At 62.9% G+C, this 56,441-nt stretch carries 53 protein-coding genes, 1 tRNA gene and 3 riboswitches (1 of these 57 only partly in view); of the genes, 36 read left to right on the top strand and 18 right to left on the bottom strand.

The window, feature by feature from the left end; genetic code table 11:
- The first annotated feature begins 15 nt into the window (after positions 1-15).
- Positions 16-357, top strand: a complete 342-nt coding sequence (locus C7A17_RS18720) for a tryptophan synthase subunit beta (RefSeq protein WP_106739434.1) — start codon at positions 16-18, stop codon at positions 355-357.
- 44 nt (positions 358-401) lie between these two features.
- Here the strand turns inward: C7A17_RS18720 and lapD are convergent, their stop codons facing one another.
- The 4 genes from lapD to C7A17_RS18700 form a co-directional block, all read right to left on the bottom strand.
- Entirely contained in the window at positions 402-2,369 is a 1,968-nt protein-coding gene (gene lapD, locus C7A17_RS18715; RefSeq protein ID WP_106739433.1) for a cyclic di-GMP receptor LapD, read from the bottom strand.
- Between the two features lie 8 nt (positions 2,370-2,377).
- Positions 2,378-3,085: a cysteine protease LapG gene (lapG, locus tag C7A17_RS18710; protein ID WP_234035819.1), complete on the bottom strand. Its 708-nt coding sequence runs from the start codon at positions 3,083-3,085 to the stop codon at positions 2,378-2,380.
- 127 nt (positions 3,086-3,212) lie between these two features.
- Positions 3,213-3,458, bottom strand: a complete 246-nt coding sequence (locus C7A17_RS18705; protein ID WP_106739432.1) for a DUF1145 domain-containing protein — start codon at positions 3,456-3,458, stop codon at positions 3,213-3,215.
- A 211-nt stretch (positions 3,459-3,669) separates the two neighbouring features.
- Positions 3,670-5,457, bottom strand: a complete 1,788-nt coding sequence (locus tag C7A17_RS18700; RefSeq protein WP_106739431.1) for an alkyl/aryl-sulfatase — start codon at positions 5,455-5,457, stop codon at positions 3,670-3,672.
- A gap of 97 nt (positions 5,458-5,554) precedes the next feature.
- On the opposite strand from C7A17_RS18700, the gene C7A17_RS18695 reads away from it, so the two are divergent.
- Complete coding sequence (locus C7A17_RS18695) at positions 5,555-6,475, top strand: LysR family transcriptional regulator (protein WP_106739430.1); 921 nt, start codon at positions 5,555-5,557, stop codon at positions 6,473-6,475.
- Positions 6,476-6,483: 8 nt separating this feature from the next.
- On the opposite strand, the gene C7A17_RS18690 is transcribed toward C7A17_RS18695, so the two are convergent.
- Positions 6,484-6,918 carry a hypothetical protein gene (locus tag C7A17_RS18690; protein WP_106739429.1) on the bottom strand — a complete coding sequence of 145 codons (435 nt, stop codon included), beginning with the start codon at positions 6,916-6,918 and terminating at the stop codon, positions 6,484-6,486.
- A 232-nt stretch (positions 6,919-7,150) separates the two neighbouring features.
- Positions 7,151-7,268, top strand: a riboswitch (guanidine-I (ykkC/yxkD leader).
- Between the two features lie 48 nt (positions 7,269-7,316).
- Here C7A17_RS18690 and C7A17_RS18685 point away from each other — a divergent pair.
- The 3 genes from C7A17_RS18685 to C7A17_RS18675 all read left to right on the top strand — a co-directional run bounded on the left by C7A17_RS18685 (position 7,317) and on the right by C7A17_RS18675 (position 10,517).
- Positions 7,317-8,378 carry a putative urea ABC transporter substrate-binding protein gene (locus C7A17_RS18685; RefSeq protein WP_106739428.1) on the top strand — a complete coding sequence of 354 codons (1,062 nt, stop codon included), beginning with the start codon at positions 7,317-7,319 and terminating at the stop codon, positions 8,376-8,378.
- 180 nt (positions 8,379-8,558) lie between these two features.
- A riboswitch (guanidine-I (ykkC/yxkD leader) is annotated at positions 8,559-8,659 on the top strand.
- A gap of 185 nt (positions 8,660-8,844) precedes the next feature.
- Positions 8,845-9,660 carry an ABC transporter permease gene (locus C7A17_RS18680; RefSeq protein WP_106739427.1) on the top strand — a complete coding sequence of 272 codons (816 nt, stop codon included), beginning with the start codon at positions 8,845-8,847 and terminating at the stop codon, positions 9,658-9,660.
- Between the two features lie 41 nt (positions 9,661-9,701).
- The gene (locus C7A17_RS18675) at positions 9,702-10,517 is read left to right on the top strand and encodes an ABC transporter ATP-binding protein (RefSeq protein WP_106743031.1); all 816 of its coding nucleotides are present in this window, start codon (positions 9,702-9,704) and stop codon (positions 10,515-10,517) included.
- A gap of 351 nt (positions 10,518-10,868) precedes the next feature.
- Here C7A17_RS18675 and C7A17_RS18670 read toward each other — a convergent pair whose 3' ends face one another.
- Together C7A17_RS18670 and C7A17_RS18665 are read right to left on the bottom strand one after the other, a co-directional pair.
- A complete protein-coding gene (locus tag C7A17_RS18670) occupies positions 10,869-11,801 on the bottom strand; it encodes a hypothetical protein (RefSeq protein ID WP_106739426.1) in 933 nt (310 codons plus the stop codon).
- Positions 11,798-12,823 carry an isopenicillin N synthase family dioxygenase gene (locus C7A17_RS18665; RefSeq protein WP_106739425.1) on the bottom strand — a complete coding sequence of 342 codons (1,026 nt, stop codon included), beginning with the start codon at positions 12,821-12,823 and terminating at the stop codon, positions 11,798-11,800. Before C7A17_RS18665 ends, C7A17_RS18670 begins: the two co-directional genes overlap by 4 nt.
- A 333-nt stretch (positions 12,824-13,156) precedes the next feature.
- A riboswitch (guanidine-I (ykkC/yxkD leader) is annotated at positions 13,157-13,254 on the top strand.
- Positions 13,255-13,322: 68 nt separating this feature from the next.
- Here C7A17_RS18665 and C7A17_RS18660 point away from each other — a divergent pair.
- The 12 genes from C7A17_RS18660 (at position 13,323) to C7A17_RS18605 (ending at position 27,184) form a co-directional block, all read left to right on the top strand.
- Entirely contained in the window at positions 13,323-14,390 is a 1,068-nt protein-coding gene (locus tag C7A17_RS18660; protein ID WP_106739424.1) for a putative urea ABC transporter substrate-binding protein, read from the top strand.
- An 81-nt stretch (positions 14,391-14,471) separates the two neighbouring features.
- Positions 14,472-15,200: an urea amidolyase associated protein UAAP1 gene (locus C7A17_RS18655; RefSeq protein ID WP_106739423.1), complete on the top strand. Its 729-nt coding sequence runs from the start codon at positions 14,472-14,474 to the stop codon at positions 15,198-15,200.
- Between the two features lie 86 nt (positions 15,201-15,286).
- On the top strand, positions 15,287-15,937 hold the full coding sequence (locus C7A17_RS18650) for an urea amidolyase associated protein UAAP2 (RefSeq protein ID WP_106739422.1): 651 nt from the start codon (positions 15,287-15,289) through the stop codon (positions 15,935-15,937).
- 182 nt (positions 15,938-16,119) lie between these two features.
- Entirely contained in the window at positions 16,120-19,746 is a 3,627-nt protein-coding gene (gene uca / locus C7A17_RS18645) for an urea carboxylase (RefSeq protein ID WP_106743029.1), read from the top strand.
- 334 nt (positions 19,747-20,080) lie between these two features.
- Positions 20,081-21,547, top strand: coding sequence for a sensor domain-containing diguanylate cyclase (locus C7A17_RS18640; protein ID WP_106739421.1), 1,467 nt, complete (start codon positions 20,081-20,083; stop codon positions 21,545-21,547).
- Positions 21,547-21,750, top strand: a complete 204-nt coding sequence (locus tag C7A17_RS18635) for a cysteine-rich CWC family protein (RefSeq protein WP_106739420.1) — start codon at positions 21,547-21,549, stop codon at positions 21,748-21,750. Before C7A17_RS18640 ends, C7A17_RS18635 begins: the two co-directional genes overlap by 1 nt.
- A gap of 3 nt (positions 21,751-21,753) precedes the next feature.
- Entirely contained in the window at positions 21,754-22,446 is a 693-nt protein-coding gene (locus C7A17_RS18630; protein ID WP_106739419.1) for a pseudouridine synthase, read from the top strand.
- Positions 22,447-22,839: 393 nt separating this feature from the next.
- On the top strand, positions 22,840-23,727 hold the full coding sequence (locus tag C7A17_RS18625) for an alpha/beta fold hydrolase (RefSeq protein WP_106739418.1): 888 nt from the start codon (positions 22,840-22,842) through the stop codon (positions 23,725-23,727).
- A 94-nt stretch (positions 23,728-23,821) separates the two neighbouring features.
- Positions 23,822-23,895, top strand: a tRNA-Gly gene (locus tag C7A17_RS18620).
- A 199-nt stretch (positions 23,896-24,094) separates the two neighbouring features.
- Positions 24,095-25,228, top strand: a complete 1,134-nt coding sequence (locus tag C7A17_RS18615; protein ID WP_106739417.1) for a mechanosensitive ion channel family protein — start codon at positions 24,095-24,097, stop codon at positions 25,226-25,228.
- A gap of 139 nt (positions 25,229-25,367) precedes the next feature.
- Entirely contained in the window at positions 25,368-26,066 is a 699-nt protein-coding gene (locus tag C7A17_RS18610) for an endonuclease (protein ID WP_106739416.1), read from the top strand.
- A gap of 119 nt (positions 26,067-26,185) precedes the next feature.
- Positions 26,186-27,184: a hypothetical protein gene (locus tag C7A17_RS18605; protein WP_106739415.1), complete on the top strand. Its 999-nt coding sequence runs from the start codon at positions 26,186-26,188 to the stop codon at positions 27,182-27,184.
- 387 nt (positions 27,185-27,571) lie between these two features.
- Here the strand turns inward: C7A17_RS18605 and C7A17_RS18600 are convergent, their stop codons facing one another.
- Entirely contained in the window at positions 27,572-27,772 is a 201-nt protein-coding gene (locus C7A17_RS18600; protein ID WP_106739414.1) for a hypothetical protein, read from the bottom strand.
- A 73-nt stretch (positions 27,773-27,845) separates the two neighbouring features.
- On the opposite strand from C7A17_RS18600, the gene C7A17_RS18595 reads away from it, so the two are divergent.
- Positions 27,846-29,366: a sigma-54-dependent transcriptional regulator gene (locus C7A17_RS18595; protein WP_106739413.1), complete on the top strand. Its 1,521-nt coding sequence runs from the start codon at positions 27,846-27,848 to the stop codon at positions 29,364-29,366.
- 278 nt (positions 29,367-29,644) lie between these two features.
- Here C7A17_RS18595 and sodC read toward each other — a convergent pair whose 3' ends face one another.
- Positions 29,645-30,196, bottom strand: coding sequence for a superoxide dismutase family protein (gene sodC / locus C7A17_RS18590; RefSeq protein WP_106739412.1), 552 nt, complete (start codon positions 30,194-30,196; stop codon positions 29,645-29,647).
- A 335-nt stretch (positions 30,197-30,531) separates the two neighbouring features.
- Here sodC and gcvH point away from each other — a divergent pair, with 335 nt between their 5' ends.
- From gcvH to gcvT, 4 genes are all read left to right on the top strand, one after another.
- On the top strand, positions 30,532-30,915 hold the full coding sequence (gcvH, locus tag C7A17_RS18585) for a glycine cleavage system protein GcvH (RefSeq protein WP_106739411.1): 384 nt from the start codon (positions 30,532-30,534) through the stop codon (positions 30,913-30,915).
- Positions 30,916-30,924: 9 nt separating this feature from the next.
- A complete protein-coding gene (gcvP, locus tag C7A17_RS18580; protein WP_106739410.1) occupies positions 30,925-33,777 on the top strand; it encodes an aminomethyl-transferring glycine dehydrogenase in 2,853 nt (950 codons plus the stop codon).
- A gap of 148 nt (positions 33,778-33,925) precedes the next feature.
- Complete coding sequence (gene glyA / locus C7A17_RS18575; RefSeq protein ID WP_106739409.1) at positions 33,926-35,179, top strand: serine hydroxymethyltransferase; 1,254 nt, start codon at positions 33,926-33,928, stop codon at positions 35,177-35,179.
- Between the two features lie 69 nt (positions 35,180-35,248).
- Positions 35,249-36,373, top strand: a complete 1,125-nt coding sequence (gene gcvT, locus C7A17_RS18570; RefSeq protein WP_106739408.1) for a glycine cleavage system aminomethyltransferase GcvT — start codon at positions 35,249-35,251, stop codon at positions 36,371-36,373.
- 106 nt (positions 36,374-36,479) lie between these two features.
- On the opposite strand, the gene C7A17_RS18565 is transcribed toward gcvT, so the two are convergent.
- Together C7A17_RS18565 and C7A17_RS18560 are read right to left on the bottom strand one after the other, a co-directional pair.
- Positions 36,480-36,839, bottom strand: a complete 360-nt coding sequence (locus C7A17_RS18565; RefSeq protein ID WP_106739407.1) for a glyoxalase superfamily protein — start codon at positions 36,837-36,839, stop codon at positions 36,480-36,482.
- A gap of 63 nt (positions 36,840-36,902) precedes the next feature.
- Positions 36,903-37,481: an NADPH-dependent FMN reductase gene (locus C7A17_RS18560; RefSeq protein WP_106739406.1), complete on the bottom strand. Its 579-nt coding sequence runs from the start codon at positions 37,479-37,481 to the stop codon at positions 36,903-36,905.
- 77 nt (positions 37,482-37,558) lie between these two features.
- Here C7A17_RS18560 and soxR point away from each other — a divergent pair, with 77 nt between their 5' ends.
- Entirely contained in the window at positions 37,559-38,017 is a 459-nt protein-coding gene (gene soxR / locus C7A17_RS18555) for a redox-sensitive transcriptional activator SoxR (protein WP_106739405.1), read from the top strand.
- Positions 38,018-38,171: 154 nt separating this feature from the next.
- Here the strand turns inward: soxR and C7A17_RS18550 are convergent, their stop codons facing one another.
- Positions 38,172-38,525 carry a 5-carboxymethyl-2-hydroxymuconate Delta-isomerase gene (locus tag C7A17_RS18550; protein ID WP_106739404.1) on the bottom strand — a complete coding sequence of 118 codons (354 nt, stop codon included), beginning with the start codon at positions 38,523-38,525 and terminating at the stop codon, positions 38,172-38,174.
- A 492-nt stretch (positions 38,526-39,017) separates the two neighbouring features.
- On the opposite strand from C7A17_RS18550, the gene C7A17_RS18545 reads away from it, so the two are divergent.
- The gene (locus C7A17_RS18545) at positions 39,018-40,262 is read left to right on the top strand and encodes an OprD family porin (RefSeq protein ID WP_106739403.1); all 1,245 of its coding nucleotides are present in this window, start codon (positions 39,018-39,020) and stop codon (positions 40,260-40,262) included.
- A 118-nt stretch (positions 40,263-40,380) separates the two neighbouring features.
- Here the strand turns inward: C7A17_RS18545 and C7A17_RS18540 are convergent, their stop codons facing one another.
- On the bottom strand, positions 40,381-41,322 hold the full coding sequence (locus C7A17_RS18540) for a LysR substrate-binding domain-containing protein (protein WP_106739402.1): 942 nt from the start codon (positions 41,320-41,322) through the stop codon (positions 40,381-40,383).
- Between the two features lie 108 nt (positions 41,323-41,430).
- Between C7A17_RS18540 and C7A17_RS18535 the strand changes: the two genes are divergently transcribed.
- From C7A17_RS18535 to C7A17_RS18510, 6 genes are all read left to right on the top strand, one after another.
- Positions 41,431-42,483 (top strand): Gfo/Idh/MocA family protein, encoded by a 1,053-nt coding sequence (locus C7A17_RS18535; RefSeq protein WP_106739401.1) that lies wholly within the window; start codon positions 41,431-41,433, stop codon positions 42,481-42,483.
- 176 nt (positions 42,484-42,659) lie between these two features.
- A complete protein-coding gene (gene aroQ / locus C7A17_RS18530; RefSeq protein WP_106739400.1) occupies positions 42,660-43,094 on the top strand; it encodes a type II 3-dehydroquinate dehydratase in 435 nt (144 codons plus the stop codon).
- A gap of 59 nt (positions 43,095-43,153) precedes the next feature.
- On the top strand, positions 43,154-44,323 hold the full coding sequence (locus C7A17_RS18525) for a Gfo/Idh/MocA family protein (RefSeq protein WP_106739399.1): 1,170 nt from the start codon (positions 43,154-43,156) through the stop codon (positions 44,321-44,323).
- A 45-nt stretch (positions 44,324-44,368) separates the two neighbouring features.
- The gene (locus C7A17_RS18520) at positions 44,369-44,926 is read left to right on the top strand and encodes a TRAP transporter small permease (RefSeq protein WP_106739398.1); all 558 of its coding nucleotides are present in this window, start codon (positions 44,369-44,371) and stop codon (positions 44,924-44,926) included.
- A complete protein-coding gene (locus tag C7A17_RS18515) occupies positions 44,923-46,200 on the top strand; it encodes a TRAP transporter large permease subunit (RefSeq protein ID WP_106739397.1) in 1,278 nt (425 codons plus the stop codon). Before C7A17_RS18520 ends, C7A17_RS18515 begins: the two co-directional genes overlap by 4 nt.
- A 47-nt stretch (positions 46,201-46,247) precedes the next feature.
- On the top strand, positions 46,248-47,261 hold the full coding sequence (locus C7A17_RS18510; protein ID WP_106739396.1) for a TRAP transporter substrate-binding protein: 1,014 nt from the start codon (positions 46,248-46,250) through the stop codon (positions 47,259-47,261).
- Between the two features lie 185 nt (positions 47,262-47,446).
- Here C7A17_RS18510 and C7A17_RS18505 read toward each other — a convergent pair whose 3' ends face one another.
- On the bottom strand, positions 47,447-48,574 hold the full coding sequence (locus tag C7A17_RS18505; RefSeq protein WP_106743027.1) for a M14 family metallopeptidase: 1,128 nt from the start codon (positions 48,572-48,574) through the stop codon (positions 47,447-47,449).
- A gap of 154 nt (positions 48,575-48,728) precedes the next feature.
- Here C7A17_RS18505 and C7A17_RS18500 point away from each other — a divergent pair, with 154 nt between their 5' ends.
- Positions 48,729-49,262, top strand: coding sequence for a tetratricopeptide repeat protein (locus tag C7A17_RS18500; protein WP_106739395.1), 534 nt, complete (start codon positions 48,729-48,731; stop codon positions 49,260-49,262).
- Positions 49,263-49,274: 12 nt separating this feature from the next.
- On the opposite strand, the gene C7A17_RS18495 is transcribed toward C7A17_RS18500, so the two are convergent.
- The 4 genes from C7A17_RS18495 to C7A17_RS18480 all read right to left on the bottom strand — a co-directional run bounded on the left by C7A17_RS18495 (position 49,275) and on the right by C7A17_RS18480 (position 51,946).
- The gene (locus C7A17_RS18495; RefSeq protein ID WP_106739394.1) at positions 49,275-49,697 is read right to left on the bottom strand and encodes a YybH family protein; all 423 of its coding nucleotides are present in this window, start codon (positions 49,695-49,697) and stop codon (positions 49,275-49,277) included.
- A 21-nt stretch (positions 49,698-49,718) separates the two neighbouring features.
- Positions 49,719-50,501, bottom strand: coding sequence for a DUF899 domain-containing protein (locus C7A17_RS18490; protein ID WP_106739393.1), 783 nt, complete (start codon positions 50,499-50,501; stop codon positions 49,719-49,721).
- 34 nt (positions 50,502-50,535) lie between these two features.
- Entirely contained in the window at positions 50,536-50,898 is a 363-nt protein-coding gene (locus C7A17_RS18485) for a YciI family protein (protein ID WP_106739392.1), read from the bottom strand.
- A gap of 331 nt (positions 50,899-51,229) precedes the next feature.
- A complete protein-coding gene (locus C7A17_RS18480; protein ID WP_106739391.1) occupies positions 51,230-51,946 on the bottom strand; it encodes a UTRA domain-containing protein in 717 nt (238 codons plus the stop codon).
- Positions 51,947-52,262: 316 nt separating this feature from the next.
- Here C7A17_RS18480 and C7A17_RS18475 point away from each other — a divergent pair, with 316 nt between their 5' ends.
- The 5 genes from C7A17_RS18475 to C7A17_RS18455 form a co-directional block, all read left to right on the top strand.
- Complete coding sequence (locus C7A17_RS18475) at positions 52,263-53,321, top strand: ABC transporter substrate-binding protein (protein ID WP_106739390.1); 1,059 nt, start codon at positions 52,263-52,265, stop codon at positions 53,319-53,321.
- 109 nt (positions 53,322-53,430) lie between these two features.
- Positions 53,431-54,237 carry an alkaline phosphatase family protein gene (locus tag C7A17_RS18470; RefSeq protein WP_106739389.1) on the top strand — a complete coding sequence of 269 codons (807 nt, stop codon included), beginning with the start codon at positions 53,431-53,433 and terminating at the stop codon, positions 54,235-54,237.
- Positions 54,234-55,076: an ABC transporter permease gene (locus C7A17_RS18465; RefSeq protein ID WP_106739388.1), complete on the top strand. Its 843-nt coding sequence runs from the start codon at positions 54,234-54,236 to the stop codon at positions 55,074-55,076. The genes C7A17_RS18470 and C7A17_RS18465 overlap by 4 nt, the downstream gene beginning before the upstream one ends.
- Entirely contained in the window at positions 55,063-55,857 is a 795-nt protein-coding gene (locus tag C7A17_RS18460; RefSeq protein WP_106739387.1) for an ABC transporter permease, read from the top strand. Before C7A17_RS18465 ends, C7A17_RS18460 begins: the two co-directional genes overlap by 14 nt.
- Positions 55,854-56,441, top strand: the 5' portion of a protein-coding gene (locus tag C7A17_RS18455) for an ABC transporter ATP-binding protein (protein ID WP_106739386.1). 399 nt of this gene lie beyond the right edge of the window; only the first 588 of its 987 coding nucleotides appear in the window; the start codon lies at positions 55,854-55,856; its stop codon lies off the right edge, out of view. The genes C7A17_RS18460 and C7A17_RS18455 overlap by 4 nt, the downstream gene beginning before the upstream one ends.

Below are 56,441 nucleotides of genomic sequence, written 5' to 3'. Positions count from 1 at the left end.
CATCAGGAGGCATTCATGCTTTACGTGCAGCGTGACGCCCAGGGCAACCTGGTTCGCGTCGAAGCGGCCGAGTTCGAGGGTTTTACCCAGCAACTCCCCGCCGATGACCAAGACATTCTGGCCTGGTACTCCAACCAGGCCATCGAAACCAGCCTGCTGCAGCTGCGGCAGAGCGACCAGGAAATGGTTCGTGTGCTGGAAGACCTTATCGGCGTGCTGATCGCCAAAGGCATCATCCGCATCACCGACCTGCCGCCAGCCGCACAATCGAAGCTGCTCAGCCGCAACCAGGCCCGGGAAGCACTCGGCAGCCTGTCACGGCTGATTCAGGAAGAAGTGAGTACCGGCCTGATCTGAGACCAGGCCGCGTGCCGAGCGTTGCCCCGGCACGTCGCATCGGTTCAGGCCGCGGGTGAAGCCGGCGGCCATGGCATCGGGGCGCCGACCAGCTGTCCCTGCACGCCCTGTATGCCCATCTCGCGCAGCACCTGCAATTCTCCAGCGGTTTCCACACGTTCGGCGATCAACGGCAGATCGATGCTGTGAGCCGCGCGCTGCATGGCGTCGATGAACAAACGCTTGTCGGCTTCCTGATCGATGGAGCGGATATAGCTGCCATCGACCTTCAGATAGGCCAGCCCCAGACGTGCCAGGTTGCCGATCATGCTGAAGCGGCCACCAAAATGCTGCAGGCTGAGGCTGAACCCCAGGCTACGCAGACGCCGGGTCAGTTGCTCCAGCGCAGCCTGCTCGGGCAACTGATCTTCCTCCAGCTCCAGCACCAGACGCGGCGCGAACTCAGCATGGCGTTTGAGCAGCTCGAAAGCCTTCTCCAGCGCCTTGGGCTCACGCAACAGCGCGCCCGAAAGGTTCAGTGCGAGACGCTGCGAATGGCCCGCCAGGTGCTGCAGCACCATCTCCAGCATCAGCAGGTCAAGGCGCGAAGACCAGCCGAAGCGCTGTAACCAGGGCAGGAAACGACCGGCTGGAATGGCCGTGCCCATGTCATCGCGAATTCGCGACAGTACCTTGTAGTGCAGCACCTGCTCAGGTTCGCGGGTACTTACCACGGGCTGGAAATACAGTTCGATCTGACGTCGACTCAGGGCCCGATCCAGCAATGCGTGCCAGACATGACGTTCATCGCCCACGCTCGCCATCTCATCCCGGGAGACCAGGGCCCAGCTCTGCTCACTCAAGCCTTCGGCCCTGGCCAGCGCTTCGTCGGACAAACGCAACAGCTCACCCAACTCGTCACCCGGTCGGAACGGTGCCACACCGATATGCGCCATCGGCACCAGATCGCTGCCGCAAGTGACGGCCAGGTTGGCAAAAGTCCCCTCCAGACGCATCGCCAGTTGCTCGGCCTCGTCGGCCACCAGCCCCGGCGCCAGCAAGGCAAAATCGCCACCCCGGCAACGCGCCACCAGCCCCGCGGCGCCGAGCAACATCGCCTCACGCGACAACACCTCGGCCACTGCCAACAGCAACTGATCAGTGCGCTGACCGCCCAGGCGCTGGTTGAGACCGGCCAGATCACGCACCCTGACCATCAGCAGGTAGCCCGAGTTGGCCTGATCCTCGGCACCGAGGCGAACCTGCAGCTGCATTTCGAAATAGCGACGATTGGCCAGCCCTGTCAGGCTGTCCTTGTAGGCTTCGTCACGCAGCCGCTCGCTGCGCTCGGCCTGTTCCTGAAACAGCGCCTTGAGCTTTTCCACCATCTGATTCATCGCCTCAACGACGCGGCGTAATTCAGGGGTGCGCGGCAGCATCGGCAGGCTGAGAAATTCGCGACGGGCGATGGCATGGGATTGCTCGACCATGTAATCCAGCGGCTTGAGCTGACGACGCAGGACGAACGCGCCCACGCCGGCACTGAGCAAGCCACACAGCAGCAACCAGCCAAGACTGCCCAATGCGCTGCGCCAGAGCCGGGCGATGGCGAACATGGGATGGCTCTGCACCTCGACCCTCGCCGCCTGCTCCCAGCCTCGGCTAACGAGGGCATCGCCCACTTCAGGATCCAGACCGATGAGGTCGACGAACCATTGCGGTGCCTCGATATCGGCGGCGTCAGGCAGGCCACTGCGCTCGACCAGGGTCTTGCCGCTGGCAATGTCGATCACACGGATACTCTGGTAGTAGCCACTGTCGAAGATCGAGCTGACCATCAGTTCCATCATCGCCGGATCATCCACGTGCGGCGTCAGCGACAGGCCCAGCGCGGTGGCGGCGTCCTGCGCATGCGAGCGCAACTGGTTGACGTACTGCTCGCGGGAGCTTTCCAGGCCGACCATGAAGCTGCCGGTGAAGGCGACCACCAGGAACAGGCAGATGGCAATCAGCAATTGTTTGAACAGCGACATCTCGACTCCTATCGACCCGATTCCACCGGGAAACCCTCGGCGGTCATCTTCTTCAACAGTTCCTGCCAGCGCGACAGACGCTTGGCATCCCCCACCTGCTTGCCGCCACCCTTGCCGGCCAGCCACAGGCCTTCAGCATTGAAGGCGTACACCGGCAACAGATCCGAGCGCTCACTGGCGGGGCGAATGACATTGATCAGGTTGTCCAGTACCAACGGCATCGCATCAGGCGTGGCGTAGTAGGTCAGCACCATGTGCGCCTGATTCAGCCGCAGTGCCTTGACGTAGGTAATCCGCAGTTTCTCGCTGGGCACACCGGCCTCGCGCAGGGTGAAATACTTGGCGATGGCGAAGTCTTCGCAGTCGCCCGCGCCTTTGCGCAAGGCCTCGACCGGCGTCGCCCAGTAATCGTTCTGCTGCCAGATTTCGATGTCGTCACGAAAACGCAGGCTGGCGTTGAAGAAGCGATTCACCGCCTCCAGCTGCGCGGGTTCATCCAGCGCCGGCAAACGCTCGAGCAGCGCCTGCCATTCATCTATACGCGCCCTACCGTCGCCGAGAGGCCCATAGAGTTTCTCGGCACGCTGGCTGATCAGATTGAAATCCCAGTCCGCGTGCAGCACACCGGCAAGCAGAATCAGCAGCAACGGCGCGGCCAGGATCGACTTGCGCCGGCCCCGCCCAAATCGACCTGCGCCTGCGCAACCTCGAAACATCGGCAATCCGTCTCGGGGCTGACTACCCCTGGAACACGGCGGGAATGGTGCGGGCTGAACCGAAAAAAGACAATGGCACTTCGCCGTTATCGCAGCGAGAGTGCCCAGGTTTCAGGTAGGGGAGCATTCAGCGCAAGCGTTGCAGATGCAACATGCCGAACAGCAATACCTGCAGACGTTGCCACCACTGCCCCGGCAACCCCTGCAGGCGCGAGCGAAACAGAAGCATCTCGCCAACATGCGCCAGCAGCACCAGCAACGCCGCCCAGTTGACCCAACCGCCAAGCGGCGTGGCGAAGGGATAGAACAGATTGAGCAGCGCCACCAGCCAGAACATGGTCAGGGCACCCTTGGCGAAAGACAGCAGGTTCATCGTGAGCCTCCGAGTGGATGAGGTCACGAGTGTGCCGAACCTTTCCATCGAGAGCCGCCTCCCTTTCGACTGGCGCCAAGCGCTGTGCACGTCTCTGCCCGATCGATGTGGAGGTCGAGGCTCTTCTGCAAGCTGACGCGGCCCCTCTTAGGGCGGGGATAACCCGCCAGAGTGCTGATGGCGGGTTGCACCCGCCCTACGGGATCAATCCTCAGCGCAGGGTCAGGCCGAACGCCTCATCGCTGAAGTCGAAACAACTGAGGAAGCGACGAATCTCCAGCAAGTTGCCATCGACCTGCACATCACCGAGCAGCGCGCCCTTGACCAAGCCGCCCTCACCGGTGAGCAGGGTTTCCATGAATCGCTTGTCCATGCTCAGGCGCAAAGTAGTGCCTTCTGGAATGCCCTTGTGCAGCTGCGCGACGCCGCGCCGAACCTCTAGCGCCCACTGCTCATCGACATCGGGAAAACTGAAGCCCAGGGTCAGTTCGACATCGTCCGCCTTCTCCGGGTCGATGCGCGTGACCCAGTTCTGCAGGAAGCTCTGCGGGGTGAAGCTGCGCACCATGTCCGGCGAAAGAAAGACCTTGCGCATCTCCACCGAGCGTTGGCGAATGGCCTCGCCGTCGAGCTTGCCCTCCAACTCCATGGCGCTCATCAGGTACCAGTTGCGCCAGTTGATGTTCATGCTGGCGTAGCCCAGCTTACGGAAGCTGCGCGCCTTGATCTCACGCGCCAGTTTGTCTTCGTGGTCGACGCGAATCGCGTAGCCGGCCAGTTCAGCAGCCCACTGGTAATCGCCCTTGAGGTAGGCGTTGCCGGCCTCCAGCAACAGCTTCTCGCGGCCACCGGCCAGCGCCATCAGGCGCTCGGCCTGCTGCCGTGGCGGGGTTGGGTCGAGCGCCACCGGGTCACCCTGGAACCAGCCCATGTAGCCGTTGTAGATCTGCCGCACACTGTGCTTCACCGTACCGTAGTACTCACGCAGATAAGGCGTGTAGCCGGCCAGGTGCGGTGGCAGCTTGACCTTCTCCACCAACTCGTCGGGCGTCAGGCCCTTGTTCATCCAGCGCACGGTCTGGTCGTGAATGTAGGCGATGCCATCGCGGGTCATGCGCAGCACTTCCTCGACCTTGTCCTGGCCGCTGACCGGCCGCCCATGCAGCGGCACCATGTGCTCGGCGTGGTAGGCGCGCAGCTTGTCCAGGCTCTCGACCCACTGCACCGGGTCGCGGAACTTGGTGCCACGTAACGTATGGATGTTCGGCAGGGTCGGCCCCTGCTCCACTTCGGCGCTAATCAGCACGCGATTGTCCGGCAGGTACAGGGTGATCTCGTCCGGCGCCTCGCTGGGCACGTGAAGGAACTGCACATCGAGACCGGCGATATTGGTATCCAGGCGTTCAGCGAAGGTCACGGTCGGCGCGATGAAGGACGACGCCTCGGGTTGGGCCAGCGGGCCGATGCCTGCATTCATGCCCTCCTGGTCGCTGGCCGGCAGGAACGAGCCGAAGCTGTACGCCGAGCGCACACCGAGAATCGGCCCGACCAGCGCACCCTGCGCCACCACGTTCTGCAGCAGGGTTTCGTGGGCGTAGATCTGTACCTCGCCGCGCTCCACCTGCTCGCGGCTGACGAACGCCTGCACGCCGTTGATGTGATCGGGATGGAAGTGGGTGTAAACCACAGCCTTGACCGGCTTGTCACTGAGCTTGCGGAACTCGGCCATGATCTTGCGCGACTCGCTGACCGACTCGCCGGTGTCGACGATGATCAGCCCTTGCGGCGCCTCGATCATCACCACATTGCCCAGTTGCCAGCCGACCGCCGAATAGACGTTGTCGGCAACGCGATAGACCTGCTGGGCGAATACCTGGGTATGGGCCGCCAGTTCAGCGTTGATGCTGGGTTCGATGCGCTCAGCCGGCAACTCGGCATAAGCACTCAATGGCAGGGTGACGGCCAGCAGCAGGCCGCTGAAGCGAGAGAAGGAACTCATGGCATTGGGCTGTCTTGTTGTTGGAATGCTGGCAGGTTGGCAAAGGCCATCCGATAATTCCAATGCATTCGAATAGACCAGTTAATGCAGGAAGCGCATGAGCGATCTACGCCAGCTCCGCCACTTCGTCGCCCTCGCCGAACATGAACATTTCGCCCGCGCCGCCGCTGCCGTGCACCTCAGCCAACCGGCGCTGAGCCGCAGCATCCAAACGCTGGAGAGCCAGCTGGGCTGCACCCTGGTGGATCGCCACAGCCGCGGCGTCAGCCTCACCGCCCATGGCCAACTGGTGCTGGAGCATGCACGTCGCCTGCTGGCCGGCAGTCTGGCGTTGAGCAATGCGGTCAATCAGCTGGGCAATCTAGAGGCCGGCGAACTGCGCCTCGGAGCCGGCCCCTACCCCGCCGCAAGGCTGATACCGCAGGCGCTCGGACAACTGCTGCAACGCTACCCACGGGTGCAGGTGAAACTGGATATCGCCAACTGGCTGGAGCTGCGCGACAGCCTGCTGGGCTCGGCCATCGAGTTGTTCGTCGCCGATATCCGCGAATTGCAGGACGACGCTCAGTTGCACATCGAACCATTGCGCGAGCATCAGGGCGTACTGTTCTGCCGCCCATCTCATCCGCTGCTGCAGCGTGGCGACCTGGAATTGCGCGACCTGCTCGACTTCCCTCTGGCCGGCACACAACTGCCGCAGGTGGTCGAACGCAGCCTGGCCCAGGCCAGCGGCCGAGCACAGCCGTTGAGCGTGCAATGCGACAACTTTCTGGTGCTCAAGCGCCTGGTGGCCGACAGCGACGTGCTGAGCATGGCGCCCTGGGACGTGATCGCCGACGAAGTCGACAGCGGCCAGCTCGCCCTGCTGCCGCTGCAACCCCAGGGCCTGCATCAGCGCTCGGCCTATGGCCTGGTCAGCCGCGCCGGCCACAGCCTGTCGCCGGCGGCGCAGGCCATGGTCGAGGCGATCCGGCGGGTGGATGAAGAAACGCCGCGCGCCAGGCGCGCGGCAAACTGAGGGGAAACTTACCAGCGCCGCTCGCCGCGACGCTGCTCTCTGTTATTCGATTCGCTGGAATAACGTGGCTGGGTGTTGCGGCCATTGCTCCAGCCGCGCTGGTTCTGCCCACCGTGGTACTCCTGGCGCCGCGAGTCACGACGGTAGTCATGTCGCGGCTGGTCGTAGCGTTTGTAACTGTCGCGGCGTTGATCGTGACCGTAGTGGTAACGCGGCGGCGGCGCCGGCACGTAACGCGGTGGGGCCGGATAATAATGCGGGCGGCGATCTTCGTAGTAATAGCGTGGTGTCACGTAGACGGGCGGCGCGTAATAGTCACGCCGGTAGCCGTCGTAATAACGGTAGGCATGGCCATTGTGATAGCCACGGTCGTAACCGCCGCCGTAGACGGCACAACCGGATAGGAGCAAGAGCAGAGCGGAAAACAGCATCTTGTAGGACATGGCGGCCTCCTGTGACCGCTGGGACGACGCCGACCGATGTCGGCCTCCGGGATGGTGATCCCTGAAGCATCAGACAACGCCGCCCGCAACAGGTGCGATTCACTTCGTCGGCTGTGATCGGTGGCGCAAAAGCGCAACCCACCTCGTCGCACCAACAACGACTGGCACGCCATTCGCTTGCGACCGCAGCGGAAAGCCGATCCGCCTTGCGGGTCGCAGGTGGTAGCGAATCACAATGGCCGACTAGGGTTCCGGCTCGCCGCAAGGCGAGTGGCTGGTCCGAGAGTGGGCGACCTCATGCAGCGGCGGGAAGCCGCGGGGTTACACGGCGGGATAAAAGCCCGGGAGAACGTACAGCACGGCTGCCCGCTTTCCCTTCCCGTTGATAATTCGAGGTCATGCCCATGCGTTCTCTGCTTACCGCCCTGCTCTGCGCCTGCCTGCTCGGTTTCCCGACGGCCCAGGCCGCGCCAAAATCCTTCAAGCTGTGCTGGTCGATCTTCGCCGGCTGGATGCCCTGGGGCTACGCCGCCGAACAGGGCATCGTGAAGAAGTGGGCCGACAAGTACGGCATCGACATCCAGGTGCAGCAGGTGCCGGATTATGTCGGCTCCATCGAGCAATACACCGCCGGCCAGTTCGATGCCTGCAGCATGACCAATATGGACGCCCTGACCATTCCCGCCGCAGCCGGCAAGGACAGCACCGCACTGATCATCGGCGACTTCTCCAACGGCGCCGATGGCGTGCTGCTACGTGGCACGGGCAAGCGCATTCAGGATCTCAAGGGCAAGACCGTGCTGCTGGTGGAAAACTCGGTTTCCCATTATCTGCTCAGCCGGGCGCTGGAATGGGCGCTGCTGGAGGAAAGCGACGTGACCATCCAGCACGTCTCCGACGCCGAAATCGCCGACGTTTTCCTCGCCGGTCAGGGCGATGCAGTGATCACCTGGAACCCGATCCTCGCCGAGATTCGGCGCAAGGCCGAGGTCAGCCAGGTGTTCACCTCCAACCTGATTCCGGGCGAGATTCTCGACCTGACCGTGGTCGATAGCCAGACCCTGATGCAACACCCGGAATTAGGCCGTGCACTGACCGGCGCCTGGTTCGAAACCCAGCGTCTGCTGGGCCTGCCCACGGCAGCCGGGCGTGAGGCCAGAGCGAAGATGGCTGCCGCAGCCGAGACCAGCCCCGAAGACTTCGAGACCCAGCTCAGCACCCTGCGCTCGTTCTATTCACCGCGCACCGCGCTGAACTTCAGCCGCACCGGCAAGTTGCCGGATCTGATGCAGCGCGTCGCCCGTTTCGCCGATGCGCATGGCCTGCTGGGCCAGAGCGGCCAGGGTCTGAGCAACCTGGGCATCGCGTTCAGCGACGAACAACCCCTGGGCAATTCGCAGCGCATCCTGCTGCGTTTCAATCACGACTACATGCAACTGGCCGCTGACGGCAAGCTCTGAGCCCTGACGCCCCAGCAGGCAGCACGGCATGATCACGACGCACCAGCACGGCGCACCGCATCATCGGCAGTCGACAAGCCAGCGCCGTCTGCTGCGGTTCGTGGTGCATGGCACGATGTTCGCTAAGAACAGGTTGTGCAGGAACAACCCGGCTTGCCGGGATCGCGGCACCACAATTTGCCAATAGCCGGCTAGGGTTCCGGCTCGCCACAGGCGAGCGACTGGTCCGAGAGCTAGCGACCTCCAGCGAGGTTACACGGCGGGACAAAAGCCCGGGAGAACGCGCCCCATCCGTGGGGAACCGCCGCGAACTCCTGCCCGCACCTGTCAAACTGGAGGTTCATCATGGGTACGCCCCACTCGCATCAGCGGCAGCCAGCCGCCCACCCCAAAGGCCCCACGCCAGTGCGCCGTTGCGCCCGCTAGCTGCGCACGCATTCCGCTCCAGGCCCGACGAGGACTATCCATGCGCCTGATCAACCGCCATCCCGATCGCAGCGGCCGCCTGCTGCTGATCCTGCTGCCCTTCGCCCTGCTGCTGTTCGTCTACTTCAGCGCCTCGGCCACCCGCCTGGCCGAGAACCCCAATGACAAGCTGCTGCCCAGCGCCAGCCAGATGATCGACGCCGTCGACCGCCTGGCCTTCAGCGAAGATAAGCGCAGCGGCCAATACCTGTTCTGGCAGGACACCACCTCCAGCCTGCAACGCCTGGGCATCGGCCTCGGCATCGCGGCAATGCTGGGTCTGGTGCTGGGCATCGCCGCCGGCAGCATTCCGCTGTTCGGCGCGCCGCTGTCGCCACTGCTCACGGTGCTGTCGATGATTCCGCCACTGGCGATCCTGCCGATCCTGTTCATCGTTTTCGGCCTCGGCGAATTGTCCAAGGTGATGCTGATCGTCATCGGCATTACCCCCTGCATCGCCCGCGACATCGAACAGCGTGCCCGCGAAATCCCCAGTGAACTGCTGATCAAGGCGCAGACCCTGGGTGCCAACACCTGGACGCTGATCCTGCGCCTGGTGCTGCCACAACTGATGCCACGCCTGTTGATCTCGCTGCGCCTGATGCTTGGCTCGGCCTGGTTGTTCCTGATCGCCGCCGAGGCCATCGCCAGTACCGACGGTCTCGGTTACCGCATCTTCCTGGTGCGCCGCTACATGGCCATGGACGTGATCCTGCCCTACGTCATCTGGATCACCCTGCTGGCCTGGCTGATGGATTTTGGCCTGCGTCAGGTGCTGCGCCTGTGCTTCCCCTGGCATGAAGGAGGTAAGGCATGAGCCTGCTCAGCCAACATATCGTCCCGTTGAGTGAACCTGCCATGAGCGACTCCAGCACTGCCCCTGCCAACCCAGCGCAAGCTGCCTTTATCGAGGCGCGCAACCTGTGGCAGGAATACGGTGATCTGGTCGTGCTGGAACGCCTCAACCTGAAGGTCGACGAAGGCGAGTTCTGCACCCTGGTGGGCGCATCCGGCTGCGGCAAGTCCACCTTCCTGCGCATGCTGCTTGGCCAGGAGCGTCCGAGCCGGGGCGAGCTGCTGCTCGGCGGCCAGGCGCTGCCTACCGAGCCTGATCCGAGCCGGGGCGTGGTGTTCCAGCGCTACTCGGTATTCCCGCACCTGAGCGTGCTGGACAACGTCGCCCTGGGCCTGGAACTGCCGAGATCGAAGCTGCTTGGCCGCCTGTTCGGCGCCGCCAAGCGCGAAGCCCGCGAGCGTGCTGCCGAAATCCTCACCAAGGTCGGCCTCGGCCACGCGCTGAACAAATACCCCAGCGCGCTCTCCGGTGGCATGCAGCAACGCCTGGCCATCGCCCAGGCGCTGGTGATGCAACCGCGCATGCTGCTGCTCGACGAGCCGTTCGGCGCCCTCGACCCCGGCATCCGTAAGGACATGCATGCGCTGCTGCTGGAGCTGTGGCAGGAAACCCGCCTGACTGTATTCATGGTCACCCACGACCTGTCCGAAGGCTTCAGCCTCGGCACCCGCCTGCTGGTATTCGACAAGGTGCGCCATGACCCACAGGCGCCCAACGCCTACGGCGCACGCATCACCTACGACATCCCGCTGAACGAGACGCGCCGGGCACAGGCGCAGTTGCCCAGCGAGCTGGCCGAGCGTATTGCTGCGCGTTGATTACAGCGGCCGTTTCGGTGCGCACAGCACACCCTACGCAACGCAAGTCGCGCGATAAGCCGTAGGGTGCGCCATGCGCACCGCCTCTGCCGTGACAGCAACGTGGCTAAATTGCTGCCGACTGATCGCAACGTTCGAGGGGCTGTAGCCCGGATGAAATCCGGGGATCACCGGCACATTTTCCCCGGATTGCATCCGGGCTACGGAGCTGGCTGAGGGTATTGCCGCCCGTTGATTACAGCGGCCGTTTCGGTACGCACAGCGCACCCTACGCAGCGCAAAACGCTCGATAACCCGTAGGGTGCGCCGCGCGCACCGACTGCACCTCCGACCAGGGAGGCGCAGTCTCCACTAGCTCAACACCTCAAGATAGCGCGACAGCGTTTCGCCCTCCGCAGCGAACCAGCGCTGCGCCTCGTTGGTAGTCGGCGTGGCGAGATCCACGCGCCAGTCCGGCTCCAGCGTATCGATGATGAAGGTACGCACCACCACACGCCCGTCCGGACGTTGCAGGTGCTGACAGATACGCCCCGCGCCAGGCAGCTCGAAGCCCTCCAGCGAAACCACCTGCCCCACCCGTGCTGGCAAGGTGGAAAGCGCCACCTGATAACGACCCTGCTCATCGGCATAAGCCAGCGAGGTTTCGCAGTCGAACAACAGCGCCAACGCCTCACCATCACCTTGCACCCGCTCGGCGCGCTCACGCAGTTGCAGTGGCGATTCACCTTGCTCCTCACGTCGCCCATGCACCCAGCCGAGCCGGTCGCCACAGAGAATCAGGCCACCGCCGCGTTGCAGCACCTCGCCGGTTTCGGCGTCGCATTCCTCCAGCAAACGCAGACCGATCAATGGCCCGCTGCTGGCCTGCAAACGCCAGTCCTCGACATAGGCGCCCGTGGTGCCGAACTCGATCATGCAATTGCCGATGCGCTGCAGCTGTGCAGGCTCCGGCCAACGGTTGTGCAATTGCAGGGACACGCCACCGTGCCAGCTCAGATAGCCGCTTTCCCAGACGCTGTCGGCCATCCAGCCTTCGTGATTGGCAAGCTGGCGCAGTTCGGCGGCGTCATAGTCCTGCCAGGCGCGCGGCGGCAGCGCGGGCACATCCGGCAGGCGCAGGTCGATGGTGAAGGTGCGGCTTTGCAGCCAGTGCACCTGCGTACGCTCGTCACTGCGGCCATCGGCGAAACTGATGGTGCGTCGGCGAAAGTGCCCGAGCATCCAGTCCGGCACGCCGCCCTCGGCGCGCTGCGGGTAACGTGCAGCCAGTTCCAGCAGGTTCATGCCGTCACCTCCCGGCGACCTTGGCCGAAGCTGGACAAACCCGCCGCACCATCCGGCAGTTGCAGCGAACCGTCCTCCAGACGCTCACGCAGATAGCGGAAGGTCTGCGCCGTCTGCGCAAACAGGTGATCGCCGCAGTTTACCGGCGTATACACACGCTCGCCGCGCGGCGGCAGACCGGCAATCGGCGCGATGCGCGTCGGGTAGTCGCAGGCGCAGAACAACGGGAAGGCGAAGCGCTCCTCGCTGACCTTGCGTACGCGGTGCGAGGTGGCGACGAAATGGCCGTTACTGAGCACCTCGAGCATGTCGCCGATGTTGATCACAAAGGCGTCCTCAAGCAACGGTACGTCGATCCACTGCCCGTCGCCATTGAGCACCTGCAAGCCTTCCGCGGTGGGCAAGAGGATGGTGAAACACTCGTAGTCGGTGTGCGCGCCAATACCAGGCCGGTCGGCCACCGGATCGGGATCGAGCGGGTAATGAATCATGCGCAACTGGCTGGTGGGCTGCCGAGTGATGCCGGCGAATGTGTCCTCGGCCAGGCCCAGCGCCAGGGCGAAGCCACGAAACAGCGTGTCGCCCAGTGCCAGCGCCGCCCGATAGTAAGCACTCACCTCGCGCTTGAAATCCGCCGAGTCCGGCCACTGGGTCGGGCCCAGCAGCGGATAGACCTGGGCTGCCTCGGTGTAATCGTAATTGACGTCATAGGCTTCCTTGAGATCCTTGCTGCCGCCGGCGAACTGCTCCTCGCCCTCCGGCACATAACCGCTGTGGTTGCTCGACTGGCCAATATAGAAACGCATCTTCTCGTCCAATGGACGGGCGAAGAAACTGCGTGCCTGTTGGATCAGCCCTTCACGCAGATCACGCGAAATGCCGTGCCCGGTGATCTGCAGGAAGCCGACATCGCGTGCGGCACGCCCCAGCTCATCGGCAACGCGCTGGCGTTCGGCGAGGCTCTCGGCGTACAGGCCGGAAACGTCGATCAGAGGAATGGACGTGAAATGGGTATGCGCCATGGCAATCTCCCTTGAACAAGTGAGTTACCTGGTCGTCCAGACGAGCAGCGGGTCGGGTCGTCCCGAAGGCGGCAGCGAGGTCGCCCCTGCAAAAAGACAGATAGCGATTTCCATGCCACCGCCAGGGCGCCATCACGCGGCGCTGCCATAAGCTGAATCGCCCTCGAACGGTGCAATCGACACCCTCACAGCCCCATCAGGTAGCACGCAAGCCGCAAGCAATATCGCCAGAGCGCCCAGCCGCGGGCTTCGGCGAGCTGGCACGCTATTCGCTAAAGCTTGGGTGTGCAGGTTCTAACCGGGGTTTCCCGGAATCGCGGCACCACAATTTGCGAAATGGATGACTAGGGTTCCGACTTGCCCGGCAAGTGCTGGTCCGAGAGTCATCGACCTCCAGTGAGGTTACACGGCGGGATAAAAGCCCGGGAGAACGCGCCTTTCGAACGCTTCGAAACGTGCCGCGACTCCTGCCCGTACTCAACAAGACTGGAGGTTCCAAATGCGCAAGTACCGTCTGCTCTCCTTCGCCGCTGCCGGTCTGGCCGCGGTGCTCAGCTTCAGCGCTCACGCCGAGAAGAAAGACAGCTTCAGCGTCTGCTGGACGCTCTACGCCGGCTGGATGCCCTGGGGCCATGCCAGCACCTCCGGCATCATCGACAAGTGGGCGAAGAAATACGGCATCAGCATCGATGTCGTGCAGCTCAACGACTATGTCGAATCGATCAACCAGTACAGCGTCGGCCAATTCGACGGCTGCACCATGACCAATATGGACGCACTCACGATCCCGGCGGCCGGCGGTGTGGACTCCACAGCGCTGATCGTCGGCGACTACTCCAACGGCAACGACGGCCTGCTGATCAAGGGCGAAGGCAAGACCCTGGCCGACATCAAGGGCATGCGCGTCAACCTGGTGGAACTGTCCGTGTCCCACTACTTCCTCGCCCGCGCCCTGGAAACAGCAGGCATGAGCGAGCGCGATGTGACGGTGGTGAATACCTCCGATGCCGACATCATCGCCGCCTATACCACCCCCAGCGTGCAGGCCGCTGCGACCTGGAACCCGATGCTCGCCGAGATAATCGCCCAGCCCGGCAGCACCCAGGTCTTCGACTCGTCGAAAATCCCCGGTGAAATCCTCGACATGATGGTGGTCAACACCCAGACCCTGAAGGACAACCCGGACTTCGGCAAAGCTCTGGTCGGCGCCTGGTTCGAGATTCTAGAACTGATGCAGGCCGGTACCCCGGAAGCCACCGATGCCCTGACCGAAATGGCCAAGGCCTCCGGCACCGACCTGGCCGGCTACCAGTCGCAACTGGCGACCACCAAGCTGTTCTACACGCCGAAGGAAACCCTGGACTTCGTCACCAGCCCGGCCCTGCCGGAGACCATGACCAAGGTCGCCAACTTCAGCTTCGAGCACGGCATCCTCGGTGAAGGTGCGCGCAGCGCCGACGCCATCGGTATGACCTTCGCCGGCGGCGTGAGCACCGGCGACAGCGCCAACATCAAGCTGCGCTTCGACCCTAGCTACGTGCAAATGGCCGTCGACGGCAAGCTCTGACCGCCGCACCCCACACCATCGCAATGATGATCAGGCGCCACTGCCGGCGCCTGACGACCAGGCTTTGACCCCGAGGTACCCATGAACACTGCCCTTACCCTGCGCCCGAGCCTGTACGAAGAAACCGTACCCGGCGGCGGCCATACCTCTTTCATCCTCAAGCGTGGCCAACTGCTGCGCATCACCGATATCGAAGGAGGCGCCAACGTCAGCGTGTTGCTGTTCAACGCCATTGAGAAAAGCGAGCGCCTGAACCTGCCCGATACCCTCAAATGCCAGCACACCGCCAAACTCACCGCCGGCCACTGCCTGTACTCGGACATGGGCAAGGTACTGGCCGCCATCACCGCCGATACCTGCGGCTGGCACGACAGCTTCGGCGGCGTACTGAATGCCGACGAAGTGCTGGAGAAGTACGGCCAGGGCCGCTATCAGGAACTGCGCAACGGCTTCTTCCGCAACGGCATGGACAACCTGCTGGTGGAAATGGGCAAGTGGGATCTGAACCTGCTCGACCTGCTGATGAACCTCAACCTGTTCAGCCGCGTGGATGTCGATGCCGATGGCGCCTTCCACTTCCAGCCCGACAACAGCCAGGCCGGCGACTACATCGAGCTGTACGCGCCGATGGACACCCTGGTGGTGCTCACCGCGCTGCAGCATCCACTGGACCCCAACCCACAGTACGCGCCCAAACCGGTGCAACTGAACTGGAGCAAGGTCGACAGCGACGGCATCACCGTGCTCTGCCGCACCTCGCGCCCGGAGAACGGCCGCGGCTTCCACAACACCGAACGCCAGTACATCTGAGTGGTTCCCCGCCTGCGCGGGGGTGACACCGACCTCGTCACTCCCGCGAAGGCGGGAGCCCAGTAAACGATACCGAGGACACTGCGATGAGCCTTACTGCCAGCGACCTGATTTCCAGCAACAAGCATCCCGAAACCGCCAGCTTCCGCCACACCATCCCGGCAGGTGAACCCTACCTGTTCGAGGTCAAGGCCGGGCAGACCCTGCGCCTGCACGACCTGGAAGGCAACCAGGCGATCGACACCCTGTTCTTCGCCGCGAACAACCCACGCGAGCGCTTCGACCCGCAGCGCACCCTGCGCAAGCAGAACAACGTCTACCTGACCACCGGCACGGTGCTCTATTCCAACCTCGGCAAACCGCTGCTGACCATCGTCGCCGACACCTGTGGTCGCCACGACACCCTCGGCGGTGCCTGTGCGCAGGAGAGCAACACCGTGCGCTACGCCCTGGACAAGCGCTATATGCACAGCTGCCGCGACAACTTCCTGCGCGCCAGCCTGCATGACGGCCGCCTGAGCAAGCGCGACATCGGCGCCAATATCAACTTCTTCATGAACGTTCCAGTGACTCCTGAGGGCGGCCTGACCTTCGAGGACGGCATCTCCGCACCCGGCAAGTACGTGGAGCTCAAGGCCGAGACCGACGTCATCGTGCTGATCTCCAACTGCCCGCAACTGAACAACCCCTGCAACGGCTGGAACCCGACGCCAGCCGAAGTCTTGGTGTGGGATTGATCGCTTCCCGTGGGAGGGGCTTTAGCCGCGACAACAACGCAAAGGCTCGCGGCTAAAGCGGAACGCCGCCCGGCCACTCCTACACGCGCAACACGCATCACCCGGATTTTTCGCCACGGACGACCGTGGGCATGACCAATGACGGCGGGACGGCCCGCCACGCCCTTCGAGGGTCAATGAAGATGTTCGACAAACTCCTGATCGCCAACCGTGGCGCAATCGCCTGCCGCATCCTGCGCACCCTGCATGAACTGAACGTCGGTGGTGTGGCCGTGTACTCCGAAGCCGACGCCGCCAGCCTGCATATCCAGCAGGCCGACGAAGCCTTCTCCCTCGGCGACGGCCCGGCTGCGCAGACCTACCTGGTGGTCGACAAGATTCTCGCTGCAGCCAAAAGCAGCGGCGCTAAAGCCATCCACCCCGGCTACGGTTTTCTCTCGGAAAACGCCGCCTTCGCCGAAGCCTGCGAAGCCGCCGGTATCGCCTTCGTCGGCCCGACGCCAGAGCAACTGCGCGTATTCGGCCTCAAGCACACTGCCCGCGCCCTGGCCAAACAACATGGCGTGCCGATGCTCGAAGGCACTGAGCTGCTGGAAAACCTCGAGGCCGCGCTGGTCGCTGGCGAGCAGGTCGGCTATCCGGTGATGCTGAAAAGCACCGCCGGCGGTGGCGGCATCGGTATGCGCGTATGCCGCTCGGCAGCCGAGCTCTCCGACGCATTCGAGGCGGTCAAGCGCCTGGGCCAGAACAACTTCAGCGACAGCGGCGTGTTCATCGAGAAGTACATCCAGCGTGCCCGCCATCTGGAAGTGCAGGTGTTCGGCGATGGCCAGGGCGACGTGCTCGCCCTCGGCGTACGCGACTGCTCGGTGCAGCGCCGCAACCAGAAAGTGCTGGAAGAAACCCCGGCGCCTAACCTGCCGGCCGGCATGGCGGATGAGCTGTGCGCCGCCGCGATCAAGCTGACCAAGGCGGTGAATTACCGCAGCGCCGGCACCGTCGAATTCGTCTACGACAGCGAGGCCGAGCGCTTCTACTTCCTCGAAGTGAACACCCGCCTGCAGGTCGAGCACGGCGTCACCGAACAGGTTTGGGGTGTCGACCTGGTGCGCTGGATGATCGAACTGGCAGCCGGCGATCTACCGCCGCTAAGCGAACTGGCCAACGGCCTGAAGCCCAGCGGCCATGCTATCCAGGCGCGCCTGTATGCCGAAGACCCGGGCCGTGACTTCCAGCCCAGCCCCGGCCTGCTGACCGCCGTGCAATTTCCCGAAGCCGACGGCAAGGCTCTGCGCATCGATACCTGGGTCGAAGCCGGCTGCGAGATCCCGCCCTACTTCGACCCGATGATCGCCAAGCTGATCACCTGGGCACCCAGCCGCGATGAAGCCTCCAAAGCGCTGGACAAAGCCCTTGGCGATTCCGTGCTGTACGGCGTGGAATGCAACCGCGACTACCTGCGTCAGATCCTCAGTGACGCGCCATTCGCCAGCGGCTCGCCGTGGACGCGCTGCCTGGAGAATCTGGCCTACCAGGCCAATACCTTCGAGGTACTGAGCGCCGGCACCCAGACCACCGTGCAGGATTTCCCCGGCCGCATTGGCTACTGGGCCGTGGGCGTGCCGCCGTCCGGGCCGATGGACAGCCGTGCCCTGCGCCTGGGCAACCGCCTGCTCGGCAACGACGAAGGCGCCGCTGCGCTGGAAATCACCATGAGCGGCCCGCTGCTGCGCTTCAACACCGATGCGGTGATCGCCGTAACCGGCGCCGAGATTCCCCTGAGCATCAATGGCGTGGAACAGCCGATGAACACCGCGCTTCTGATCGCAGCCGGCAGCACCCTGACGCTCGGCACCATTGCCGGTGCCGGCGCGCGTAGCTACCTCAGCATTCGCGGCGGCATTCAGGTGCCGGACTACCTGGGCAGCAAGAGCACCTTCACCCTCGGCCAGTTCGGCGGCCATGGCGGCCGCGCCCTGCGCGCTGGCGACGTGCTGCACCTGCTGCCGCTCGCCAACCGCGAGGCCGGCGCGCAGCTGCCCACCGAGCTTTGCCCCGCCCTGCCCGCGGTGCGTGAACTGCGGGTGATCTACGGCCCGCACGGCGCGCCGGAATATTTCACACCCGCCTACATCGACACCTTCTTCGCCACCGCCTGGGAGGTGCACTTCAACTCCAGCCGCACCGGCGTACGCCTGATCGGGCCGAAGCCCGAGTGGGTACGCGAAAGCGGCGGCGAGGCGGGCCTGCATCCCTCGAACATCCACGACAATCCCTACGCCATCGGCGCAGTGGATTTCACCGGCGACATGCCGGTGATCCTCGGCCCGGACGGCCCCAGCCTAGGCGGCTTCGTCTGCCCAGTCACCATCATCGAGGCCGACCTCTGGCAGCTCGGCCAGCTCAAGGCCGGCGACAAGGTGCGCTTCGTGCCGGTGGATATCGCCACGGCGCGGGAGTTGGCCAAAGCCAGTGCCAGCGAATGCAACACTCTCCGTGGGAGCGGCTTCAGCCGCGATATAGCTGACACACCAATCGCGGATAAATCCGCTCCTACAGGTTCCCCCATCGTCCTCGACATCGGCGAAGACGATACCCGCCTGGTCGCACGCCTGTCCGGCGACACCCACCTGCTGCTGGAAATCGGCCAACCGGAACTCGACCTGGTGCTGCGCTTCCGTGGCCACGCGCTGATGCAGGCGCTGGAAGCCAAACAACTCGACGGTGTGATCGACCTGACGCCGGGTATTCGCTCGCTACAGGTGCATTACCAGTCGGAAACCCTGGCGCTGCAGACGCTGCTCGATATCGTCGCTGGCGAGTGGGACGCCGTGTGCGCCGCGCGCGATTTGAAGGTGCCGTCACGCATCGTCCACCTGCCACTGTCCTGGGACGACCCGGCCTGCCAACTGGCCATCGACAAGTACATGACCACCGTGCGTAAGGACGCACCCTGGTGCCCGAGCAACCTGGAGTTCATCCGCCGCATCAACGACCTGCCGAACCTCGACGAGGTGTACCGCACCGTGTTCGACGCCAGCTACCTGGTCATGGGCCTGGGCGACGTCTACCTCGGCGCCCCGGTGGCCACGCCGCTCGACCCGCGCCACCGCCTGGTCACCACCAAGTACAACCCGGCGCGTACCTGGACGGCGGAAAACTCCGTCGGCATCGGCGGCGCCTACATGTGCGTGTACGGCATGGAAGGCCCCGGCGGCTACCAGTTCGTCGGCCGTACCCTGCAGATGTGGAACCGCTACCGCGCGGTCGAGGCCTTCGACGGCAAGCCCTGGCTGCTGCGCTTCTTCGACCAGATTCGCTTCTACCCGGTCAGTGCCGATGAACTGCTGCGCATCCGCCGCGATTTCCCGCTCGGCCGCTACCCACTGCGCATCGAACAGAGTGAACTGGCCCTGGCCGACTACCAGCAGTTCCTCGATGCCGAAGCCGACGGTATCGCCGCCTTCCGCCAACAGCAGCGCGCCGCCTTCGATGCCGAACGCCAGCGCTGGATCGACTCCGGTCAGGCGCATTTCGAGAGCGACGAAGGCGTGGTTGAGGTGACCGAGGATGCGCCGCTCGACGCCGGCCAGCATAGCGTCGACAGCCATATCGCCGGCAACCTCTGGCAGGTGCAGGTGGAAGCTGGCGCCCAGGTGCAGGCCGGCGACGTGCTGGTGATCCTCGAGTCGATGAAGATGGAGATTCCGCTCACCGCGCCGATGGCCGGCACCGTGCGCGAAGTACGCGTGCAACCGGGCTCGCCCGTGCGGGCCGGACAACGTGTGGTGGTGCTGGAAGAAGCCTGAAACGCTCACCACTGAAGCGCCCTCCCACAGGGCCCGCGAACATCCTGTGGGAGGTGCACAAGCGCACCGTAGGAGCAGATTCAGCCGCGATCCACACAAACGCAGACTTCCTGCGGAAGGGGCTGTCACCACGACCGTCTCATGACCCGCTGCAATACAGGCAAGCGCAATCGCGGCTGAAGCCGCTCCCACAACAAGCCCATAGCCCGGATGCAATCCGGGCATCCTCACTCAAACATTGGCCACCGATAACAGCGTCGATTGTGATCACAACTGGCGCTATCCCCTTCCGGCAAGCTAGCATCACGCCATCAACCCGCTCCCGGATTCACCCATGTCCCTGCGCCCCAAACGGCACACGCAAACCTCGTTGGTGTTACTGCTCCTGTTCCTGCTCGGTAGCGGCTTTCTCACCACCTCGCTGCTGAGCTATTACGCCTCGCGCGACTCGATTCGCGACAGCATCATCAACACCGAACTGCCACTGACCTCCGACACCGTCTATTCGGAAATCCAGAAGGATCTGGTGCGTCCCATCCTCATCTCCTCGATGATGGCCCGCGACACCTTCCTGCGTGACTGGGTGCTGGCCGGCGAACAGGACAACGGGCAGATGACCCGCTACCTGCGTGAAGTGCAGGAGCACTATGGCGCCTTCACCAGCTTCTTCGTCTCCGACAAGACCAGCACCTACTACCAGGCCAAGGGCGTGCTCAAGCAGGTCAAGCCGGACGAGCCGCGCGACGTCTGGTACTACCGCGTACGCGGCCTCAAGGAGCCCTACGAGATCAACGTCGACGTCGACATGGCCAACGCCGACCGCCTGACCATCTTCATCAACTACAAGGTGTTCGACTACGACGGCAGCTTCATCGGCGCCACCGGCGTCGGCCTGGCGGTCGATGCCGTGGTCAAGCTGATCGACGAGTACCAGGCGCGCTACGAACGCAGCGTCTACTTCGTCGACACCACCGGGCGCATCACCCTCACCGGCGCCCAGGGCGGGCCGATGGGCGCCCAGGTCGGCGATTCGCTGGCTGACGTGCCCGGCCTCGACGGCCTGATGGAAAAACTGCCCACGCCGCAAAGCGGTCAGTTCGAATACCAGGAGCAGGGCCGCGAGCACTTCCTCAACGTGCGCTACATTCCCGAGCTGGAGTGGTACCTGTTCGTCGACAAGCAGGACAAGGCCCTGGCAGGCATCCGCCAGGGGCTCTACATAAACCTGCTGCTGTGCCTGCTGGTCACCGCCATCGTGCTAACCCTGGTCAGCCTGGCGATTCGTCGCTACCAGCAGCGCATCGCCGCCCTGGCCACCACCGACAGCCTCACCGAACTGCCCAACCGCCGCGGCTTCGACATCCTCGCCGAACAGGCCCTGCAGGAAGCGCAACGCGACAGCAGCCCGCTGTGCGCCGTGCTGCTGGATCTGGACAACTTCAAGCTGATCAACGACGAGTACGGCCACCTCGCTGGCGACCAGGTGCTGCACGATTTCGCCCAGCAACTACGCGGCGCGCTGCGCCAGTCCGACATTCTCTGCCGCTGGGGTGGCGAGGAATTCATCCTGCTGCTGAAGAACACCGACCGCCAGGCCGCCCACGATCTGGCCGAGAAACTGCGTCAGCAATGCGCCGAACAGCGCTATCAAGTCGAAGGCCAGACCCTGCAGGTCACCGTCAGCCTCGGCCTCAGCCAATGGCAAACCGACGAAAGCCTGCACGCCCTGCTCGGCCGCACCGACCGCGCGCTTTACCGCGCGAAGCAGGCCGGGCGCGACCGCGTCTGCGTCGACAGCTGATGGACACGCAACGCTGCCCGCTATGCGGCAAGGCCAACCAGTGCAGCGTCGCTGCCGGGCGTGACGAACCCTGCTGGTGCTTCGACGCGCAGGTCGATCCGGCCGCGCTAGAGCGCCTTACGCCCGAGCAACGTGACCAGGCCTGCCTGTGCCCCGCCTGCGCCGGCGTGCTGGATGCGGCCGAACGCGGCGAGCAGAACTGAGCCATGCGCCTGGATCGCTTCCTCAGCAACTTCCCCCGTTTCAGCCGCCAGGACAGCCGCCTGCTGATCAGCGCCGGACGCCTGCGTGTGGATGGCGTGGTGGTGCAGGATCCGCGCTTTGACCTGCGCGATTTCCAGCGCGTCGAGCTGGATGACGAATTGCTGCAGGCCGGGCGCAGCGCGCGCTACTGGATGCTGCACAAACCGGTCGGCGTGGTCAGCGCCACCGAGCACGACGAACACCGCACCGTCCTCGACCTCCTGGACGAGCCGGACAAGCACGAGCTACATCTGGCCGGGCGCCTCGACCTGAACACCAGCGGCCTGCTGCTGATCACCAACGACGGACGCTGGTCGCGCCGCATCACCCAGCCACAGCAGCGCAAGCCCAAGGTCTACCACGTCACCACCGAACAGCCGATCACCGCCGAGTACGCCGAGGTCTTCGCCCTGGGCCTGTACTTCGCCTTCGAAGACCTCACCACCCTGCCCGCCCAGCTCGACGTACTGAGCAGCCACCACGCCCGCCTGACCCTGTTCGAAGGCCGCTACCATCAGGTCAAGCGCATGTTCGGCCACTTCCGCAATCGCGTCGTCGCCCTGCACCGCGAACGCATGGGTGACATCGTCCTCGACCCAAAGCTCGCCCCAGGCCAATACCGCGCCCTGACCCAGATCGAAATCGCCAGCGTCTGATCCCCTTCTCGCGGCCAACATCACGACCCGACCAACGGCAGTGCCAGAGTGCGATAAAGATGTGACTTGCCCTTGCGCAGCTGCAAGCGAGCTGCTTGAATCGAACCATAAGTCTTTAGATGACCATATGGTCACGACAAGACAACTAAGCGTTCTCTCGGTTGCTGGCGCTCTGCGCCGACTGGATTCCTGCCTGGTAACACCGCCCTCTCCACGGCCTTGAAAAAGGTCTGGAGCGCTCGACTGTTTCGATCCTAACTGCTTGAAATTCAAATACTTATAAAAATCTCCAGCCTGACATCAAGCTGTCACGCTCAGGCGCTTTTCTGACTGCTCACTCAAATGCGAACGGCCGCCGCTCGCCTTGACACACTTGCGCCAGGAGGAAACGACATGAGGCCAGAAACCGCAGTCGTCGAGATCAACAGGAAGCACAAGGTACACACGGAGTTCTACGGCAACCCGGCAGCAAGCAAGACCATCATTCTGGTCAATGGCTCTCTGGCGACCACGGCCTCGTTCACGCAAACGGTCAAATACCTGCAACCGCAGTTCAACGTGGTGGCATTCGACCTGCCCTACGCCGGCCAGTCGAAGCCGCACAACAGCGACTTCACACCTATCACCAAGGAAGACGAAGCGGCGATTCTGCTGCACCTGATCGACCACTATGGCGCCAACTACCTGATGTCCTTCTCCTGGGGCGGCGTCGCCTCCCTGCTCGCCCTGGCGCAGCGCCCGGCGACGCTGGAGAAGGCCGCCATCTGCTCCTTCTCACCGATCCTCAACGTGCCGATGCTCGACTACCTGCACAAGGGCCTGCGCTTCCTGCATGCGGTGGATCGCGACAACATCGCCCTGCTGGTCAACAGCACCATCGGCAAGCACCTGCCGTCGCTGTTCAAACGCTTCAACCACAAGCACGTCAGCACCCTCGACGAGCACGAGTACCGGCAGATGTACGCGCACATCAAGCAGGTGCTGAACCTGGAAGCGCACTGCCGCAAGGAATGCCTGCAGGCCATCGACATCCCGCTGATATTCGTCAACGGTGACCGCGACGAATACACCTCGGTGGAAGACGCCTGCCTGTTCGCCCAACACATCGACAACGCCCAATTCGCCGTGATCGACGATGCCGGCCACTTCCTCGATATGGAACACAAGGCCGCCTGGCTGCAGACCCAACGCGTGCTGCTGGACTTCTTCAACGCCCCCAGCAAACGCCTGCAACTGCCAGCCAAAGGCGACCTGCGCGACCTTCAGGCGATGGCGGTATGAGGGATCCGAAGCGCGGAGCGAATGTATCTACGGGTGTCCCGACAGCGCTCCGCGCTTCATTTCCGCAACGGCTTCCGGTATAAAGGCACCCGCTGCGGGTGTCGTATAATGGTAATACCCTAGCTTCCCAAGCTAGAGCCGTGGGTTCGATTCCCATCACCCGCTCCAGACAGCAAAGAAAAAGCCCCGTCAGTGATGACGGGGCTTTTTCGTTTCACTAATCCAGTATCTAAACCGGCACTCTACTTACTGCCACGACCTTTTCTCCTACGGATTAAAGCCGTCCTGACCACTCACCCATTTCCCGGAACTTCTGCTCCCCCACGCCCACAGAAAACTATGTGAATTTTTCTGGAGGCCCCTGGCGATGGAACAGTGGAATATCTGGCTCGAACGTGATCTCTGGCTGAACGTGGCGATCGTGCTGGTCGCCACGGTACTGATCTACAGCGTACTGCGAACCCTGGTAAACACCCTGCACAAGCGCCTCAAGGCCAGGTCGAAGGATCAGGAAAACAGTTGGCCACACTTCATCGCCATGGTCATAGGCCGTACCAGCCGCCTGTTGTTGCTGGCGTTCTCCCTGCTGTTGGCGCTGCGTCTGGCAGATTTGCCGCTCGCCTGGCAAAGCGCGCTGAGCCATACCTGGTTCGTCGCCCTGGCCTTGCAGGTGGCGCTGTGGGTCGATACCGGCGTACGCCTGTGGTCGCGCAGCCTGGTGATGGGCAAGAGCGGTGGTCACTACAACCCGGTGATGACCACCATCATCAGCATCATGATTTTGATCGTGGTGTGGTCGGTGATGCTGTTGTCGATCCTGGCCAACCTCGGTGTGGATATCACCGCACTAGTGGCCAGCCTGGGGGTCGGCGGTATCGCCGTGGCCCTGGCGGTGCAGACGGTGCTCAGCGATGTGTTCGCCTCACTTTCCATTGGTGTCGACAAGCCCTTCGAGATCGGTGACTTCGTGGTGTTCGGCGAAGTGGCCGGCAGCATCGAGCACATCGGCCTGAAGACCACGCGCATCCGCAGTCTCAGCGGCGAGCAGGTGGTGTGCGCCAACGCAGACCTGCTGCGGCAGATCGTGCACAACTACAAGCGCATGGACACCCGCCGTATCGTCTTCAAGTTCGGCATCAACTACGACACGCCGAGCACGAAGGTGCGCCAGGTGGCCGAGAAGGTAGGCGAGATCATCCGCGCCACACCCAAGACCCGATTCGACCGCGCGCACTTTCTCGGTTTCGACGAGAGCCAGCTGACCTTCGAGGTGGTGTATATCGTGCTGACCTCGGACTACAACCAGTACATGGACATCCAGCAGGAGATCAATCTGCACTTGCTCGATGCCCTGCGCGAGCTGGACGTGCGCTTCGCCCTGCCCCGTCGCGACCTGCGTCTGGTAGGTGAGAAGATGCCAGTGCTGAAGGTCGCCGGCCTGCCGCAGCAAGCTGGGAGCGAAATGGGCACTACCGATCAGCAGCTACCGAGGTTCAGCTGACGACTCCGCCGGGGCTTCGGATTGTCCGCCCGGACTGTCCGAAGTCCCGAAACAAGGCATCTAGCCACTACACAAGCCATTGAAAAATATCAGTTTTCCTTCTTCCAATCGGCAGCGGTGACGGCTACCCTGCCGCACCATGATTCGATGCTTACTCCCTCTTCTCTGCTACTGCCTTACCGCCTCCCTCAACGCTGCGCCGCGAGACTTCAACGAAGCCAAGCGCCTTGCCCGGCCGCTGTATGCCCAGCAATCCACCGAGTTCTACTGTGGCTGCAAGTACAGTGGCAACCGGGTCGACCTGCGCTCCTGTGGTTACACACCGCGCAAGAATGCAAATCGCGCCCAGCGTATCGAGTGGGAACACATCGTTCCGGCCTGGGTGATCGGCCATCAGCGCCAGTGCTGGCAGAAAGGCGGACGCAAGCACTGCGCGGCCAACGATGTGCAGTTCCGCAAGGCCGAAGCGGATCTGCACAACCTGGTGCCGAGCATCGGCGAGGTGAATGGCGACCGCAGCAATTACGCCTTCGCCTGGCTGCCACAGAAGCCACATCAATACGGCCGTTGCGAGACGGTGGTGGACTTCAAGGCGCGCAAGGTGATGCCGCGCCAGGCCGTACGCGGGATGGTCGCACGCACCTATTTCTACATGGCTGACCGCTACAAGCTGCGCCTGTCGAAACAGGATCGCCAGCTCTACGAAGCCTGGCACAAGGCCTACCCACCCAAACCCTGGGAACAGCAGCGCAACCAGCAGGTGGCTTGCGTGATGGGTTGGGGTAACCCGTACGTGGGTAAGGTGGATATGAGCCGCTGTACTCGCGGACGCGGATAGGGATCAGGGACTTATGCGGTGCCCCGCCCAGCGCTCTCGATACCATGCGCGTTGATTCGACGCTGGACGGCTTTTAAGCTCTGCCGCACATAGCACCCGCCGCGCCACAAGGACGTCCCATGATTCCCATCAGCCCCACGGCCATGCTGCTCGGAGCGCTGCTCCTGCTGCTCGCCATCATCTGCGTACCCGGCCTGCTGGGCTTGCTCGGCGCCAGCCTGCATCCACGCGCCAGGGCCTACATGCTGGCAAGACGCAAGCGGTTCGGGTTTCTCGCCGTATTCTTCATCGTCGGCAGCCTGCCAGCCTTTCAATTGCTGACCTGGCAGTTGCAGGACTGGTACGAAGCACGCGCACTCGTTCAGCACCTGGAATCCGAACAGGTGCTTGGCGAACTGGTGCTGCCAGCCGGAACGCGGGTGAAGATCGCGCGCCTGGAGCCCGACACGAACCTCAGTGGCGATCCCCTCCCCCATGGTTTGCAGAGCCTGCAGCATGCCGAGTTCGACAAGGCACCAGGCAAAGTGCGCGATGTGCGGGTGCGCAGCCTGTCTCTGGACGAAACACGAGCCAGCGCGCAACTGGTAGAGGATGCACGCATCGACGGTTGGCTGTGCTCGTCGCAAGCCGATGTCACCTTCCGCTACCCGCTTGGCACGCAGTTCAAACCAGCGGATTGGCAGCTGGACAGCTGCACCCTGGCAGCAGGCAGCGAGGTGGCAGGCGCCATCTGGCCAGCTCCGGTATCCGTGCAGGCGCTGCAAGACGGACGCTGGCAGTTGGCGACGGACGACACGCCGATCCACTTCCGGGGGCTCGACCTGCGTATCTGGAACCTATGGCTCGACAGGCCCTATGGCGAGCTTCAGGGCTGGCAAGCCGAGTTGACCCAGCCACTCGAACTCGGGCCGATGCAGTATCCGGCTGACACGCGTGTACGCGGTTACCAAGGCAATCTGTTGTTCAGCCCGTACGAGGAAGCGCCAGCCATGGATCGCCGTGACGGTAAGCCGCTCAAGCCGAATGTGTCGGTGGAGCAGAACGCCGCCGGCGAGGTGCTGGGCATTCATGAGAATCAGGACGTGGGCGTGATCGATTGGTTCAGGATCGTGCCCTGAACCAGTCGCAACTAAAGACGCCTCCACCGGATGCATATGGGGCGTGCCGTGCGTACCACTGTGGAACGAAAAATTCGTAACTCGGATGCATCCAGGGATGCACGTGGGGATTACGCGTAGGGCGAACCGGAACGCCGGCCGCTCGTAGCGAAGCGAACAGTCCGCCATTTGCGACAACCTCCATCCAGCGTAGTGCTTCACGACGACTGCATGGATGCGGGAGGTAGAGCGACGCTGGATGCCAAAACCGAGTACGCCCTACGCCACGAAAGGCTCGCGGCCGGAGCAGTGCCGACCGGAATACGTAGGGTGCGCCGTGCGCACCGCTGGAGAAACGAAGATTCGCGGCTGAAGCCGCTCCTACGGATTGGTGCTCCTGCGGCACCATCACTGCGACAAGCGCTGCAACTCGCGACGCACCATGTTGGCGAACTCCGGTGGGCTGAGCTGGTACAGCTCCTGCGCCACCCAGGGCAGCCAGTGCCCTTGCAACTCGGCCTTGCGCGACAGCAGGCGTTGGGCCTCGGTTTCGGCGCGAGCCTGATGCTCGCGGTGGTAGTCGGCGCGGCTCGGTTTTTCTGTGTTCACGGTGCTGCCCTTTTCCTCATACCAGGCTGAGCAGGCATAATCGCGGCCTGTCCGCCCATTTCGACCGTCATCAATGCGCATCCACGTCAGCTTCATCGACCGCGTCGGCATCACCCAGGAAGTCCTGGCGCTGCTGGGCGGGCGCAATCTGAACCTCGATGCGGTGGAGATGGTACCGCCAAACGTCTATATCGATGCACCGACCCTGAGCGCCGAAGTGCTCGAGGAGCTGCGCGGCGCGCTGTTGCAGGTGCATGGCGTGCAGAGCGTGGAGGTGGTCGACATTCTGCCCGGCCAGCGCCGCCGCCTGCAGCTCGACGCACTGCTCGCCGCGATGCCCGACCCGGTGCTGGCCGTGGATGATCGAGCCACTGTGCTATTGGCAAACCCGGCATTGATCGACATGTCCGCCCGACCGCCCGAGGGCTTGAGCATCGCTGCCCTGTTCGCCGATGAAGCACTGCAACAATCGCTACTCGCCGCCGGTTTTCACCAGCCGCTGCGCGAGGTGCATTTCGCCGGCCAGCCGCTGCTGCTCGATGCCCAGCCGATCACCGAAGACGGTCGACTGACGGGCGGTCTGCTCACCCTCTATGCGCCAAGCCGCATGGGCGAACGCCTGGCGGCGCTGCATCACGATCATGCCGAAGGCTTCGACTCGCTGCTCGGTGAGTCATCGCCGATCCGTGCCCTCAAGGCTCGCGCTCTGCGCGTGGCATCGCTCGATGCGCCGCTGCTGATTCACGGCGAAACCGGCACCGGCAAGGAACTGGTCGCGCGTGCCTGCCATACCGTCAGCGTGCGCCGCAGCGCCCCTTTCCTGGCGCTGAACTGCGCCGCCCTGCCGGAAAACCTGGCCGAGAGCGAGTTGTTCGGCTACGCCCCCGGCGCCTTCACCGGCGCACAACGTGGCGGCAAGCCGGGACTGCTGGAGTTGGCCAACCAGGGCACGGTGTTCCTCGATGAAATCGGCGAGATGTCGCCCTATCTGCAAGCCAAGCTGCTGCGTTTTCTCAGCGACGGCAGCTTCCGTCGTGTTGGTGGCGACCGAGAAGTGAAGGTGGATGTGCGCATCCTCAGCGCCACCCACCGCGATCTGGAGCAGATGGTTGCCGAAGGCAGTTTCCGTGAGGATCTGTTCTACCGCCTCAATGTACTCAACCTGGAAGTGCCGCCGCTGCGCGAGCGTGGCCAGGACATCCTGCTGCTGGCCCAGCACTTCATGGCTCAGGCCTGCGCGCAGATCCAGCGCCTGCCCTGCCGCCTGGCCCCGGCGACCTTCCCGGCGCTGCTGGCCGGACGCTGGCCCGGTAATGTGCGCCAGCTGCAGAACGTGATCTTCCGCGCCGCCGCCATCTGCGACAGCAACTGGGTGGAGATGGACGACCTGGATATCGCCGGCACCGAGGTCGCGCCAAAGGTCGAGGGCGAGGTCGGCAGCCTGGAACAAGCCATGGACGAGTACGAGAAGGCACTGCTGGCAAAACTCTACGACAGCCACCCGTCCAGCCGTCAGTTGGCTGCACGCCTGGGCACTTCGCACACCGCCATCGCCAAGCGCTTGAAGAAGTACGGGATACCGGGCGGTCGCTAGAGACACCGTTCTACAAAAACACCCCGACCCGCTATAGAGTTCCTGTTAGCGGTCAAGTGTTCTTCAGCGCGAGTAGACGTAGGGCGAACCGGAACGCAGGCCGCTCGTAGCGCCAGCGAACAGTCCGCAGTTTCGGTATCTCACACATCTAACGGCGTACTGCTGCGCGAGTACGCCTTACGTCATAACTTCCCCTGCTGAGAGCCATCCAGAAACTCGCAGCACCTGGACTCCCGCCTTCGCGGGAGCGACGATCCCCTACGTCCGGTAGCGCTGCATCAGATCGATGCTGTGGCGTTGGAGACCTTGATCACGCCGCAGGCCACACGCGCGCCGCCACCACCGAGGGGCTGCGGATGGTCGGAGTGATTGTCAGCACCGGCATGAATCATCAGGGCACGCCCGTTGAGCTCTTCCAGGCGCTTCAAGCGAGGCGCCAATACCGGCTGGCTGGCACTGCCATCATCCGCAACATACAGCGCGGGCAGGTCACCGAGGTGGGCATTGTCTTCCCAGGGGAAACCGTGACGGCCAGCGTTGTCCGGATCCCAGTGGCCACCGGCAGCGCCGGCCGGGGTGAGCTTGCCGTCTACCTGCGCGGCATCACAGCTGGCATTCACATGCACATGGAATCCATGCAGCCCAGGCTCCAGGCCGTTCAATTCGGGGGTGAACACCAGGCCATAGGCGGACTGGCTGATGGTTACGGTACCCAGCGGCGTACCTGAACCACTCTCGGTGGCCTGCGACATCGTCACGCTGACCGTCTCGCTGGCCTGCAGACTGGTGGCACTCAATAGCGCGAATGCCAGTGGAATCAAGGGTTTCATGAGTGCAGAAGCTCCTTTGCAGTGGGTAGTGCTATACCGACCTCCTGCACCACCCAGCGGTTCCGACAACACAGTCGTATCGATTTCGAACCACCGTAACGATTTCGCAACAAATCCTTGTAACCCACGGCCCGCCTGGCACGACCTCAACTTTTCCAAAAGCGACACCGACATTCGTAGCGTTATCGTTACAAGGGGGCGCACATAAATCCCATAAAAATAACTAAGCCATTGTTTTAATTGATATTTTTAACATTGGCACCCGCATTGCTATAGCTCCCTGCAATCCTGCCCGCCACCTAGAAGCGGGCGCCATCACCCCTTGAGGAGTTCACATGAGCGAGTTGCGTTTCACTGCTGATCACGAATGGCTGCGTCTGGACAACGATGGTCTAGTGACCGTCGGCATCACCCATTACGCACAGGACGCGCTCGGCGACGTGGTGTACGTGCAACTGCCGGAAGTGAAAGCCTTCGCCCAGGGCGAGGAAGTAGCAGTGCTGGAATCGGTAAAAGCTGCCAGCAACATCGTCATGCCGCTGGATGGCGAGATCGTCGAGGTCAACGGTGAGCTGGAAGGCAGCCCGGAGCTGGTCAACGAGTCGCCACTGGAAAAAGCCTGGTTCTTCCGCATGCGCCTGGCCGACAACGCCGTGCTGGCCGACCTGCTCGACAAGGCCGGCTATGATCGTCTGTTGAACGCCAACGCCGACGCCTGAGTGACCGCCATGACCAAGCTCGATACCCAGAACGAATTCATCGCCCGCCATATCGGCCCGCGCGACGCCGATACCGCAGCCATGCTCGAACTGCTGGGCTATGACTCGGTGGACGCACTGACCGCCAGCGTGATCCCCGAGAGCATCAAGGGCACCAGCATCCTCGGCGAGCAGCCGGGCCTGTCGGAAGCCGACGCCCTGGCGCGCATCAAGACCATCGCCGCCAAGAACCAGCAGTTCAAGAACTTCATCGGCCAGGGTTACTACGGCACCCACACGCCGAGCCCGATCCTGCGCAACCTGCTGGAAAACCCGGCCTGGTACACTGCCTACACCCCTTACCAACCGGAGATTTCCCAAGGCCGCCTGGAAGCGCTGCTGAACTTCCAGACGCTGATCAGCGACCTCACCGGCATGCAGATCGCCAACGCATCCTTGCTCGACGAAGCCACCGCTGCCGCCGAGGCCATGACCTTCTGCAAGCGTCTGTCGAAGAACAAGGCCAGCAACACCTTCTTCGCCTCCCAGCATTGCCACCCGCAGACCCTCGACGTGCTGCGCACCCGTGCCGAGCCGCTGGGCATCGAGGTTGAAGTCGGCGACGAAGCCGCCATCACCGACGCCAGCGCCTACTTCGGCGCCCTGCTGCAGTACCCGGCGAGCAACGGTGACATCTTCGACTACCGCGCCCTAGTCGAGCGTTTCCACGCCGCCAACGCCCTGGTCGCCGTCGCGGCCGACCTGCTGGCCCTGACCCTGCTCACCCCGCCGGGCGAGTTCGGCGCCGACGTTGCCCTGGGCAGCGCCCAACGCTTTGGTGTACCGCTGGGTTTCGGTGGCCCGCACGCCGCCTACTTCGCCACCCGCGACGCGTTCAAGCGCGACATGCCGGGCCGCCTGGTCGGCATGTCGGTCGACCGTTTCGGCAAGCCGGCCCTGCGCCTGGCCATGCAGACCCGCGAGCAGCACATCCGCCGCGAGAAGGCCACCAGTAACATCTGTACCGCCCAGGTGCTGCTGGCCAACATCGCCAGCATGTACGCTGTGTACCACGGCCCGAAAGGCCTGACCGCCATCGCTCAGCGCGTGCACAGCTTCACCGCCATCCTCGCCCTGGGCCTGACCAAGCTGGGTCACAGCGTCGAGCAGCAGCACTTCTTCGACACCCTGAGCATCAAGACCGGCGCCAAGACTGCCGAACTGCATGCCAAGGCCCGTGCCGCCGCCATCAACCTGCGCGAGATCGACGCCGAGCGCCTGGGCCTGTCGCTGGACGAAACCACCGACGAAGCGGCTGTCACGGCGCTGCTGAACCTGTTCGCCGCTGGCCAGGCTGCCCCTGCCGTCAGCGATCTGGCCGCACAGATCGCCAGCCGCCTGCCGGAGAACCTGCTGCGCCAATCGGCGATCCTGCAACACGCAGTGTTCAACCGCTACCACAGCGAAACCGAGCTGATGCGCTACCTGCGCAAGCTGGCTGACAAGGATCTGGCACTGGATCGCAGCATGATCCCGCTGGGCTCCTGCACCATGAAGCTCAACGCCGCCAGCGAGATGATTCCGGTGACCTGGCCGGAATTCGGCAACCTGCACCCGTTCGCTCCGGTCGAGCAGGCTGCGGGCTACACCCAGCTGACCAGCGAACTGGAAGCCATGCTCTGCGCCGCCACCGGCTACGACGCCGTGTCGCTGCAGCCCAATGCCGGTTCCCAGGGCGAGTATGCCGGCCTGCTGGCCATCCGCGCCTACCACCTGAGCCGTGGCGACGATCAGCGTGACATCTGCCTGATCCCGCAATCGGCCCACGGCACCAACCCGGCGACCGCCTCCATGGCCGGCATGCGCGTGGTGGTGACCGCCTGTGATGCACGCGGCAACGTCGACATCGCTGATCTCAAGGCCAAGGCCGAAGAGCACAAGGATCGCCTGGCCGCGATCATGATCACCTACCCGTCCACCCACGGTGTGTTCGAGGAAGGCATCCGCGAGATCTGCCAGATCATCCACGACAACGGCGGCCAGGTTTACATCGACGGCGCCAACATGAACGCCATGGTCGGCCTCTGTGCACCGGGTCAGTTCGGTGGCGACGTCTCGCACCTGAACCTGCACAAGACCTTCTGCATCCCGCACGGCGGTGGCGGCCCGGGCGTCGGCCCGATTGGCGTCAAGTCGCACCTGGCGCCGTTCCTGCCGGGCCATGGCCACATGGCACGCAAGGAAGGTGCAGTCAGCGCCGCACCGTTCGGCAGCGCCAGCATCCTGCCGATCACCTGGATGTACATCACCATGATGGGCGGCAACGGCCTCAAGCGCGCGTCGCAGATGGCCATCCTCAACGCCAACTACATCGCCCGTCGTCTGGAAGAGCACTACCCGGTGCTGTACTCCGGCGAAGGCGGCCTGGTGGCGCACGAGTGCATCCTCGATATCCGTCCGCTCAAGGAAACCAGCGGCATCAGCGTCGACGACGTGGCCAAGCGCCTGATCGACTTCGGCTTCCATGCCCCGACCATGTCCTTCCCGGTTGCCGGCACGCTGATGATCGAGCCGACCGAGAGCGAGTCCAAGGAAGAGCTGGATCGTTTCTGCGACGCCATGATCGCCATTCGCGAGGAAGTCCGCGCGGTCGAGCAAGGCCGTCTGGACAAGGACGACAACCCGCTGAAGAACGCCCCGCACACCGCCCTGGAACTGGTTGGCGAATGGCATCACGCCTACAGCCGCGAGCAGGCCGTGTACCCGGTGGCGAGCCTGATCGAGGCCAAGTACTGGCCGCCGGTGGGCCGTGTGGACAACGTCTACGGCGACCGCAACCTGGTCTGCGCCTGCCCGTCCATCGAGGCGTATCAGGACGCGTAAGTACCGCCCCGTAGCCCGGATGAAATCCGGGAGCTTTTGACGGCTTCCCCGGATTGCATTCGGGCTACATCCAACCCGTTTCTTTCGGCTCCCCCTCACCGGGGCGGGCTGACTTCATCCCGAGAAAAACGATAAAGAGGGCCTCACCATGTTCAGCAAGCACGACCAACTGCAGGGCTATGACGATGCCCTGCTCGCGGCGATCCAGGCCGAAGAACAGCGCCAGGAAGACCATATCGAGCTGATCGCCTCGGAGAACTACTGCAGCCAGCGCGTCATGCAGGCGCAAGGCAGCGGCCTGACCAACAAGTACGCAGAAGGTTATCCGGGCAAGCGTTACTACGGTGGCTGCGAGCATGTGGACAAGGTCGAGGCGCTGGCCATAGAGCGCGCTAAACAGCTGTTCGGCGCCGACTACGCCAACGTCCAGCCGCACTCGGGCTCTTCGGCCAACAGCGCCGTGTACCTCGCGCTGCTGGGTGCTGGTGACACCATCCTCGGCATGAGCCTGGCACACGGTGGTCACCTGACCCACGGCGCTAAGGTGTCGTCCTCGGGCAAGCTGTACAACGCCGTGCAGTACGGCATCGACGAGAACGGCCTGATCGACTACGACGAGGTCGAGCGCCTGGCAGTCGAGCACAAGCCGAAGATGATCGTCGCCGGTTTCTCGGCCTACTCGCGCGTGCTGGACTTCCCCCGTTTCCGCGCCATCGCCGACAAGGTCGGTGCGCTACTGTTCGTCGACATGGCCCATGTCGCCGGTCTGGTTGCAGCCGGCCTGTACCCGAACCCGGTGCCGTTCGCCGATGTGGTCACCACTACCACGCACAAGACCCTGCGCGGCCCGCGTGGCGGCCTGATCCTCGCGCGCAAGAACGAAGAGATCGAGAAGAAGCTCAACTCCGCTGTGTTCCCCGGAGCCCAGGGCGGCCCGCTGATGCACGTCATCGCGGCCAAGGCGGTGTGCTTCAAGGAAGCGCTGGAGCCAGGCTTCAAGGCCTACCAGCAGCAGGTGATCGACAACGCCCGCGCCATGGCCGAGGTGTTCGTCCAGCGCGGCTATGACGTGGTCTCCGGCGGTACCGACAACCACCTGATGCTGATCAGCCTGGTCAAGCAGGGCCTGACCGGCAAGGCGGCCGACGCGGCGCTGGGCGATGCCCACATCACCGTGAACAAGAACGCCGTACCGAACGATCCGCAGTCGCCGTTCGTCACCTCAGGCATCCGTATCGGCACCCCGGCGGTGACCACCCGCGGCTTCAAGGAAGGCGAATGCCGCACCCTGGCCGGCTGGATCTGCGACATCCTCGACGACCTGGAAAACCCGGCCGTGATCGAGCGCGTGCGCGGCCAGGTCGCCGACCTGTGCGCCACCTTCCCGGTCTACGCTGACTGACACCCGACGAACGACGGGCCGCGTTGCGGCCCCAACCGGTGCGCGCGGCGCACCCAACAGGAAATCGACATGACCACTGAAACCCTCGCCAAGACTCCGCTGCATGCCCTGCACATTGAACTCGGCGCGCGCATGGTGCCCTTCGCCGGCTATGACATGCCCGTGCAGTACCCGCTGGGCGTGATGAAGGAACACCTGCATACCCGCGAGGCCGCCGGCCTGTTCGACGTCTCGCACATGGGCCAGATCCTCCTGCGTGGCGAGAACGCCGCGCGCGCCCTGGAAACCCTGGTGCCGGTGGACATCATCGACCTGCCGGAGGGCCTGCAGCGCTACGCCATGTTCACCGACGAGAACGGCGGCATTCTCGACGACCTGATGGTCGCCAACCTCGGTGACGACACCCTGTACCTGGTGGTCAACGCCGCTTGCAAGGATCAGGATCTGGCTCACCTCAAACAGCACATCGGCGAACAGTGCCAGATCGAGAGCCTGTTCGAGGAGCGCGCCCTGCTCGCCCTGCAAGGCCCGAAGGCGGTCGAAGTGCTGGCCCGCCTGGCACCGGAGGTGAGCAAGATGACCTTCATGCAGGTCGCCCGCGTGCGCCTGCTGGGCAGCGAGTGCATCGTCAGCCGCAGCGGCTACACCGGCGAAGACGGCTTCGAAATCTCCGTCGCCGTGGATCAGGCAGAAGCCCTGGCGCGCAGCCTGCTGGCCGAAGTGGAAGTCGAAGCCATCGGCCTCGGCGCACGCGATTCGCTGCGCCTGGAAGCCGGTCTGTGCCTCTACGGCCATGACATGAGCACCAGCACCACGCCGATCGAAGCTGGCCTGCTGTGGGCCATCTCCAAGGTACGCCGTGCAGATGGCGAGCGCGCCGGCAACTTCCCGGGCGCCGAGCGTATCTTCGCCCAGCAACGCGAAGGCGTGCCGAGCAAGCGGGTCGGCCTGCTTCCACAGGAACGCGTGCCGGTGCGCGAAGGTGCGGAAATCGTCGACGCAGGCGGCAACGTGATCGGCCAGGTGTCCAGCGGTGGCTTCGGCCCGAGCCTGGGCGCGCCGGTGGCCATGGGTTACGTCAAGGCCAGCTACATGGCCATCGATAGCGAAGTCTGGGCCGTGGTGCGCGGCAAGCGCGTGCCGATGAAAGTGGCCAAGACCCCGTTCGTGCCGCAACGCTACTACCGCGGTTAAGCGCTCTCGTGGCCCGGATACGATCCGGGCTACGTGGTTAGCGCCCCTGCGTAGGGCGGGCGGAATCCGCCAGATCAGCCGTGGCGGGTTTCACCCGCCCTACTCTTCACCGCACGTCGGTGAAGATCAGGCGATTGCCGAATGGATCGGTCAGCGCCAGATCACGACCCCAGGGCTGCGCCACGATATCCGGTCGAGCGAAGTCGTAGTCCTTGCCGCGCAGCTCACTCAGCAATCCATCCAGGTCATCACAGAAGATGCGCAACGCCGCGCCCGGGCAGCAATCGCCATGGTGCTCGGACAGATGCAGCACGCAGCCTCCGCGTGATAGCTGCAGGTACAACGGCAGGCTCGGCTCGAAGCGGTGCGACCAATCCTCGGCGAAGCCCAGGTAATCGATATAGAACGCCCGCGCTCGCGCCTCGTCGAAGCTACGCAGAATAGGAATTGGAGCGGCCAGTTGCATGGTGTCATCCAGCGAAAGGGTGGCCCATCAGCTTTACCGCAACAATGCGCCGGCGCAAGCGCATCAGCCTCTGACCCGCTCGTACGGCACGCGCTCGCGCCCGGCACGCAGCGTCTGCGCCCACCAGTTCAACTGCACCAACATATGGGCCATGGCCGAGTTGGCGCGACGTGGTTCACTCAGCCGCCCCTGTTCGTCGAACTGCTCCCAGGCATTGGTGAAGCTCACCGAACCGCGCACCGTCATGGCGTGCAGCTCCGCCAGCACCTGGCGCAGTTGCTCCACCGCTCGTAGCCCGCCGGATACCCCGCCATAGCTGACGAAGCCCACCGGACGCGCCTCCCAGGAAGCCGGCACCTCGTCGATGAACTGCTTGAGCGCTGCCGGATAGCCGTGGTTGTACTCCGGGGTGACAATCAGAAAGGCATCTGCACGCAACAGATGTTGCTGCGACTGATGACGCAACTGCGCGGCTTCAGGTTCCTCGCCAGGCTGGCGGAACATCACGGCCGGGTCGACCAGGCTCAACTCGAACTCACTGCGTTGCCCGATCTGCTCACGCGCCCAGGCCACCACCTGATCGCAGAAGCGCTCCTCGCGCACGCTGCCGTAGATCAGAACCAAACGAATGCGATCCTGCATGGAAATCCCCTCGGGGTTGTCTATCAAGGCCTGCGAGGGTAAAACCTCAACTTAACTTGAGGTCAAGAGGGATTTTCATGTTGGCGCCACACGAACGTCTCGAGCGGCCACTCACTGTCGGCCAGGTAGCCGAACGCAGCGGGGTGAGTGTTTCCACCCTGCACTTCTACGAGGCCAAGGGGCTGATTCACAGCCAGCGCAACGCAGGTAATCAGCGCCGTTATCCACGGCAGATCCTGCGTCGGGTTGCCTTGATCAAGGTGGCGCAACGCCTGGGGATTCCGCTGGCGGACATCGGCGCGATCCTCGCGACGCTACCGCACGATCACACGCCCACAGCAGCCGACTGGCAACGCTTTTCGCAGCATTGGAAACAGGAACTGGACGCCCGCCTCGAGCGTTTGAGCAAATTGCGCGACCAACTCACCGGCTGCATCGGCTGCGGTTGTCTATCGATGGACGACTGCCCGCTGCGTAACCCCGGGGATCGCCTGGGCAACCAGGGCAGCGGCCCGCGCCTGCTCGAAGGCGATTAGGTTCTGTAAGAAGAGTCGTCGAGCGAAGGTCAGGCGAGGCAAAAACGGGTGAGGAACGGTCGGAGTCGCGGTCGACTTTACGAGCTGTAAATGAGCATTCCGAACCCGTTTTTAACGAAGCATCACCGATGCGCAGGCACTTTTCATACAGAACCTAATCCTCTAGGCAATTGCGCCGATTACTGAAGACCTCTCGCTGAATATCACGCACATCCAGCGATATCGCCGGCACCTGCGGCAGGCGTTCCACCAGCGCGCGTACGATGCGTCGGGACAAGGCGCGCTTGTCCGCATCGCTGCGGCCAGCCAGAACGTAGAAGATCAGGTGCACGAACAGCCCCGGCTCACCGCCGACGCAGTGGTGTTCGTACAGGCTGAGACGAACCTTGACCTCACCCGGCTGGAACAGACCGCTGTCTGCCGCCTGGTCGTGCACCAGGCGCACCAGTTCCTGCGGCGCTATCAACTGGCCTACCTCATGGGCGGCCTCGATCAGGCAATGCGGCATGCGTTCTCCCAGGGTAATGCGTGACTCGTCATACGTTATCACACAACAACATCGATACTAGCGGCCTTGTAGCCTGGGTCGGAAATCCCTCTACAGAACTGTCTTGAGTCAGGAAGCTCCCGTACCCAGGGTCTATCAGACGACCAGGGGTTGCTACTTTCGTCTAGCCATACGTTGACAAGAGGAGAAAAGGCTGTCGATAATCCAGCAAGTTGTATGACGACATATGACACTAATAACAACAAGAACCAGGGCCAGAACATGATCTACCTCACCTCTCCCCCTGCGCAGCAGCACCCAGGCCGCTCGGCATACGCCATCGCCACACGCCATAGAACCGGATTCGCCGGAGGCTGACCCAGCCCCTGGCAATGATCGGTCTCGTTCGGCCGATCTATCGCCCTCCACAGGGCAAACACAACATTCCCATCACGCAGGTCCCGAGCAGGCCAGCAGGGGATGGTTCGTTCAAAAACTGGGAGCACAACAACAATGACCGCACGCAACATCATTCCATTGGCTCTGCTTGGCAGCACGGCTCTGGCCCTGGTTCTGCCGACTGCCACGCACGCCGCCGGCTTCGTCGAAGATGCCAAGGTCACCCTCGGCCTGCGCAATTACTACTTTAACCGCAACTTCCTCAACCAGACCCAAGGTGGCCAGGGCCAAGCCTCCGCCTGGACACAGAGCTTCATCCTCGATGCCCGTTCCGGCTACACCGAAGGCACCGTCGGCTTCGGCCTCGACGTACTCGGCCTGTACTCGGTGAAACTCGACGGCGGTCGCGGCACTCCAGGCAGCCAACTGCTGCCGGTACATGACGATGGCCGTCAGGCCGATGACTTCGGTCGCACCGCCGTCGCAGCCAAGGCCAAGCTGTCCAAGACCGAGCTGAAGGTCGGTGAGTGGTTCGCCGTGCTGCCGATCCTGCGTGCCGACGACGGCCGCTCGCTGCCGCAAACCTTCCAGGGCGCCCAACTGACCTCCAACGAGATCGACGGCCTGACCCTGTACGGCGGTCAGTTCTGGAAGAACAGCCAGCGTAACGATGCCAGCCGCGAAGAGATGTCCTTCGGTGGCGTAGAGGGTGATGACTTCAACTTCGCCGGTGGTGAATACCGCTTCAACGGCAACAACACCATGGTTGGCGTCTGGCACGCGCGCCTGGAAGACGTCTACAAGCAGAGCTACGTGCAACTGACCCATAGCCAACCAGTCGGCGACTGGGTGCTGGGCGCCAACCTCGGCTACGTCAACGGCAAGGAAGAAGGCGCGGCCAAGGCCGGCAAGCTGGACAACAAGGTCTACCAGGGCGCACTCACCGCCAAGACCGGCAACAATACCTTCATGGTCGCTTACCAGCGCCTGAGCGGTGATACCAAGTTCATGCGTATCGACGGCGCCAGCGGCGGCACCCTGGTCAACGACGGTTTCACCAACAGCTACGACAACCCGGAAGAGCGTTCCTGGCAGATTCGCCATGACTACAACTTCGCCGGCCTCGGCATTCCGGGCCTGACCCTGATGAACCGTTACGTCAGTGGCTCCAACATCCACACCGGCGGCCGTACCGATGCCGAAGAGTGGGGCCGCGAATCCGAGCTGGCCTACACCATCCAGGAAGGCTCGCTGAAGAACCTCAGCATCCGCTGGCGTAACTCCGACGTGCGCCGCGACGTGGGCGTCGATCTGCACGAGAACCGTCTGATCTTCAACTATCCGCTGTCGATCCTGTAATACCGGACGCATCACTGCGTCCTATTGACTCCTGTGTGTTTACGGCACTTTACGCCCGTCCTCGTGACGGGCTTTTTTATGGCAGATCGGCCTGACGCGGAGGCATGCACCACCCAATCTAGGCAGTGATCAGTGCATAGGGGCCTTCGCTCAACTGCTCACGCAGGAACTGAACGCAAGCCCGCACCTTGGCCGAGTTGGAGGATCGGGCAGTGGTCACCGCCCAGACGTCAGCCGACTGACAGTAAGCCGGCAGGATCCGGATCAAGGATCCATCCTTCAGCCTGCCGGCCACGTCCCAGTGCGAGGCCATGATGATGCCATGTCCTTCGAGAGCCCACTGGCGCACGATATCGCTATGGTTCGAGGCCATCGGCCCGGTGACCTTCACGGTCTCCACACCACCCGGCCCCTCGAGACGCCAGACCCCAAAGCTCTGGTCACGGCCGCGAAACAGCAGGCAATCGTGCTGGGCCAGGTCAGCCAAGGACCTCGGTTGACCACGACGCTTGAGGTAACTCGGAGCAGCAGCCAGGATCCGGGAGCTTTCCGAGATGCGCTGTGCGATCAAGTGTTTCTCCTGCACTTCGCCGACACGAATATCTATATCGAAATTGTCGGCAATCTGATCCGCGCGCCTGTCCAGCAGTTCGAGCCAGATTTCCAGCCCGGGATAACGCGTTCTGAACAACGACAGAATCGGCGCAATATGTTCACGCCCAAGCCGCAGGCTGGTGCCGATACGCAGTGTTCCACGCGGCTCACTGCGCAAACCCGACAACGTCTCGATCATCGCCTCGACATCCTCGAGGATCTTCTGTGCCCAGATGAAGGCCGCCTCACCATCGCTGGTGATGTTGACCCGCCGGGTGGTTCGGTTGAACAACTTGACGCCCAACATCTGTTCCAGCGTAAGGATGCGCTTACTGACATGGGCCGGGGAAAAGCCCATCTCGGTAGCGGCAGCGATGAAGCTTGAACGCCTGGCAACCGTACAGAACAGCTGCAAGTCACGCAGCAGCGGGTCATTATTCGCTATCTGTGCATTCTGATTCTTCATATAGCTCGATTATTTCACCATGGCTTTTTATTAGTCTCTCACAACGCCTATGGCTGAGTGCAGCACCGACCCAGGGTGCAGACCGATAAGAACAAAGAATCGAGTGTTATGAAGAACATCAAAATAGCTGTAGCCGGTGCAGGCCTGATTGGACGGCGCCATATCGAACTCGTCCAGGCCAGTGAAAGTTGCGAATTGCTGGCAATCGTCGACCCTTGCGCAACTGCCATCGAAATCGCCCGCTCCGCTGGTGTCCCGCTCTACGAATCTCTTGAAAAGCTATTCGCCCAGCAACACCCCGACGGGGTGATTCTGGCAACCCCCAACCATTTGCATGTGGAAAATGCCCTGACCTGCATAAAGCAGGGTGTCAGCGCTCTGATCGAGAAACCGGTCGCCCACACTCTGGAAGAAGGCAAGCGTTTGCTGGAGATGACCGAACGCAGCGGCGCCAGGCTGCTGGTCGGCCACCACCGTGCCCATAGCGCCATCTTGCAGCGGGCTCGCGAAATCATCGCCGAAGGCATCATCGGGGCCCCGGTCGCGGTAATGGGTAGCGCATTGTTCTACAAACCCGACGACTATTTCGATGCCGCCCCCTGGCGCCGTCAGGCCGGCGGCGGCCCGGTACTGATCAACATGATCCACGAGATCGGCAACCTGCGCTCGCTGTGCGGCGAAATAGTCTCGGTGCAGGCACAGGCATCGAATGCTACCCGTGGGTTCCCGGTCGAGGACACCGTGTCGATCAACCTGCGCTTCGCCAACGGCGCCCTCGGTACGTTCCTGCTATCGGACACCGCAGCCTGCGCACGCAGCTGGGAGCAGACCGCCCGGGAGAACAAGAGCTACCCCAGTTATGCGGACGAAGATTGTTATGTGATCTCAGGCACCCTGGGCTCGCTGTCGATCCCGACCATGCGCCTGAAGTACTACGCGCGCAAGGAGGATCGCTCCTGGTGGAAACCCTTCCACACCACAACCGCCGAACTGGTAGAGGCCGATCCGCTGGAGCGCCAGCTCGAGCATTTCTGCGCGGTGATCCGTGGTGAAACCGAACCACTGGTCAGCGTGCGCGACGGCCTGGCCAACCTGCTGATAACCGAGGCGATCGCCGAAGCGGCGCGCACGGGAAAAGTGGTACCCACCGACTCGATGTGACTCTTCCAGCGCTCTCGATCCTTGCCTCTACGCTAGGCGAAGCGATCTGACCTGCTGTGCCCATGAGAGCTGGAAAAGTCGCTGGATCGCTCTCGCCCAACAATGCCGACGCTCCCCAAAACTGGGATCGACACCTTGTACGTCTGGCATTGCGAACCCTCAACGGAGAAACGGACATGAAAACCATACTCGTACTGAACGGCCCCAACCTGAACATGCTTGGCCTACGCCAGCCCGATGTCTATGGCCACGAAACCCTGGCCGACGTCGAAGCGCTGTGCCGCAGAACCGGTGACGAATCAGGCCTGGAGATCGAGTTCCAGCAGACCAACCACGAAGGCCAGATGATCGACTGGATCCACCATGCCCGTAACCGCGTGGCCGGGATCGTGATCAACCCAGGCGCCTGGACTCACACCTCAGTGGCAATCCACGACGCCCTGATCGCCGCCGAGGTGCCGGTGATCGAGGTGCATATTTCCAACGTGCACCGCCGCGAGCACTTCCGCCACCACTCCTATGTGTCACTGGTAGCCAAAGCGGTATTGGCCGGCCTGGGCACCCATGGCTACCAGTTGGCCATCGAGCACCTCGCCCATTTGAACCGATAGCTCGCACTCCCAGATCGACCTCGTGCATTCAATACCCATTACAAGAACAAGGGGGAGCCATGAAACGTATAGCGAAACCGTCTGAACGCCTGCGCCTGGGTTTCGTCGGCGGGGGCCTGGAGTCGGGTATCGCCTCTACCCACCGCTATGCCGCCCATATGGACGGCCATTTCGAACTGGTCGCCGGGGTATTCGCCCGCGACGCCACACGCAATCGAGCTGCCGCCGAGCAGTACGGAATCCCCCCCGAGCGCACCTACAGCGACTACCTGAGCATGGCCACCGCCGAAGCCATGCGCGAGGACGGTATTCAGGTTGTCGCCATCATGGCTCCCAACGCCGTGCACGCACCGGCCAGCAGAGCGTTTCTCGAGCGCGGTATCGACGTCATCTGCGACAAGCCCCTGGCCACCAGCTACCAGGAAGCCCAAGCGTTACTCGACCAGGTTCGCAGTGGCTCGGCATTGCACCTGCTGACCCACAACTACAGCGGCTACCCGCTGATCCGAGAAGCCCGAGACCTGATCGCTCGTGGCGTAATCGGCACAGTGCGCGTGGTGCAGGTCGAACACGCTGGCTCCTTCGGGGTGCACGCCCTGGAACAACAAGGGGTAAAAAGCTTCACCTGGCGCGCCGATCCGGCTCAGGCCGGCGCCTCTCCGGTTCTTGCCGACGTCGGCGTGCATGCACACCAACTGCTGCGCTTTGTCACCGGCCTGGAGGTCAGCGAAGTGTCCGCTGAACTGAGCACCCTGGTACCGGGCCGCACCTCGCACGATAACGCCCACGTACTGCTGCGTCTGTCCTCGGGTGCGCGCGGCATGCTGTGGGCCAGTTTCGTGGCAGCCGGCAACCGCCAGGGTCTGCAACTGCGGGTGTTCGGCTCCAATGGGTCACTCAGCTGGCATCAGGAGACGCCGGATCAACTGTTGCTGCGTCATCAAGATCAACCTCACCAGATCCTGCGACGTGGCGAAGCCTGGCTTAGTCAGGCCGCACAGCAGGCCACACGGATCAAGGCCGGACAACCCGAAGGCCTGCTGGAAGCATTCGCCAACATCTACAGCGATGCCGCCGAACTGATAAAGGCACGCCGTCAGCAGCGCGCTCCAGACCCACTGGCGCAGCAGTGCCCGACCGCGCAAGACGGTCTGCTAGGCATGGCCTTCATCGAGGCCTGCATCCGCTCGCACCAACAGCAAGGACACTGGACGGTACTGCCGGCTTGATGTGCCCCCGTCATCCGACTTGTCCTTTAAAGAGGCCATTGAACAATGAAAAGAATTGCTGACCTGTATTTCCAGTTACTCAAGCTCCTGATGGTGCTGTGCATGATCGCCATGGTGATCATGGTGTTCGGTAACGTGGTCATGCGCTATGCCTTCAACAGCGGCATCACCCTGTCCGAAGAGCTGTCGCGCTGGTGCTTCGTCTGGATGGTGTTTTTCGGCGCGCTGGTGGCACTACGCGAGAAGGGCCATCTGGGCGTCGACATGCTGTTGCGCCGGATGCCCGCCTTCATACAGCGCGCCTGCCTGCTGGCCGGGCACCTGCTGATGATTTATTTCAGCTGGCTGATCTTCAGCGGCAGCTGGGATCAGGTACAGATCAACCTGCACACTCCAGCCCCCGCTTCCGGCCTGCCGATGGCCGTGTTCTACGCCTGCGGCGTGCTGTTCGGCATCAGTGCCGGACTCATCCTCCTGTGTGAATGCTATCGCCTGTTGCGCGGCGCGGAAGAAGGGTTCGTCGAGGCCCCAGTCGCCACAGGTCTGCAGATGTCTGGCGATGCCAACAATACCCTGGGCCTAGACGGGAGAAGTGGCAAATGACGCTGATCATCTTTCTCGGCAGCCTGTTCACCGGCATGGCCATCGGCATGCCACTGGCTTTCGTTCTGTTGCTGGTCAGCGTCGTGTTGATGCTGCATCTGGATCTTTTCGATGCGCAAATCATCGCGCAGAACCTGATCAATGGCGCCGACAGCTTCCCTCTGATGGCCGTCCCCTTCTTCATGCTGGCCGGCGAGATCATGAACACGGGCGGCCTGTCCAAACGTATCGTCAAGATTGCCATGACCCTGGTCGGGCACAAACGCGGCGGCCTTGGCTACGTGGCCATTCTGGCGTCGCTATTGCTGGCGTCGCTGTCCGGTTCGGCAGTGGCCGATGCTGCCGCCTTGTCAGCCTTGCTGATCCCGATGATGGTCGCGGCCGGGCATGACCGTAAACGCTCGGCAGGCCTGATTGCCGCCGGTAGCATCATCGCCCCGGTACTGCCGCCGAGCATCAACTTCATCATTTTCGGCGTGGTTTCCGGCGTTTCGATCTCCAAGCTGTTCATGGCCGGCATCGTCCCTGGCCTGATGATGGCTGTGGCGCTGGCCGTCGCATGGTACTTCATTGCCCGCGGCGAAGAGGTTCCGCCATCTCCCAAAGCCAGCCGCGCCGAAGTCTTGCGCTCGGTAATAGAGGGAATCTGGGCGCTCGGTCTGCCACTGATCATCGTGTTCGGCCTGAAGTTCGGCATCTTCACTCCAACCGAAGCGGCGGTGGTGGCAGCGGTCTACTCGCTCTTCGTGGCCATGGTGATCTACCGGGAACTGAAATGGTCGCAGCTGTATGAGGTGATTTTCAGCTCTGCCCGCACCACCTCGGTGGTGATGTTCCTGATCGCCGCCGCCATGGTTTCGTCCTGGCTGGTGAACATCGCCGATCTGCCAGGCCAACTGGCCGACCTGATGCAACCGTTCATGGACAACCCACAACTGCTGCTGGTGGTGATCATGCTGGTCGTCATCGCCATTGGCATGGTGATGGACGCCGCACCGGTGATCCTGATTCTCACCCCTGTACTGATGCCTGCCGTGACCCAGGCCGGCATCGACCCGGTGTACTTCGGCGTGCTGTTCATTCTGAACATCTCGATAAGCCTGATCACCCCGCCCGTGGGCACGGTGCTCAACGTCATCTGCGGCGTGGCCAAGCTACGCCTGGACGAGGTCGTGCGTGGTGTCTGGCCATTCCTGATCGCCCAACTGCTGGTGCTCGTCCTGCTGCTGGCCTTCCCCGCCCTGGTGCTGGTGCCATTGAAATACCTGACCTAATGCCCGCGAGGGCGTGTTACGAGCGCGATAACAACAAGGAAAACGCAATGAAAAAAACCATCAAGAACCTGTTCGTCGGTAGCCTTGCGGTACTGCTCCTGAGTGGCGTGGCAAACGCCGACGAGATCCGTAAGCACAACCTGCGCTTCGCCTTCGTCACTGCGCTCAATCACCCGATTGGCCATAGCGCAGAAAAATTCGCCGAACTGGTCAAAACCAAGAGCGACGGCAAAATGAACGTGCGCGTGTTCGCAGGCGGCACCCTGGGCGGCGACATACAGACCGTCTCGTCGGTGCAGGGCGGTACGCTGGACTTCACTGTGCTCAACGCCGGACTGCTCTCGGCTCAGGCCAAGGACACGGCGATTTTCGACCTGCCCTTTCTGTTCAACGACTCACGCGAAGCCCTGGCCATCGCCGATGGCCCACTGGGTCAGGATCTGGCAGGAAAACTGGAAAAATCCGCGCTGATTACCCTGGGCTACTGGGATCTGGGCTTTCGTCACCTGACCAACAACAAGCACCCGGTCACCAAGTGGGAGGACATGCAGGGACTGAAGATCCGCGTCCTGCAGTCACCCTTGTACCTGGAGATGATCAAAGCCCTGGGCGCCAACCCGATGCCCATGCCGTTCACCGAGTTGTACACCGGCCTGGAGCAGCATGTGATCGACGGTCAGGAAAACCCCTTCTCGCTGATCGAGTCCGCCAAGCTGTTCGAAGTGCAGAAATACCTTTCCACCACCGGGCACATCTATAACGTGCAATCGTTCATCGCCGGCCAGAAGACCTGGAACAAACTCAACCAGAGCGAACGCCAGATCATCCTGGACGCAGCTCACGAAGCGACCCTGTTCCAGCGTCAAGCCTCGGTCGACAGCCAGGAAAAGTCCCTCGCTTTCCTTAAACAACACCAGCAGGTCAACGAAATCACTGCAGAGGAACTTGAGCGTTTCCGCGAAAAGGTCAAACCCGTGGTCGAGGCCTTTTCCAAAGAGATAGACCCTGCGACCGTCGAGTTGATGAACAGCGAACTGCAGAAGTACCGCCAAACCCACTGAGGCGCGGATGGATCATGTGGCGCACACGCCTTGCCGTTACCCCTCAGGGACAGCGTGCGTCACTCCCCCACCTTGCCGACAAACCGATCAGCCTGAGGCAACGCACAGCGCCGCGCCTCGATGCCATAGCCCCGCCATGGTTCGATGAGCAGCCTCCGGCCAGTCACCTCTGATGCCAGGAAGATCTAACGCAGCTTGCCCACCATCTGCGCCAGCACGCTCAACACATCCTGCCCGAGCTTCTTCGAACGCGCGCCATTCCAGCCGGTGCGCGGCTGCGGGTTGTCGTCGTGATCCTTGAACGGCATCTCGATGGTGAACGACAAACAATCGAAGGCCTGCCCCACGGCGTTACAGGCCAGGGTCAGGTTGGCCTGGCCCGGCTCGTCACGTGGGTAGCCGAAGCGGGTCTGAAACTCGGCACCGATACCAACCAGACGATTGCGGAAATCCGCCTCCAGCTCGGCCAAACGCGGCGTATAGCCTGGGTTGCCTTCGCAACCTGCGGTGAACACGTGAGGAATTTCCTCGTCGCCATGGATATCGAGGAACAGATCGACGCCGATGCGTTGCATATGCTGCAGTACGAACAGGACTTCCGGGCTGCGCTCGGAGCTGGCCGACTGCCAGGCCCGATTGAGATCCTGCCCTGCATAGTTGGTACGCAGGTGGCCACGGTAGGCACCATCCGGGTTCATGTTCGGCACCAGATACAACTCGGCCTCATTCAGCAGCGCCGCAATCTCGGCATCCTGCGCATCCTGCAGCCGCTCGATCAGCCCCTCCATGAACCACTCGGCCATGTGCTCACCGGGGTGTTGCTGGGCAATGATCCATAGCTTGCGCGGCGCTGCCGCTTGCCCAGCGATGCGCAGCAGCTGGATATCACGCCCTTCCAGGCTTCGACCGCAGGCGACCAGCTCGGCGCCGCGCTCCAGCGCGTTGGCGACCAGGCGCTCATGACGTGCCCGTGGATAGGGTTCGAAATAGGCGAACCAGACCTGCTCGTGCTCGGCCTGCAACTCGAAATGCAACTGACCGTCCGCATAGCGCGTCGGCACGCGGAACCAGTCGTGCTGATCGTAACTGGCCACGGCCTGGTAGCCGTCCCAGGCACGGTTATAGGCAGACTGCCCGGCATTGCTCAGCACGAAGGCATGCCGCTGCCCTGGCGCCAATCCGTCCACCTTGAAATGAAACCACTGAAAATGGTGGCTGTTGATATCCGGCCGCATGGCCAGCACGACCTGCTGCGGGTTGCTGGCGTCGATGATCTGGATATTGCCGCTGTCGAAATCCGCGCTGATGTTCATGGCTGCCTCGTGAACGAAATCGGCCACCAGCATTGCAGCTCATCAGCGCAGTGTGAAGTCGCGCGACGACAGACTGGTCATCCAGAGCGAACTATGACGGGCGAGGCCGGCCTAATAGCGACCTGCCTTGATTCTTGCCTACGGAGCCACCGCCATGCCCAGTTCGATCAGCCTGCTTCACGCCACGACCGCCCTTCTCGCCTTCGCACTGCTGGCCGGTTGCGCCGGGCGCGAGCCCGACTCCAGCACCCCGGCGAAGCAGCCGCAGATCGAACAGCCGGTCACCCTCGATGAGCAGGATCAGCTGCGTCAACAGGCGCAACGCGGCGACCTGGAGAGCCAGTTCCAACTTGGCAGCAGCTATTTCGTCGGCCAACCGGAAAAGAATCTCAAGCAGGCCGAGTACTGGTGGAAGCAGGCAGCCGACAAGGGCCACGCCATGGCCGCAGTGAGCCTGGCCTATCTCTACACCGGGCGTGACGCACCCGAGTTCGCCAACCAACGCGACATGCTGCGCTACCTCAACCAGTCAGCGGCGGCCGGCAACCCGATGGCCCAGCACATTCTCGGCAACCTCTACCGTCGCGGCGAAGGCGGCGTATCACGCGATCCGGATCAGGCTCAGCGCCTGTACCAGAGCGCCTGCAAGCAAAATTACGAGCCCTCTTGCTCGGCCCTGAACCCGTAACAGGTAGAGCCTTCAGGGCTGCAGATCGAACAACGCCTTGCCACTTTCCATGTCGCAGGGCGCCGAGAAATGTTCGTGGAAGATCAGCCAGCGGCCGCCCTGACGACGCAGGCACTGGGTCACGCGCATCCAGCAGCTGTCCATCTCACCTTTCTCGTTGGTGCCGCCGCAATGCAGCAGGTAATGCGTCACGCCCAGGTCGCCCTCGGCAGTGAAAGTTGGCGCATGTGGGTCGAACATGCCGGGGCCGCTGCACATTTCCATGCAGGCCTGCCAGTGCGCCTGGTACGCCGGGCGTCCCTGGAAACGCAGTGGGCCGACGGCGTCGTAGGCCACCACATCCTCGACGTAGTGGCTCATGATGCGCGCCACATCCTTGCTGCGGCAGGCTTCGGCCCAGCTGTTCAGGGCGTCTTGCAGTTGATGCTGACTCATGTCGATTCTCCTCGCTGACACTCAGGCTTTGTGGGCACAGCAATCATGGGTGGGCGCAGCCTGTTCGTATTCGTCGTGCAGGCGCGTCCAGTTGAGCCCCTTGCCGTCGAGGTCGGGCATGCCATCCCAACCTTCGCCGCGGCCAAAGGGCGTGAAGTCGAGGAAGTGAAAACTGCTCATCAGCATTTCCACCCCTCGGCCATAACAGGAATAGGTGTGATAGATCTGCCCGCCGTCACGCAGGAACACGCTGACACCCGGCTGCTCGCCCTGCACGTGGTAGTTCTGGCCCAGACGCAGCAGTTCGTCCTTGTCGCGGTAGTTGTACTCGACCGGTGCGACCTTCTCGTCGGTGGTGGCGTGATAGTCGTAATTGAAACGGCAGCCGTACGAGCTGTACCAGGGCAGCGTCCAGCCCATACGTCGTTTGAACGCTTGCAGGTCGGCCAAGGGCGCCCGCGAAACCAGCACCAGATTGGTGTCGCGCGCATGCAAATGGGACTGGTGGCCAATGTTGTCCACCAGGCAGGAACAACCGTCGCAGCCCTCGCCACGATCCATGTGGTACATGAAGTGGTAGACGATCAACTGGCTGCAGCCGTCGAACAATGCTTCCAGCCCGACCTCACCCTGCGGCCCCTGAAAACGGTAATCCTCTTCCACCAACACCATGGGCAGGGCACGCCGGGCGCGGTTGAGTTCATCACGCTGGCGGGTCAGCGCCTTCTCTTGTTCGAGCAATGATTTGCGTGCGGCCAACCATTGCTCACGGCTGGCGACTTCCGGGATGTAGCGACGATCCATGACGGCTCTCCTACGCTTGATGGACGCTGGCCGCTCACTGCTGAGCGGCCGGGTCGATATCCAGTTGGCGAACCGGACGCACCTCAACGCAGCCAACGCGGGCCGCAGGAATGTGCCCGGCGAGCTGGATGGCCTCGTTGAGATCACGCGCCTCGATCAGATAGAAGCCGGCGAGCTGCTCCTTGGTTTCAGCGAACGGACCATCGGTGATGGCCAGCTTGCCGCCGCGCATGCGCACGGTGGTCGCGGTCTGCACCGACTGCAGCGCCTCGGCGGCGAGCATGCGCCCACTCTCCTGCACACGCCGGGCATAGGCGTGGCATTCACTGTCGTGGGGGCTGTCCGGGGAGCTGTGCAGCTCCTGCTCATTGGCATAAACGAGGCAGAGGTATTTCATGGCGCGCTCCAGTTCCGATGCGGTGAGTACTGGATAGTCGAACGCGGCGAGCGCATTTCGACATTGGCCGGAAAAACATCATCGAAGACGACGAACGGTAGGGTGCGCCATGCGCATCGGCCTCTAAGAGCCTGTTCAAAGTCTCTCGAGCTAGAGCCAGGCAAGGCGAAATCGAGCGAAGAAGCGCAGTTTACGAGCTGTAAATGAGCATTCTGAGCTTGAGTTCAACGCTGCATGGCCGACGCGCAGCAGACTTTGAACACGCTCTAAGGATTGAGCCCGCCCCGACTTGTGCACTGGCAATTCGAAGTCTGCCGGCAAGCTCAGCGCGCTACTCGGGCACTTCGACGCTGACGTGAATCGCATCGTGTCTCCAGAACTCCAGGTCGCAATCGATGATGCGCCCGTGCTGGTCACGGTTGACCCGGATGATGCGCAGCGCCGGGCTGCCTGGCGCCACACGCAGGCAGGCCGCCGCCTCGGCATGCAGCGCGGTGGGCACCATATCGAAACGCACCCGGCCATAATGAATCCCGTATTCGTTGGCATAGAGGTCAGTCAGCGAACGGGTCAGGTCGAAGTCGAGAATGCCGGGGAAGTAGGCCGGATTGAGGTAGTGCTCGACATACAGCACCAGACGCCCGTCGATACGCCGTGCCCGGCACACCTGATAAACGCTGGATAACGCCGGCAGCTCCAGTACCTGGCAGATCTGTGCGCTGGCCGGCATCAGCCGCGCACTCAGGACCTCTGTGGCAGGCACACGTCCCTGCTCGGCGACCATGGCATGGAAGTGCGTGCGCACCAGGGGGTTGTACGCCACCCGCGCCGGCGAGACGAACCAGCCGCGGCGCTCCTCGCGGTAGACCAGCCCCTGCGCCTCCAACTGGCCAAGCGCCTCGCGCAGGGTAATACGCGTGGTGTCGAACAGCTCGCTGAGCTTGCGCTCGGCCGGCAACTTGCTGCCAGCGGGCAATAGGCCCCGGTCGATCTGCTCCTGCAAGGCGCGACAAATGAGGGTGACGGCCCGCGGCGCTTCTTCGCGCATCAATATTTCCCCTTTTGGACTAGTCCAGCCCCAACACAGGGCAAAAGTCACTCGCTCGGATGGGTTACGAGCCTAGGCAGTCTAGATGACTGATAGATGACAACCCTGCTGCAAGCACGCTGCATGCCATCGCCATATGGACTCACTGCCCGGGAAATCAGCCACTTACCCATGGTCTACGCTTGATGAGCGCGCCAGCTGACTGCACCTGGACATCTACATCCCATGGCTGGACATGAAACTGTCATCGAAGGCACCTAGATTGGCGCGGACATTGCTGATCTAGACCAACACTCTCACTGCAAAGGAGTTTCCGATGAAACAACTGCTGCTGGCTTCACTGATGGGCTCGGCCATCGCTCTGGCGACTTCCGCCATGGCCGAAAGCACTGACTTGCAGGCACTGGAACAGGCCGCACGCGCAGAAGGCGCGGTGAACAGCGTGGGTATGCCCGACAGCTGGGCCAACTGGAAAGACACCTGGGCCGACCTGAGCAAACTCTACGGCCTCAAGCACCAGGACACCGACATGAGCTCGGCACAGGAAATCGCCAAGTTCGCCGCCGAGAAGGACAATGCCACCGCCGATATCGGTGACGTCGGCGCCGCCTTCGGCCCCATCGCCGTGCAGCAGGGCGTGACCCAGCCGTACAAGCCGAGCACCTGGGAGCAGATTCCGGACTGGGCCAAGGACAAGGACGGCCACTGGATGCTGGCCTACACCGGCTCCATTGCCTTCATCGTCAACAAGCAGCTGGTCAAGGACATTCCGCGCTCCTGGGCCGACCTCAAGACCGGCACCTACAAGGTTTCCGCCGGTGACGTGAGCACCGCGGCACAAGCCGTGAACGGCGTACTGGCTGCCGCCATCGCCATGGGCGGCAACGAGAGCAACGTGCAGCCGGCGCTGGATTTCTACGGTGAGCTGGCCAAGCAGCGACGCCTGTCGCTGGCCAACCCGACCATCCAGACGCTGGAAAAGGGTGAAGTGGAAGTCGGCATTGTCTGGGACTTCAACGGCCTGTCCTACCGCGCCCAGATCGACCCCGAGCGCTTCGAGGTGCTGATCCCCTCCGACGGTTCGGTGATCTCCGGCTACAGCACCATCATCAACAAGTGGGCGAAGAATCCCAACGCCGCCAAGCTGACCCGCGAGTACATCCTCAGCGATGCCGGGCAGATCAACCTGGCCAAGGGCAACGCCCGTCCAATCCGCGCCGAACACATCGACCTGCCGGCCGAGGTACAGGCCAAGCTGCTGCCGCAGGAGCAATACGCCAAGGTGCAGCCGATCAAGGACGCCGCGGCCTGGGAGAACACCTCCAAGATGCTGCCACGCCTGTGGCAGGAGCACGTAATCATCAACATGAATTGATGCCGTCGCGCCGCCATTGATCCGTAGCCCGGATGCAATCCGGGGCAATCGCCAAGTACGCCCCCGGATTGCATCCGGGTTACGAGCTACGACCGAACGAGAGCAACCGATGAAGCACAACGTCATCCTGGTGGTGCTGGATGGCCTGAGTTATCAGGTGGCCCAGCATGCGCTGGGCCACCTGCTGGCTCACTGCCAGGCCGGACGCGCCGCGCTGTACAAGCTCGACTGCGCGCTGCCCGCGCTGTCCCGCCCGCTCTATGAGTGCATCCTCACCGGTGTCGCGCCTATCGACAGCGGTATCGTGCACAACGATGTGGTGCGCCTGTCGAACCAGCGCAGCGTCTTCCACTACGCCCGCGACACCGGCCTGACTACCGCCGCTGCGGCCTATCACTGGGTCAGCGAGCTGTACAACCGCGCGCCGTTCCAGGCAACCCGTGACCGCCATACCAGCGATGAGTCGCTACCGATCCAGCACGGCCACTTCTATTACGCCGACCACTACCCGGACTCGCACCTGTTCGCCGATGCCGACAGCCTGCGTCAGCGCCATCAGCCCAACCTGCTGCTGGTGCACCCGATGAACATCGACGATGCCGGGCACAAGCACGGCCTCGACAGCCCGCAATACCGCAACGCTGCGCGCATGGCCGACGTGCTGTTGGCCGAATACATCCAGACCTGGCTCGACGCTGGTTACCAGATCCTGGTGACCGCCGACCACGGCATGAACAACGACCGCAGCCACAACGGCGTGCTGCCGGAAGAGCGCGAAGTGCCGCTGATCGTCCTCGGCAGCGCCTTCAGCCTCGACCCGGCAGCCCGCCTGCAACAGACAGAGTTGTGCGGCACCATCTGCCAGTTGCTCGGCGTCGCCCACGACAAACCCTGGTGCAGGGAGCTACTCGCATGAAGTCGTCGATTTCCAGCAAGGGTTGGGCACTGCTGTGCCTGGTGCCCTTTGCCCTGTTCTTCATCGCCTTCCAGATCGCGCCACTGGCCTGGGTGGCGAGCAATAGCTTGAATACGCCACAAGGCTGGGGGCTGGGCAATTTCCAGCAGGCCTTCTCCTCGCCGTTCTACCGCCAGGCCATGCGCCACAGCCTGGAGATCGCCTTCTGGTCGAGCCTGTTCGGCATCGTCATCGCCATCATCGGCAGCTACTCGCTGCGACAGGTCAGCAGCCGTCTGCGCGACTTCGTCATGGCTTTTTCCAACATGACCAGCAACTTCTCCGGTGTACCGCTGGCCTTCGCCTTCATCATCCTGCTCGGCTTCAACGGCGCACTGACCATCCTGCTCAAGCAGATGGGCGTGATCGAGGACTTCAACCTCTACTCCAAGACCGGCCTGATCGTGCTCTACACCTACTTCCAGATTCCGCTCGGCGTGCTGCTGCTCTACCCGGCCTTCGACGCCCTGCGTGAAGACTGGCGCGAGTCGGCCGAGTTGCTCGGTGCCAGCAACTGGCAGTTCTGGCGGCACATCGGCCTGCCGGTGCTGACCCCGGCACTGCTCGGCACCTTCGTCATCCTGCTGGCCAACGCCCTGGGCGCCTACGCCACGGTGTACGCGCTGACCACCGGCAACTTCAACATCCTGCCGATCCGTATCGCGGCGATGGTTTCCGGCGACATCTTCCTCGATCCGAACATGGCCAGCGCACTGGCCATGGTGCTGGTTGGCCTGATGACTCTGATCACCATCGTCCACCAATGGCTGCTGCGCCGGAGCTACCATGTCGCCCGCTGAAAAACGCTCGCCGCTGTTCCACCAACTGGTGGTCTACCTACTGTTTCTGATCCTGCTGCTGCCGCTGCTCGGCACCCTGGTGTACTCGCTGTCCACCAGTTGGTCGGCAACCATCCTGCCCAGCGGCTTCACCTTCAAGTGGTACGTGGCGCTGTGGAGCGATGCACGCTTTCTCGCCGCCTTCGGCCGCTCACTGCTGGTCTGCTTTGGCGCCCTGGCACTGGCGCTGCTGCTGATCCTGCCGCTGCTGTTCGTGGTCAACTACCACTTCCCCAAGCTCGACGGCGTGATGAATGTGCTGATCCTGCTGCCGTTCGCCATTCCGCCGGTGGTGTCTTCGGTGGGCCTGATGCAGCTGTTCGCGGCGGGCCCACTGCCGATTCTCGGTACGCCATGGATACTGATCGGCTGCTACTTCACCATCGCCCTGCCCTTCATGTACCGCGCCATCACCAACAACCTGCAGGCGATCAACCTGCGCGACCTGATGGACGCCGCTCACCTGCTGGGTGCCAGCACCTGGCGCGTGGCCTTCATGGTGGTGCTGCCGAACCTGCGCAAGGGTTTGATGGTTTCGGTGTTCCTGTCCTTCAGCTTCCTGTTCGGCGAATTCGTCTTCGCCAACCTGCTGGTGGGCAGCCGCTACGAGACGCTGCAGGTGTACCTGTACAACATGCGTAACGACAGCGGCCATTTCACCAGCGCCCTGGTGATCTCCTACTTCATGTTCGTGCTGCTGATGACCTGGGCAGCCAATCGTCTGAACAAGGACAAATCATGAGTTTTCTGCATATCCACAACCTGCATAAAAGCTACGGCCCGACGCGGGTCTTCACCGACATCAATATCGAGATCGGCCAGGGTCAGTTCATCACCCTGCTCGGCCCGTCCGGCTGCGGCAAGTCCACCCTGCTGCGCTGCATCGCCGGCCTGACGGCGGTCGATGGCGGGCAGATCCTGCTCGATGGCCAGGATCTGGTGCCCATGCCGCCACAGAAGCGCGGCATCGGCATGGTGTTCCAGAGCTATGCGCTGTTCCCCAACATGACCGTGGCGCAGAACGTCGCCTTCGGCCTGCGCATGCAGAAAGTACCGACGGCCGAAGCCAATCAGCGCGTCGCCGAAGCGCTGGAACTGGTGGAGCTGAACGACTACGCCGGACGCTACCCGCACCAGCTCTCCGGTGGCCAGTGCCAGCGCGTGGCCCTGGCTCGCTCGCTGGTCACCCGTCCACGCTTGCTGCTGCTCGACGAGCCGCTGTCGGCACTGGATGCGCGCATCCGCAAGCACCTGCGTGAACAGATTCGCGCCATCCAGCGCGAGCTGGGTCTGACCACCATCTTCGTCACCCACGATCAGGAAGAG

The organism is Pseudomonas mendocina, assembly GCF_003008615.1.
GTDB lineage: Bacteria > Pseudomonadota > Gammaproteobacteria > Pseudomonadales > Pseudomonadaceae > Aquipseudomonas > Aquipseudomonas mendocina_C.
This window is presented reverse-complemented; position numbering and strand designations above follow the sequence as displayed.

Coding starts and splice junctions, on each gene's coding strand:
- C7A17_RS18485 (WP_106739392.1), bottom strand. CDS start 50,898: ATGAAATACCTCTGCCTCGTTTATGCCAATGAGCAGGAGCTGCACAGC.
- C7A17_RS18665 (WP_106739425.1), bottom strand. CDS start 12,823: ATGGCGCATACCCATTTCACGTCCATTCCTCTGATCGACGTTTCCGGC.
- C7A17_RS18670 (WP_106739426.1), bottom strand. CDS start 11,801: ATGAACCTGCTGGAACTGGCTGCACGTTACCCGCAGCGCGCCGAGGGC.
- uca (WP_106743029.1), top strand. CDS start 16,120: ATGTTCGACAAACTCCTGATCGCCAACCGTGGCGCAATCGCCTGCCGC.
- C7A17_RS18505 (WP_106743027.1), bottom strand. CDS start 48,574: ATGAACATCAGCGCGGATTTCGACAGCGGCAATATCCAGATCATCGAC.
- C7A17_RS18545 (WP_106739403.1), top strand. CDS start 39,018: ATGACCGCACGCAACATCATTCCATTGGCTCTGCTTGGCAGCACGGCT.
- C7A17_RS18540 (WP_106739402.1), bottom strand. CDS start 41,322: ATGAAGAATCAGAATGCACAGATAGCGAATAATGACCCGCTGCTGCGT.
- C7A17_RS18500 (WP_106739395.1), top strand. CDS start 48,729: ATGCCCAGTTCGATCAGCCTGCTTCACGCCACGACCGCCCTTCTCGCC.
- C7A17_RS18615 (WP_106739417.1), top strand. CDS start 24,095: ATGGAACAGTGGAATATCTGGCTCGAACGTGATCTCTGGCTGAACGTG.
- C7A17_RS18640 (WP_106739421.1), top strand. CDS start 20,081: ATGTCCCTGCGCCCCAAACGGCACACGCAAACCTCGTTGGTGTTACTG.
- C7A17_RS18550 (WP_106739404.1), bottom strand. CDS start 38,525: ATGCCGCATTGCCTGATCGAGGCCGCCCATGAGGTAGGCCAGTTGATA.
- C7A17_RS18695 (WP_106739430.1), top strand. CDS start 5,555: ATGAGCGATCTACGCCAGCTCCGCCACTTCGTCGCCCTCGCCGAACAT.
- C7A17_RS18480 (WP_106739391.1), bottom strand. CDS start 51,946: ATGCGCGAAGAAGCGCCGCGGGCCGTCACCCTCATTTGTCGCGCCTTG.
- C7A17_RS18700 (WP_106739431.1), bottom strand. CDS start 5,457: ATGAGTTCCTTCTCTCGCTTCAGCGGCCTGCTGCTGGCCGTCACCCTG.
- C7A17_RS18605 (WP_106739415.1), top strand. CDS start 26,186: ATGATTCCCATCAGCCCCACGGCCATGCTGCTCGGAGCGCTGCTCCTG.
- C7A17_RS18520 (WP_106739398.1), top strand. CDS start 44,369: ATGAAAAGAATTGCTGACCTGTATTTCCAGTTACTCAAGCTCCTGATG.
- C7A17_RS18680 (WP_106739427.1), top strand. CDS start 8,845: ATGCGCCTGATCAACCGCCATCCCGATCGCAGCGGCCGCCTGCTGCTG.
- C7A17_RS18470 (WP_106739389.1), top strand. CDS start 53,431: ATGAAGCACAACGTCATCCTGGTGGTGCTGGATGGCCTGAGTTATCAG.
- C7A17_RS18630 (WP_106739419.1), top strand. CDS start 21,754: ATGCGCCTGGATCGCTTCCTCAGCAACTTCCCCCGTTTCAGCCGCCAG.
- glyA (WP_106739409.1), top strand. CDS start 33,926: ATGTTCAGCAAGCACGACCAACTGCAGGGCTATGACGATGCCCTGCTC.
- C7A17_RS18660 (WP_106739424.1), top strand. CDS start 13,323: ATGCGCAAGTACCGTCTGCTCTCCTTCGCCGCTGCCGGTCTGGCCGCG.
- aroQ (WP_106739400.1), top strand. CDS start 42,660: ATGAAAACCATACTCGTACTGAACGGCCCCAACCTGAACATGCTTGGC.
- lapD (WP_106739433.1), bottom strand. CDS start 2,369: ATGTCGCTGTTCAAACAATTGCTGATTGCCATCTGCCTGTTCCTGGTG.
- C7A17_RS18495 (WP_106739394.1), bottom strand. CDS start 49,697: ATGAGTCAGCATCAACTGCAAGACGCCCTGAACAGCTGGGCCGAAGCC.
- soxR (WP_106739405.1), top strand. CDS start 37,559: ATGTTGGCGCCACACGAACGTCTCGAGCGGCCACTCACTGTCGGCCAG.
- C7A17_RS18475 (WP_106739390.1), top strand. CDS start 52,263: ATGAAACAACTGCTGCTGGCTTCACTGATGGGCTCGGCCATCGCTCTG.
- C7A17_RS18515 (WP_106739397.1), top strand. CDS start 44,923: ATGACGCTGATCATCTTTCTCGGCAGCCTGTTCACCGGCATGGCCATC.
- C7A17_RS18560 (WP_106739406.1), bottom strand. CDS start 37,481: ATGCAGGATCGCATTCGTTTGGTTCTGATCTACGGCAGCGTGCGCGAG.
- C7A17_RS18490 (WP_106739393.1), bottom strand. CDS start 50,501: ATGGATCGTCGCTACATCCCGGAAGTCGCCAGCCGTGAGCAATGGTTG.
- C7A17_RS18655 (WP_106739423.1), top strand. CDS start 14,472: ATGAACACTGCCCTTACCCTGCGCCCGAGCCTGTACGAAGAAACCGTA.
- C7A17_RS18595 (WP_106739413.1), top strand. CDS start 27,846: ATGCGCATCCACGTCAGCTTCATCGACCGCGTCGGCATCACCCAGGAA.
- C7A17_RS18720 (WP_106739434.1), top strand. CDS start 16: ATGCTTTACGTGCAGCGTGACGCCCAGGGCAACCTGGTTCGCGTCGAA.
- C7A17_RS18705 (WP_106739432.1), bottom strand. CDS start 3,458: ATGAACCTGCTGTCTTTCGCCAAGGGTGCCCTGACCATGTTCTGGCTG.
- C7A17_RS18675 (WP_106743031.1), top strand. CDS start 9,702: ATGAGCGACTCCAGCACTGCCCCTGCCAACCCAGCGCAAGCTGCCTTT.
- gcvT (WP_106739408.1), top strand. CDS start 35,249: ATGACCACTGAAACCCTCGCCAAGACTCCGCTGCATGCCCTGCACATT.
- C7A17_RS18525 (WP_106739399.1), top strand. CDS start 43,154: ATGAAACGTATAGCGAAACCGTCTGAACGCCTGCGCCTGGGTTTCGTC.
- C7A17_RS18650 (WP_106739422.1), top strand. CDS start 15,287: ATGAGCCTTACTGCCAGCGACCTGATTTCCAGCAACAAGCATCCCGAA.
- C7A17_RS18610 (WP_106739416.1), top strand. CDS start 25,368: ATGATTCGATGCTTACTCCCTCTTCTCTGCTACTGCCTTACCGCCTCC.
- C7A17_RS18465 (WP_106739388.1), top strand. CDS start 54,234: ATGAAGTCGTCGATTTCCAGCAAGGGTTGGGCACTGCTGTGCCTGGTG.
- sodC (WP_106739412.1), bottom strand. CDS start 30,196: ATGAAACCCTTGATTCCACTGGCATTCGCGCTATTGAGTGCCACCAGT.
- C7A17_RS18460 (WP_106739387.1), top strand. CDS start 55,063: ATGTCGCCCGCTGAAAAACGCTCGCCGCTGTTCCACCAACTGGTGGTC.
- C7A17_RS18535 (WP_106739401.1), top strand. CDS start 41,431: ATGAAGAACATCAAAATAGCTGTAGCCGGTGCAGGCCTGATTGGACGG.
- lapG (WP_234035819.1), bottom strand. CDS start 3,085: ATGTTTCGAGGTTGCGCAGGCGCAGGTCGATTTGGGCGGGGCCGGCGC.
- C7A17_RS18635 (WP_106739420.1), top strand. CDS start 21,547: ATGGACACGCAACGCTGCCCGCTATGCGGCAAGGCCAACCAGTGCAGC.
- gcvH (WP_106739411.1), top strand. CDS start 30,532: ATGAGCGAGTTGCGTTTCACTGCTGATCACGAATGGCTGCGTCTGGAC.
- C7A17_RS18565 (WP_106739407.1), bottom strand. CDS start 36,839: ATGCAACTGGCCGCTCCAATTCCTATTCTGCGTAGCTTCGACGAGGCG.
- gcvP (WP_106739410.1), top strand. CDS start 30,925: ATGACCAAGCTCGATACCCAGAACGAATTCATCGCCCGCCATATCGGC.
- C7A17_RS18625 (WP_106739418.1), top strand. CDS start 22,840: ATGAGGCCAGAAACCGCAGTCGTCGAGATCAACAGGAAGCACAAGGTA.
- C7A17_RS18685 (WP_106739428.1), top strand. CDS start 7,317: ATGCCCATGCGTTCTCTGCTTACCGCCCTGCTCTGCGCCTGCCTGCTC.
- C7A17_RS18690 (WP_106739429.1), bottom strand. CDS start 6,918: ATGTCCTACAAGATGCTGTTTTCCGCTCTGCTCTTGCTCCTATCCGGT.
- C7A17_RS18510 (WP_106739396.1), top strand. CDS start 46,248: ATGAAAAAAACCATCAAGAACCTGTTCGTCGGTAGCCTTGCGGTACTG.